35 protein-coding genes are annotated in these 43,377 nt (G+C 49.0%); 12 read left to right on the top strand and 23 right to left on the bottom strand.

Annotation, left to right across the window (positions count from 1 at the left end; all coding sequences use genetic code 11):
- Nucleotides 1-76: 76 nt before the first annotated feature.
- Complete coding sequence (locus tag GC178_08820) at nt 77-1,291, top strand: carboxypeptidase M32 (GenBank protein MBI1287666.1); 1,215 nt, start codon at nt 77-79, stop codon at nt 1,289-1,291.
- 6 nt (nt 1,292-1,297) lie between these two features.
- Here GC178_08820 and GC178_08815 read toward each other — a convergent pair whose 3' ends face one another.
- The 9 genes from GC178_08815 to GC178_08775 all read right to left on the bottom strand — a co-directional run bounded on the left by GC178_08815 (nt 1,298) and on the right by GC178_08775 (nt 13,271).
- Complete coding sequence (locus GC178_08815; GenBank protein ID MBI1287665.1) at nt 1,298-2,044, bottom strand: outer membrane beta-barrel protein; 747 nt, start codon at nt 2,042-2,044, stop codon at nt 1,298-1,300.
- A gap of 1 nt (nt 2,045) precedes the next feature.
- Nucleotides 2,046-2,714, bottom strand: coding sequence for a bifunctional demethylmenaquinone methyltransferase/2-methoxy-6-polyprenyl-1,4-benzoquinol methylase UbiE (ubiE, locus tag GC178_08810; protein MBI1287664.1), 669 nt, complete (start codon nt 2,712-2,714; stop codon nt 2,046-2,048).
- A gap of 145 nt (nt 2,715-2,859) precedes the next feature.
- Nucleotides 2,860-4,290 (bottom strand): histidine--tRNA ligase, encoded by a 1,431-nt coding sequence (locus GC178_08805; protein ID MBI1287663.1) that lies wholly within the window; start codon nt 4,288-4,290, stop codon nt 2,860-2,862.
- Nucleotides 4,291-4,384: 94 nt separating this feature from the next.
- Nucleotides 4,385-6,064 (bottom strand): energy-dependent translational throttle protein EttA, encoded by a 1,680-nt coding sequence (ettA, locus tag GC178_08800; GenBank protein MBI1287662.1) that lies wholly within the window; start codon nt 6,062-6,064, stop codon nt 4,385-4,387.
- A 506-nt stretch (nt 6,065-6,570) separates the two neighbouring features.
- Nucleotides 6,571-8,361 carry an acyl-CoA dehydrogenase gene (locus tag GC178_08795; GenBank protein MBI1287661.1) on the bottom strand — a complete coding sequence of 597 codons (1,791 nt, stop codon included), beginning with the start codon at nt 8,359-8,361 and terminating at the stop codon, nt 6,571-6,573.
- 166 nt (nt 8,362-8,527) lie between these two features.
- On the bottom strand, nt 8,528-9,703 hold the full coding sequence (locus GC178_08790) for an acetyl-CoA C-acyltransferase (GenBank protein ID MBI1287660.1): 1,176 nt from the start codon (nt 9,701-9,703) through the stop codon (nt 8,528-8,530).
- Nucleotide 9,704: 1 nt separating this feature from the next.
- Nucleotides 9,705-10,292 (bottom strand): hypothetical protein, encoded by a 588-nt coding sequence (locus GC178_08785; GenBank protein MBI1287659.1) that lies wholly within the window; start codon nt 10,290-10,292, stop codon nt 9,705-9,707.
- Nucleotides 10,293-10,324: 32 nt separating this feature from the next.
- The gene (locus GC178_08780; protein MBI1287658.1) at nt 10,325-12,721 is read right to left on the bottom strand and encodes a 3-hydroxyacyl-CoA dehydrogenase; all 2,397 of its coding nucleotides are present in this window, start codon (nt 12,719-12,721) and stop codon (nt 10,325-10,327) included.
- Between the two features lie 61 nt (nt 12,722-12,782).
- Nucleotides 12,783-13,271: a MarR family transcriptional regulator gene (locus GC178_08775; protein ID MBI1287657.1), complete on the bottom strand. Its 489-nt coding sequence runs from the start codon at nt 13,269-13,271 to the stop codon at nt 12,783-12,785.
- 257 nt (nt 13,272-13,528) lie between these two features.
- Here GC178_08775 and GC178_08770 point away from each other — a divergent pair, with 257 nt between their 5' ends.
- Complete coding sequence (locus tag GC178_08770; GenBank protein MBI1287656.1) at nt 13,529-13,708, top strand: hypothetical protein; 180 nt, start codon at nt 13,529-13,531, stop codon at nt 13,706-13,708.
- A 90-nt stretch (nt 13,709-13,798) separates the two neighbouring features.
- A complete protein-coding gene (locus GC178_08765; protein MBI1287655.1) occupies nt 13,799-14,506 on the top strand; it encodes a hypothetical protein in 708 nt (235 codons plus the stop codon).
- Here the strand turns inward: GC178_08765 and dinB are convergent.
- The 5 genes from dinB to GC178_08740 all read right to left on the bottom strand — a co-directional run bounded on the left by dinB (nt 14,503) and on the right by GC178_08740 (nt 21,339).
- A complete protein-coding gene (gene dinB, locus GC178_08760) occupies nt 14,503-15,711 on the bottom strand; it encodes a DNA polymerase IV (protein ID MBI1287654.1) in 1,209 nt (402 codons plus the stop codon). The genes GC178_08765 and dinB overlap by 4 nt on opposite strands.
- A gap of 119 nt (nt 15,712-15,830) precedes the next feature.
- A complete protein-coding gene (locus GC178_08755) occupies nt 15,831-17,000 on the bottom strand; it encodes a DUF4143 domain-containing protein (GenBank protein ID MBI1287653.1) in 1,170 nt (389 codons plus the stop codon).
- 23 nt (nt 17,001-17,023) lie between these two features.
- Nucleotides 17,024-20,239 carry a DNA polymerase III subunit alpha gene (gene dnaE, locus GC178_08750; protein MBI1287652.1) on the bottom strand — a complete coding sequence of 1,072 codons (3,216 nt, stop codon included), beginning with the start codon at nt 20,237-20,239 and terminating at the stop codon, nt 17,024-17,026.
- Between the two features lie 312 nt (nt 20,240-20,551).
- A complete protein-coding gene (locus tag GC178_08745) occupies nt 20,552-20,977 on the bottom strand; it encodes a hypothetical protein (protein MBI1287651.1) in 426 nt (141 codons plus the stop codon).
- A gap of 38 nt (nt 20,978-21,015) precedes the next feature.
- Nucleotides 21,016-21,339: a hypothetical protein gene (locus tag GC178_08740; protein ID MBI1287650.1), complete on the bottom strand. Its 324-nt coding sequence runs from the start codon at nt 21,337-21,339 to the stop codon at nt 21,016-21,018.
- A gap of 353 nt (nt 21,340-21,692) precedes the next feature.
- Here GC178_08740 and GC178_08735 point away from each other — a divergent pair, with 353 nt between their 5' ends.
- Nucleotides 21,693-21,938, top strand: a complete 246-nt coding sequence (locus GC178_08735; protein MBI1287649.1) for a hypothetical protein — start codon at nt 21,693-21,695, stop codon at nt 21,936-21,938.
- 31 nt (nt 21,939-21,969) lie between these two features.
- Here the strand turns inward: GC178_08735 and GC178_08730 are convergent, their stop codons facing one another.
- Nucleotides 21,970-23,613: an AMP-binding protein gene (locus GC178_08730; GenBank protein ID MBI1287648.1), complete on the bottom strand. Its 1,644-nt coding sequence runs from the start codon at nt 23,611-23,613 to the stop codon at nt 21,970-21,972.
- Nucleotides 23,614-23,734: 121 nt separating this feature from the next.
- Entirely contained in the window at nt 23,735-25,990 is a 2,256-nt protein-coding gene (gene purL, locus GC178_08725; GenBank protein ID MBI1287647.1) for a phosphoribosylformylglycinamidine synthase subunit PurL, read from the bottom strand.
- A 155-nt stretch (nt 25,991-26,145) separates the two neighbouring features.
- On the opposite strand from purL, the gene GC178_08720 reads away from it, so the two are divergent.
- Nucleotides 26,146-27,696 (top strand): hypothetical protein, encoded by a 1,551-nt coding sequence (locus tag GC178_08720; protein MBI1287646.1) that lies wholly within the window; start codon nt 26,146-26,148, stop codon nt 27,694-27,696.
- Here GC178_08720 and GC178_08715 read toward each other — a convergent pair.
- Complete coding sequence (locus tag GC178_08715) at nt 27,676-28,326, bottom strand: ureidoglycolate hydrolase (protein ID MBI1287645.1); 651 nt, start codon at nt 28,324-28,326, stop codon at nt 27,676-27,678. The genes GC178_08720 and GC178_08715 overlap by 21 nt on opposite strands.
- Nucleotides 28,327-28,425: 99 nt before the next feature.
- Between GC178_08715 and GC178_08710 the strand changes: the two genes are divergently transcribed.
- Complete coding sequence (locus GC178_08710) at nt 28,426-29,247, top strand: dienelactone hydrolase family protein (GenBank protein ID MBI1287644.1); 822 nt, start codon at nt 28,426-28,428, stop codon at nt 29,245-29,247.
- Here the strand turns inward: GC178_08710 and amt are convergent.
- The gene (amt, locus tag GC178_08705) at nt 29,244-30,554 is read right to left on the bottom strand and encodes an ammonium transporter (protein ID MBI1287643.1); all 1,311 of its coding nucleotides are present in this window, start codon (nt 30,552-30,554) and stop codon (nt 29,244-29,246) included. The two genes, GC178_08710 and amt, sit on opposite strands and share 4 nt — an antisense overlap.
- 126 nt (nt 30,555-30,680) lie before the next feature.
- Nucleotides 30,681-31,445: a hypothetical protein gene (locus tag GC178_08700; protein ID MBI1287642.1), complete on the bottom strand. Its 765-nt coding sequence runs from the start codon at nt 31,443-31,445 to the stop codon at nt 30,681-30,683.
- Between the two features lie 268 nt (nt 31,446-31,713).
- On the opposite strand from GC178_08700, the gene GC178_08695 reads away from it, so the two are divergent.
- Genes GC178_08695 through GC178_08680 form a run of 4 tightly spaced genes read left to right on the top strand, consistent with a single transcriptional unit; the run spans nt 31,714 to nt 35,793 of the window.
- On the top strand, nt 31,714-32,565 hold the full coding sequence (locus GC178_08695) for a 4-hydroxybenzoate octaprenyltransferase (GenBank protein ID MBI1287641.1): 852 nt from the start codon (nt 31,714-31,716) through the stop codon (nt 32,563-32,565).
- The gene (locus GC178_08690; protein ID MBI1287640.1) at nt 32,562-33,122 is read left to right on the top strand and encodes a hypothetical protein; all 561 of its coding nucleotides are present in this window, start codon (nt 32,562-32,564) and stop codon (nt 33,120-33,122) included. Before GC178_08695 ends, GC178_08690 begins: the two co-directional genes overlap by 4 nt.
- Nucleotides 33,123-33,147: 25 nt before the next feature.
- Nucleotides 33,148-34,983 carry a T9SS type A sorting domain-containing protein gene (locus GC178_08685; GenBank protein ID MBI1287639.1) on the top strand — a complete coding sequence of 612 codons (1,836 nt, stop codon included), beginning with the start codon at nt 33,148-33,150 and terminating at the stop codon, nt 34,981-34,983.
- On the top strand, nt 34,984-35,793 hold the full coding sequence (locus tag GC178_08680) for a hypothetical protein (protein ID MBI1287638.1): 810 nt from the start codon (nt 34,984-34,986) through the stop codon (nt 35,791-35,793).
- Between the two features lie 4 nt (nt 35,794-35,797).
- Here GC178_08680 and GC178_08675 read toward each other — a convergent pair whose 3' ends face one another.
- The 3 genes from GC178_08675 to GC178_08665 all read right to left on the bottom strand — a co-directional run bounded on the left by GC178_08675 (nt 35,798) and on the right by GC178_08665 (nt 42,085).
- Nucleotides 35,798-36,220 (bottom strand): hypothetical protein, encoded by a 423-nt coding sequence (locus tag GC178_08675; protein ID MBI1287637.1) that lies wholly within the window; start codon nt 36,218-36,220, stop codon nt 35,798-35,800.
- A 78-nt stretch (nt 36,221-36,298) separates the two neighbouring features.
- Entirely contained in the window at nt 36,299-39,208 is a 2,910-nt protein-coding gene (locus GC178_08670; GenBank protein ID MBI1287636.1) for a T9SS type A sorting domain-containing protein, read from the bottom strand.
- 99 nt (nt 39,209-39,307) lie between these two features.
- A complete protein-coding gene (locus GC178_08665; GenBank protein ID MBI1287635.1) occupies nt 39,308-42,085 on the bottom strand; it encodes a hypothetical protein in 2,778 nt (925 codons plus the stop codon).
- A 260-nt stretch (nt 42,086-42,345) separates the two neighbouring features.
- Here GC178_08665 and GC178_08660 point away from each other — a divergent pair, with 260 nt between their 5' ends.
- The gene (locus GC178_08660) at nt 42,346-42,834 is read left to right on the top strand and encodes a hypothetical protein (protein ID MBI1287634.1); all 489 of its coding nucleotides are present in this window, start codon (nt 42,346-42,348) and stop codon (nt 42,832-42,834) included.
- A gap of 89 nt (nt 42,835-42,923) precedes the next feature.
- Entirely contained in the window at nt 42,924-43,229 is a 306-nt protein-coding gene (locus GC178_08655) for a hypothetical protein (GenBank protein MBI1287633.1), read from the top strand.
- 67 nt (nt 43,230-43,296) lie between these two features.
- Here the strand turns inward: GC178_08655 and GC178_08650 are convergent.
- A partial coding sequence (locus GC178_08650; protein MBI1287632.1) for an IS200/IS605 family transposase occupies nt 43,297-43,377 on the bottom strand: 81 nt, incomplete at its 5' end.

Below are 43,377 nucleotides of genomic sequence, written 5' to 3'. Positions count from 1 at the left end.
ACGTATAACAGGAAGAGACCACACCTGAGCCTGAATATGAAAACACCTAACTTCATACACCAAAGAACCCTGCCCGATATCGGGCAGGTTCTTCCAAAAATCAACAGTAAAAACCTGTCAACTTATTTTAGGACGACTCAAGGAAGCCAAGAAGGCGAACGATTTCGGCATTTACGCGCCTTACCTGCAAAAGGTGATCGACCTGAAGCGCAGGGAAGCGGGAATTGTGGGTTTTGAAGGGCATCCGTATGATGCGCTGTGCGATGAGTACGAACCTGATTGCACCGTAGCAAAACTTGATCGATTATTCGATGGTGTGAAGAACGATCTGAAGCCGCTGTTGGATGCCATCAAAGCCAAGCCGCAGGTGAACGACAGTTTCTTGGACCAGTACTTCAACCACGACAAGCAATGGGATTTCGGGATTGAGGTTCTGAAGGATATGGGTTACGATTTTGACGGTGGCCGACAAGATCTTTCGAGCCATCCTTTCACCATCAATTTTGGGGCGAAGGATGTTCGGGTGACCACCCGTGTTTCGGAGGAAACGTTCAACGAAATGCTGTGGAGTTGTATTCACGAAGGTGGGCATGCGCTGTATGAGCAAGGTCTGCCAGACACCGATTACGGACTTCCTTCGGGTTCGGCTGTTGGATTGGGAATTCATGAAAGTCAGAGCCGATTGTGGGAGAACAACGTGGGTCGTTCGCTTGCTTTCTGGGAATGGAAATTCGCGCGGTTGAAGGAGATCTTCCCAACGCAGTTTGACGGTGTTTCGGCCATGGATTTCTTCAAGGCAATGAACAAGGTTGAGCCAAGCCTGATCCGAGTGAATGCCGATGAGTTGACCTACCATTTCCATATTCTGATCCGCTACGAGATCGAGAAGGCGATCATGGAAGAGAAGCTGAATGCGGCCGATCTTCCATCCGCGTGGAACGCGAAATACAAGGAATATTTGGGTGTGGATGTTCCGAGCGATAGCCAAGGTGTGTTGCAGGACATCCATTGGAGCCATGGCAGCATCGGCTACTTCCCTACCTACTCTATTGGTAGTTTCTACGCGGCTCAGTTCCATGCGGCTGCGGAAAACCAGATCGGAACGCTCGACCCGAATGATGCCCGTCCGTACCTGAAAAATCTGTTGGCGTGGCTTCGCGAGAACATCCACCAATATGGAAGACAATATGGTTCGGATGAGCTTTCGGAACGCATTACGGGCGAACCGCTGAACGCCAAGTACTTTATGGATTACGCCCAGAAAAAGTATGGGGTGATATATGGGGTTTGAGTCAATTTACTCAAAATAAAGCGAGAACAGAAAGGTTTTGGAGTTGAGCGACTGAATGGAGTTGGTGAAGACCGTTTGATCTTTCACCATTAGGTTGTTCAGACCGAAGGCCATTTTCACTTCGGTGGTGAGCTTGAAATATTCGAGGTAGAAATCGACACCGACACCCAGATCCCACGTGTAATCTTCCCGTTTCATTTTCAGAATCACCTCATCACTTTTCACATCGGCCTTGGTGGCCATATCGTACATGAACTTGCCACCGCCCATGATGTACACGCGCCAGTTGTTGATCCTGCGTGAGCGGAATTTGAAATACAACGGCACTTGCAGATAAACGGAATTGACGGTCTTGTCGTACACTACAGGCACGGTATCCTTCTCATAAATGGTGTATTCCATGGTTCGTCCGATGAAGGAGATGCCAGGAATGAAACGCAGGTTAAAATGTTCGCCCATGCGCAGGTCGGAAACGATACCGAGGTCGAAGCCAGGTGAGCCTTTCGGCTGGACCACATACACCGAATCCAACGCTTGGATGTTGTCTTTCAGCTTCACCGCAATATCTGCGTAATTCATACCCAGAATAAACCCGAAGTGAACCAGCTTGCGGTCGTACTTGGTGAGGTTGAGCATCTTCTTCTCCTTGTATTTGTGCGGAAACTGCGCCCTTGCCATTTTGGGGACGGTAACGGCCGCAAACGCGAGGATCACGGTGGTGATAAGAAGAATATGTCGGCTTATGTTGCGCAAATCAGGCTTTTAGTCCTGTGTAAATGCTGGAAATACCAAACGTCAGCGTTTTGGAAGTGTTGCGTTGGAAACCAGCCTCTTTCATCACATTCAGAAAATCCTGTCCGTCAGGGAATGCTTTCACCGATTCGGGCAGGTACGTGTAGGCCGAATCATCCTTGGAAAGCATCTTGCCGAACAGCGGCAGAATATTATTGAAATAAAACCAGTAAAACTGTTTGATGGGAAACTTTCGCGGTTGCGAGAATTCGAGCACCACCAACTTCCCTCCTGGCCGCAATACACGGTTGATCTCCTTCAATCCTTTCAAAAGGTTCTCAAAATTTCTCACCCCGAACGCAACGGTCACGGCATCGAATTTATTGTCCTCGAACGGAAGATTCTCCGAATCGCCCTCGATCATTTCGATTCTGTCAGAAAGATGTCGTTTCGCGATCTTCTCTCTGCCCAGTTCCAGCATGCCTGTGGAAATGTCCACGCCTATGATCTTCTCAGGTTTCAGGCTCATGGCCTCCAAGGCCACATCGCCCGTGCCTGTGGCCACATCCAAGATGACCTTGGGTTGAATTTCTTTCAGCTGCGCGATGGCCTTCTTGCGCCAGATGATATCGATACCCATTGAGAGGGAACGATTGAGGAAGTCGTACTTGTGGGCGATGTTGTTGAACATGTTCGCCACCTGCTCCTTCTTGGAACCTTGCTCGCTGTAGGGTTTTACCGCCTCTGCTTTATTTTCTACTGTTGAATTCACGGGAGGCAAAGGTAATCGTTGAACAGTAAGGGTATGCGCAGTAAGGGCGTATGGCCATGCGCCCCTACACGATGATGGAAATCAATTCAGAAACGGTCACCGAACGCTGCTCGCCTGTGACCATATTCTTCAGACCGATCTTGCCTGCTTCCATTTCCTGCGTACCGACCATGGCCACGAACGGAATAGTATTGTTGTTGGCGTAGGTCATCTGCTTCTTCATTTTGGCGCTATCGGGATAAAGCTCCGTATTGATGCCAGCTTCGCGAAGTTGTTTGCACAGACCAAGACAGTAAGCTGCTTCCTTCTCTCCGAAGTTGACGAAGAACACCTGGGTGCTGTCTGAAGTGAACTCTGGGAACAGATTCGCTTCCTGAAGCACATCGTAAATTCTGTCTGCACCGAATGAGATTCCGACACCAGAAACATCTGGCATACCGAAGATGCCTGTGAGGTCGTCATAACGGCCACCGCCCGAAATACTGCTCGAAAGCGTACCATCAATATTGGAACGTACTTCGAAAATGGCACCTGTGTAATAGTTCAGTCCGCGGGCGAGTGTAAGGTCAAGTTCGAGAACTGTTCTGTCTGAAATGAGTTGTTGTGAAGTTCCGAGTACTTCCGAAACCTCCGCAATTCCCTTCTGCCCTGTTTCGTTGCTTCCGAGGTAGGTTTTCAGGAATTCCAGCTTTTCTGGCGTGTTCCCTTGGAAACGCATGAGCGGCAACAGCTTTTCGATGGAAGCATCGGAAATACCGCGCTCCCTGAGTTCGTTGCACACCTTCTCCTCGCCTATCTTATCGAGTTTATCGAGTGCCACGGTAATATCTACAAATGCATCTGGCGCACCGATCACCTCGGCAATGGCGGCCAACAGTTTTCGGTTGTTGATCTTGACGGTAACGGGCACATTCAGCTTGCTGAAAACCTCATCGACCACCTGTACCATTTCCACTTCGTTGAGCAGCGAATCGCTACCGATCACATCAATGTCGCATTGGTAGAACTCACGGTAACGGCCTTTCTGCGGACGGTCAGCACGCCACACGGGCTGCACCTGATACCGCTTGAACGGAAACGTGATCTCGTTTCTATGCTGAACTACGAAACGTGCGAAGGGAACCGTGAGGTCGTAGCGTAATGCCTTATCCGAAATACTTGGTAAATCCTTAATCAGATACTCCTTGAAGTAATTATCTACGTCAAGAGTCCCTTTTTCAGCTTCTTCAAATAACCTTTTCCAACGTGCGGTTTTCTCTGGATCAGTCGTAATGTTCTTAATAAACGTTCCTGAATTCAGAACTCTGAAAATCAGTTTATCACCTTCTTCACCATATTTCCCAAGTAGAGTATCCGTATTTTCAAATGATGGCGTTTCGATGGGCTGGTAACCGTACTTCTTGAAAACGCTCTTAACCGTATCGAAAATGTAATTCCGCCTCACCATTTCGGCAGGAGAAAAATCGCGGGTTCCTTTGGGGGTATTCAGCTTCATTTTATTTCGCTTCTTAGTCGATAGTCCATAGACCATGGTCGATAGCTATTGTCGATGGACCGTGGACCGTGGACTGTGGACGATGGACCGTGGACTATCCAACCAACTTTCTATACTTCAGTCGTTTTGGCCCTGTGTCTCCTAAGCGCTTCTTCTTGTTCCCCTCATAATCGGAGTAGCCACCTTCGAAGTAGTACACCTGCGAATCGCCTTCGAACGCGAGGATGTGCGTACAGATACGGTCCAAGAACCAACGGTCGTGAGAGATGATGACCGCACAACCTGCGAAGCTTTCCAGACCTTCTTCCAACGCTCGAAGCGTGTTCACATCGATATCGTTGGTCGGCTCATCCAGCAAGAGCACGTTCGCTTCTTGCTTCAAGGTCATGGCCAAATGCAGGCGGTTTCTTTCACCACCCGAAAGCATTCCTACTTTCTTGCCCTGATCGCCACCACCGAAGTTGAAACGCGACACATAGGCGCGTGAGTTGATCCTTCTTCCGCCCAGTTCCATCTCTTCCAATCCGTCAGAAATGGTTTCCCAAACAGTCTTGTTCGGGTCGATGTCCTGATGCTGCTGATCCACGTAGGCCACCTTTACGGTATCGCCCACAATAAACTGTCCCGTATCTGGTGTCTCCAAGCCCATGATCATGCGGAAAAGTGTGGTCTTACCCGCACCGTTAGGGCCAATGATGCCCACGATCCCGTTCGGTGGCAGACTGAAATTCAAGTGTTCGTAAAGCAGCTTGTCGCCATAGGCTTTGGAGATGTCGATGGCATCGATGACGTTGGTTCCCAAACGCGGTCCGTTGGGGATGAAGATCTCCAACTTCTCCTCTTTCTGCTTCACATCCTCATTCAAAAGCTTGTCGTATGCGCTCAAACGTGCCTTGCTCTTTGCCTGCCGTGCCTTGGGGCTCATGCGCACCCACTCCAACTCGCGTTCGAGGGTCTTTCTGCGCTTGCTTTCCTGCTTCTCCTCCTGCTTGAGTCGCTTGCTCTTCTGATCCAACCAAGAGCTATAGTTTCCTTCCCACGGAATACCTTCACCTCTATCGAGTTCGAGAATCCATCCGGCCACGTTATCGAGGAAGTAACGGTCGTGCGTAATGCCGATGACCGTTCCCTTGTACTGCTGCAAGTGCTGCTCCAACCAATCGATACTCTCGGCATCCAAGTGGTTGGTAGGCTCATCCAAAAGAAGGATGTCCGGTTCTTGAAGCAACAGACGGCAAAGCGCCACTCTACGCTTCTCCCCACCTGAAAGGGTTCCTACCTTCTGATCGTCCGGAGGACAACGCAACGCGTCCATAGCCCTTTCGAGCTTGTGGTCGAGTTCCCAGCCGCCCATCGCTTCGATCTTATCCGCCAATACGCCTTGGCGCTCAATGAGTTTGTTCATCTCATCATCGCTCATCGGCTCCCCGAATTTCAGGTTCACCTCATCATATTCCTTCATGATGCCGGCCAGTTCCGACACGGCCTCCATCACCACTTCCTTCACGGTCTTGTCAGGGTCGAGCTGCGGTTCCTGCTCCAAGTATCCAACGGAATACCCCGGAGAGAAAACGACATCGCCTTGGTAGCTCTTATCCTGCCCTGCGATGATCTTGAGGAGGGTTGATTTACCCGAACCGTTGAGACCGATGATACCGATCTTGGCCCCGTAGAAGAACGAGAGGTAGATATTATTGAGAACCTTCTTGTTATTGGATTGGAACGTCTTGCTGACGCCCACCATCGAAAAAATGACCTTCTTATCGTCTGACATGGCTTGTGAAATTGGGGGGCAAAGATAGAAAGCCTTGCTTCAGTTAAGATTTGAAGACTTCATATTCAAGGATGTCTGAAATCGCTCTCAGAACAAGCCCGAATGCCTCTGAAAGGAGGTCTTACCGCATCCATTCGTACCCGAAAGCCTGTGACAAGAGGTCTTTCTGCATTCATTCGTACCCGAATGCTTCTGATGAGAGGATTTTCTACGCTCTTTCGTACACGAAAGCCTGTTATAAGGGGTCTTTCCACCCTCTTTCGTACCCGAATACATGTGATGAGAGATCCTTCTACGCTCTTTCGTACCCGAATACATGTGATGAGAGGTCCTTCTACGCTCTTTCGTACCCGAATGCTTCTGATGAGAAGCCTTTCTGCACCCATTCGTGCCCGAATCAAGGTAGGATGAGACCGCAATGTACATCCACAGAACTGTGGGCAAAAGAAAACCCCGACCGGAAATCCGATCGGGGCCAACCTTACTATACAATCAACCAATTATCCTTAGAAAGGATACTTGTTCTCGTCAATGATCACTTTGGCGATTCTTCTACGGGCGTCTTTCACATTGTAAACATCCGTCTTGGTGAATCGCTTGATTCCAAGGTTCATCATCTTCAACTCATCGCCTTCGGCATAAGAAGCAATGGCGTCCTTGCCCCACTTCCAGATGTTGTCGGCCGTGTCGTTGAAGTAAACTTTTACCATATCGATCTGTGCAGCGCAAGCAGCTTCGCCTTTCACGCTCACCATCTTCTCAGCACGAAGCAATGCGCTTTCGGCCGTGTAGATGGCGGTCAGAATGTCGGCAATGTTCATCAGCACTTCCTGCTCCTTGGCCAATGTCATGGCCAATTTCTGAACCGCAGATCCGGCCACCATCAATGCGGCCTTCTTGAAGTTCTTCAGGTATCCTTTCTCCTTACCGAAAAGGCTGTTGTCCTCTTCGCCAAGCTCAGGAATGCTCATCAACTCACCAGCCACTTTCTGTGCAGGTCCCATCAGATCCAACTCACCTTTCATGGCTTTCTGAAGCATCATGTTCACGGTGAGCATACGGTTGATCTCGTTGGTTCCCTCGAAGATGCGGTTGATACGTGCATCACGATACGCGCGCTCTACTGGCGACTCGGCACTGAAGCCCATACCACCGTAGATCTGAACCGCCTCGTCCACCACGTAGTCGATCATCTCAGAACCGAATACTTTAAGGATGGCGCACTCCACAGCGTAAGAAGCAACACCTTTCAGTTTTGCCTGCTCTGGGTCCATGCCTTCAGAGATGTATCGGTCGATGCAGTTTTCGATGTCCTGTCCAGCACGGTAGGTTGCAGATTCGTTCACCCAGCAAAGGATGGCCTGCTGCGCCAATTTGTATTGGATCGCACCATACTTGGTGATGGAACGACCGAACTGTTCGCGCTCGTTGGCGTAGTTCACCGATTGTGTGATGGCTTGCTTACCACCACCGATGGCAGCAGCACCCAATTTGATACGACCGATGTTCAAAATGTTCACCGCGATCTTGAAACCATTTCCTCTTTCGGAAAGCAGGTTCTCCACAGGAACTTTCACATTATTGAAGAACACTTGGCGGGTAGATGAACCCTTGATACCCATCTTCTTCTCCTCTGCGTTCAGGCTCACTCCTTCCCAACTGCCTTCAACCAAGAAAGCGCTCAGGTTCTTGTCGTCATCGATCTTGGCGAAAACGGTGAACAGGTCAGCGAATCCCGCATTGGTGATCCACATCTTCTGTCCGTTCAGGATGTAATGCTTTCCATCCTCAGAAAGAACCGCTTTGGTCTTTCCTGAGTTCGCATCCGATCCAGCGCTTGGCTCGGTCAAAGCGTAAGAAGCCTTCAACTCACCGCTGGCAAGACCAGGAAGATATTTCTGCTTCTGAGCTTCGTTTCCGTAATACTGAAGTGGCAGCGTTCCGATTCCCGTGTGGGCTGAAATAGCCACTGAGAACGAATGTCCAGAACCTGTTGCTTCGGCCACCAGACAGCTGGTATTGAAGCTGGCTCCCATGCCACCGTACTGCTCAGGAACGGTGATGGCCAACAGACCCAACTCACCTGCTTTGTCCATCAGACCGGCCATCAGACCTTCTTCCAAGGTGTCGATGCGGTCCAAGTTCGGAGTTACCTCCTGTGCGATGAAATCACGACATGTCTGCGCGATCATCTGCTGCTCTTCCGTCCACTCTTCTGGAGTAAAAACGTCTTGGTACTCAGACTCGCGAACGAGCCACTCACCACCTTGCAGCGCCTTTTTTTCTACTGTTTCCATTCTTATTGTGTTTTGTAATTGTTGTCTTAGTTAGCGCTGATACGAATTACGAATGCCGCAAGCGGTACGAATATGACGAATGCTGCTTCCGCAATCGCAGCTCAAGATTGAACGGTCAGCGCACGTATTCGTCATATTCGTATTCAATTCGTAATTCGCATCAGTCTTACATCATTTCGAATACACCGGCAGCACCCTGTCCGGTTCCCACACACATGGTCACCATACCGTACTTACCGCCTGTCTTCTTCAACTCGTTCATCATCTGAACAGTGAGTTTTCCACCAGTACAACCCAGTGGGTGACCCAAGGCAATGGCACCTCCGTTCACGTTCACCTTGTCCTCATTCAGACCAAGTGTGCGAACAACAGCCAATGACTGCGATGCGAATGCTTCGTTCAGTTCGATGATGTCAAGGTCGTCCTGCTTGATACCAGCGATCTTCAACGCAGCTGGAATGGCAGTGATCGGACCGACACCCATTTCGCGAGGCTCCAAACCTGTTACGGCATAAGAAACCACACGGGCGATCGGCTCAACGCCAAGCTCCTTTAATTTCTTCTCAGAAACCACCATTACAAAGGCAGCACCGTCAGATGTCTGAGATGAGTTACCAGCGGTTACAGAACCACCGGTCTTGAATACGGGGCGAAGTCTTGACAGCGCTTCGATATTGGTTCCTTTACGAGGACCTTCATCGGTATCTACCACATAAGAACGCTCGGCTCTTTTCTCGTTGGCATCCAAGTAAACTTCGTTCACGGTAATTGGAACGATGTCGTCTTTGAAACGTCCGCTGGCAATGGCAGCCAACGCTCTGTCGTGCGACCGCACAGAAAAAGCATCCTGATCCTCGCGGCTCACGTTGTACTTCTCGGCAACTTCCTCTGCGGTAAGTCCCATTCCCCAGTACCAATCAGAGTGGTACTTGGCAACTTCGTAATTCGGAGTGACCGTCCAACCACCGAATGGCATCGGGCTCATGCTCTCCACACCTCCTGCAATGATGCAATCGGCCAAGCCAGCGTGAATTTTTGATGCGGCAATGGCAATTGTCTCCAAACCTGATGAGCAGTAACGGTTCACGGTCATTCCAGGAACCTTTACGGTATCCAATCCCATCAAAGAGATCATTCTGCCGATGTTGAGACCGAGTTCGGCCTCTGGCGTGGCACAACCAGCGATCACATCGTCAATTGTGTCCTTATCCAAGTTAGGAACAGATGCTACCAGATGCTTGATCACATCTGCCGCAATGTCGTCCGGGCGGGTGAATTTGAATACACCGCGTGGCGCCTTACCGACCGCTGATCTGAATCCTGCTACAATGTATGCGTCCATGTTATTTAATGTTTATCGTTTGATTCTTCTGTTCTTCTAATTTTTTCAATTCTTCGATAGAAACTCCATCCTTGGCCACAAGAACTCCTTTGTCGTAGGTATAGGTGTATTTGAGGTCGCCTTGGGAATCGTAATACTTCCAATCGCCTGTCTTCTGGCCTCGTTCATAATTACCTTCAGAGCGTATTTCGCCCGTGTTGTGGTAATAATTGACCCAGTAGCCTGTGCGCTTGTTCTTTTCGTATTCGCCCTCCGTTTTAGCGGCACCCGTGTAATAGAACTTCCTATACGTTCCGTGCTTCTTACCATCAAAATACTCAGCCTCTTCCATAAGCTCACCCGTATGCGGGTAGTAGCGTCTGGACATGCCGTGCTTCTTGTCGTTCTGGTATTCGATCTCTGCAATGAGCAATCGCGAAGCAGAATAGAGTTTCCATAGCCCTTGCTTGCGGTCAAACTCATCGCGTACGTTCCTGTGCTTGTCTCTCCTTGGGGCAAATTTTGGCCGCTCGGATGACTGACCGAAGAGTAAGATCGGTGCTGCGCTGAGAAACAATATGATGATGAATTTGACACGGTGCTTTAGCATGGCCTTTCCTTGCATTTATACAAAGGAAAGGATCAGTTTCTAAGTGGTCTACCTGTGGTTACCAGGCTCTGCATCCTTTCCATCGACTTGCGGGTCATGGCCAGTTTCAGGAAGGCTTTACGCTCCAGGCCGAGAAGGTATCTTTCCGATACTTCTGTAGCCTGGGAGAGGTCGCCTCCTGCAAGCACGTAACCGAACTCTTCAGAAATGATCCTGTCGTGTTCAGAAATGTACTTGGCGCTTTCCATGCTCCGTGCTCCTGCAACGAAAATTCCCAGCCCTTTCTTGCCCAAGACCTTAATATCCTTGCGCTCTGCTGGTTGCGAGTAGCCTTGCTCGTACAGTTCGATAACTGCGCGCTTGGCACGACCGATCCTTCTTTCGGCAGAAACAGAAACCTCATCGATTCCTTTTCTGAGGATGCCCAATTCGAAGGCCTCTTCGGCAGATGTGGCCACTTTTGCCATACCTACTGTCAGGAAGCGTTCACGCAATGCTGGCAATTCCAAGTTGTCTTTTTGGAAATCGTCAGAAGCGCGCAAAGCCATTTCTTTCGATCCAGCACCTGCTGGGATAACTCCCGCTCCGAACTCAACCAATCCGATATATGTTTCCGCTGCCGCGATGACCTTATCTGAGTGCAGACAGATCTCGCAACCTCCGCCCAACGCCATTCCGTGTGGTGCAGAAACAACTGGAATGGATGAGTAACGGATTCGCATGACGGTATCTTGGAAAGCTTTCACCGCCATGTCCAATTCTTCAACTTCTTGCTGAGCAGCAAGCATGAAGATCATTCCCAAGTTGGCACCAGCAGAGAAATTCTCGCCATTGTTAGCGATCACAACACCTTTCCATTTCGCATCGCCTTCGGCAAGGTCGATCGCCTTATTGATTCCCTGAAGGATCTCGCTACCGATGGTGTTCATCTTCGTGTGGAACTCCAAGTTCAGAACGCCATCGCCAAGGTCGAAGATGGTTGCTCCTGTGTTGCTCCAAACCACGTTGTTCTCACGTAGGTTATCCAATATGATAAGGTCTTCCGTTCCAGGAACCACTTTGTAGTCTCCCGAAGGAATATCGTAGTACAACTGCTTGCCGTCTTTCGCTTTGTAGAAGGTGTCGCAGCCTTTTGCAAGCATGTCGTACACCCACTGAGCAGGCTTCTTGCCAGCTTCTTCCATTGCCTTTACGGTCTCGGCAACGCCAAGTGCATCCCAAGTAGCGAATGGTCCCAACTGCCAACCGAATCCAGCACCGATGGCATCATCAATCTTATATAGGTCGTCAGAAATTTCAGGAATACGGTTTGCCGCGTACTGGAACAACCCGTAGAACGCCTTGCGGTAGAATTCACCTGCCTTGTCGGTTCCACCAGCAAGGATCTTCATTCGCTTGCGAAGATTATCCTCAGCCTTTGCAGCCTTCAACGTTGGGAAGTCAACTTTGGCGGCTTCCTGATACTCCAATGTTTTCAGGTTCAATTCAAGGATGGTCTTCCCTTCCTTCTTATAGAAACCTTGTCCAGCCTTGGAACCGATCCAGCCGTTCTCCACCATTTTGGTGATGTATCCAGGAACATCGAAAAGGTGATTGGCTTCATCGTTCGGGCAGTTCTGCTTCAATCCGCCAGCCACAAGAACCAACGTATCCAAACCGACCACATCACATGTTCTGAAAGTGGCAGACTTGGCACGACCAAGAATCGGCCCTGTCATCTTATCCACTTCGGTAACCGTCAGGTCCATTTCCTCCACCAAGTGGAACAATGCCTGAATGCTGTAAACACCCACACGGTTTGCGATGAACGCTGGCGTGTCTTTACACAATACGGTGGTCTTACCAAGGAAACGATCACCGTAATCCATCAAGAAATCAGTGACAGCCGGATCCGTTTTCGGAGTTGGGATGATCTCCAGCAATTTCAGATAACGCGGTGGGTTGAAGAAGTGCGTTCCAGCAAAATGCTTCTGGAAATCCTCGCTTCTTCCTTCCAACATCATATGAATAGGAATACCTGATGTGTTTGATGTGATCAGCGTTCCTGGCTTGCGGTATTTTTCCACATTGGCAAATACCTGCTGCTTAATGTCCAAGCGCTCTACAACGACCTCGATCACCCAATCGCACTCAGCGATCTTCGGCATATCGTCATCAAAGTTTCCTGTGGTGATGCGGCTTGCGAACGACTTCTTGTAAAGTGGGTTCGGGTTCGACTTGATGGCAAACGCCAATGCATCATTCACAATGCGGTTTCTTACCGCTGGATGCTCGGTTGTCAGTCCTTTCGCCTTCTCAGCATCGTTCGGCTCGCGCGGAACAATATCAAGAAGAAGCACCTCCAAACCTACGTTGGCAAAATGACATGCAATACGCGACCCCATCACACCAGAACCGAGTACAGCTACCTTTTTAATACTTCTTTTCATTTGTATTTAGTGATTAGTGAAATGCGACCAGCAATTCGGCTGACCGCTTTTTGGTTCATTTCTAATTCTTAATTCCTAATTGATTCACGTTTACTTTATCGTAGATCGACTTCTTGTCAATGATCTCGTTGATCGTGTTGGCCACTTCGAAGAAGATGTTCAACTTCTCCTCAGGCACCGCGTCTCTCACTGCCTTATTGAAAGCCACAACACCCACCTTGGCCAGTTCGCGCTTCTTCTTGCCTTCTTCGGTCAGGAAGATGCGCATCACCCGTCCGTCCGATGGATCGGCCCTTCTCTCCAAATAACCCTTCTCTTCCATGGTCTTCAGCATGCGCGTCAGACTCCGTGGCTCCATGCCCAATGCTGGCGCGATCTTGGTGGCCGGTGTGCCATTCTCAACATCGATATTGAGCAAAACAAAACCGGTGGAAGCACTTACATCGTGCTGTGCACCGGTCGTATTATACAGTCGCGAAATAGCGTGCCATGTGGTTTTCGTAGTGAAACACACACTTTCTTCAGGCCTTAGATGTCGCTTCTTACCCATGCGGTGCCGAATGTATAAATTTATTATGCATGCATACCAAATTTGAAAAAGTATTATGCACGCATACGTTTTCTGGAAGACAAAACTGAACAGTTCTTCGCAAATCCGAATTAGTGTAACCGGGTATTACCTGATCATTAAAATAGTGCTTAAAAATCTTATCTTGTTACAAATACGAGATCTTACGTATTTGTTATGTGTAAAACATTTTTAATTTTGACATTCACAACCATTTAACTTAATCTAAACTAACAAACATGAAAAAGTTCTTCTTTTTAGCAGTCTTCGGACTTGGTGTTGTTGCAATGAGTTCTTGTAAGAAACAAGAATGTTGCAAACTACTAACTGCAAAATTCTGTGAGGATGACACTCCATCAGGACAGAATTGGGACGATTACAAAGCCTCTCTTGAGGCGGGAGGTTACAACTGCGATTAACTCGATCAGATTTCTATCATTCAAGAGCCTGCCAAATTTGGCAGGCTCTTCTTTTTTCACCCTTTACTTAGCACATTTGTAGAAACACCCATGCGTTTACTCATATTCATTGTAGGTCTTTTAGCTGCCGCACTCATCGGCCTTCTTACAATTTACTCACAATCGGCCTCCGATATTCTATTGGATTCATTGAATTCAGGATGGATGATGTCCTATCTTTTCCCCAGAATTCTGATAATTCTATCTGCCGTGACCCTAACCTCATGCGTCCTATTACTTTTCAATGCATCAAAGTTTATGAAGGTTGTGATCGGTATCCTGATCTTCGGCTCATGCATTGGAGGATATCTGGCCGTGAATCTTCCTTACATCGATGATTGGAATCAGGTTGGTACGGAGGTTACCAATGTTGATGCTCCGGCTGCCCATCCTGTTGAAGCCTTTCTTGGTAAACAATTTGGCAGTTACGAAGGTCTGGTCTGCCTTGCCTTACCCAATTGTCCTCACTGCATCAATTCCATTCCAAAATTGGAAAAGATGCAGGCCCGCACCAACAAATTGAACTTCTCTGTTCTTGTATTTGCGGATGATTCAACGGGTGTTGAACAATTCTTGAATCATGTACCATCAACCGAAATTCCCGTTTTCCTTGCTCCGGAACCAGATGCGACCTATGCATTGAGCCGTGGACGATTTCCGAGTTTTCTGTATGTCAAGAACGGAGAAATCATACATCGCTGGAGCAATGGTCAGTTCGGCTATCCAGCAATGGATTGGATTGAACACGGACTGAATTAGGCTCTCCTATGCGCAGGAATAATAGGCGGCTGCCCGTTGAACGGATTCGACCTTCCAATACCTTTTGAACCCATTGCCACGGCTCGCTTCACGGCATCCTGCCCGTACTTGTTGCGAACCTTGTCCATGGCCTGATAGAGCTTGATCATTTCCTCGCTGTCCTCAAACATATTGATCTGATAGCCGCCACCCACCAAATGGCTGAACCGTACACCAACCAACCGAATGAGCACTCTGCGGTCGTAGAGTTTATCGAATAGTTCTTCTACGGTTTTGATGAGCGTATGATCCGCACTCGTGTACGGAATCCGAAGCTGTTTGCTCGTGGTCTGAAAATCGGAATAACGGATCTTGACCGTAACACACGAGGTGAGTTTGTCGCCATTCCGAAGTTGATAGGCCAAGTTTTCGGCCATGGCCTTGATGATGCTTTTCAGCTTCACCATATCGGTGGTATCGCGCTCAAACGTGCGTTCGATGGAAATTGATTTCCGCTCGTGATACGGGATAACGGGCGTGTTATCAATGGCATGGGTTTTCTTCCAAAGCGTGATGCCAGGTTTGCCCATCACGCGTTCCATCAGTTCCATCGGCATGTCCTGCACGGTCTTTACTTTCTCCACGCCCATGCTGCGCAGCATGCGGTAAGTCTGGTCGCCCACTTGTGGGATCTTCTTGATGGAAAGCGGTGCGAGAAACGGCATTTCCGTGTCCTTCGGAATTTCCCGATGGTTGTTCGGTTTAGCTTCACCTGTTCCCACTTTGGCCACGGTTTTACTCGTAGAAAGCGCAAACGAAATAGGAAGCCCCGTCTCTTTTATGATGCGTCCGCGCAATTCCTGCGCCCATTTGTAGCAACCGAAAAAACGGTCCATTCCCGTAGCGTCAATGTAAAACTCATCAATGCTCGATTTCTCATACAAGGGCGATTCCTCCTTGATGATCTCCGTCACATCGTTGGAGAATTTGCTGTACGTGCCGCTGTCGCCCCGTATTACAATGGCTTCAGGACAAAGTTGCCGCGCCATTTTCATCGGCATAGCAGAATGAATTCCGAAAGCCCGCGCTTCATAACTGCACGAAGCCACCACGCCACGGTCCGTAACGCCACCCACCAAAACAGGTTTCCCGACCAATCGGCTATCGATCAGTCTTTCACACGAGATGAAAAACGTATCAAGGTCGATATGGATGATGGATTTCATTTTGAAATAGTCCACGGTTGATAGACGACAGTCCACGGCTTGGCTCTGTGGACGATGGACTGAATGCTATGGATCTTATTCATTACTTCAATTTCTTCATTACCGCATAGCCTCATGATCTATTTACTGACCATTTCCGCCAATTCTCTCAATCCTATCACCTCTATTTCTGAGTTCAAAGGATAGCGTTCATCGCCTGAATAGACAATGAATGCTCTGTCAGGTTGCAGATCTTCCAAGGCATTGAAAAAACCTTTGGTCGGTTTCGGTGCCAAGCCCAGTTTTACCTCAATTGCCCATAATCCTTCAGAACCACCGAGTTCCAACACAAGGTCCACTTCAGCACCATCAGCGGTCCGATAAAAACTGGCCTTTGCATGTTCGGGTGCGGCTGCCAGTATGTTCTCAATTGCAAATCCCTCCCAACTGGCTCCCACAACCGGATGTCCGGCCAAGGTGTCGGAATCTCGGATTCCCAGTAGAGCATGAAGCAATCCACTGTCCCGCACATACGTTTTAGGAGACCTGACGAGCCGTTTTCCAACATTTTTGTGAAAGGGCATCAGCCTTCTCACCAACAACAGGTCGGTCAGTAAACTGATATAACTGGTAACGGTGGGAGATGTGACTGAAAGCCCGGACGCCAATCGGGAACTGTTCAATAATGTTCCCTGATTATGGGCCAGCATGGTCCAAAGCCGTTCCAAGGTCTCTGACGGGATCCTCGGGCCGAACTGAGGAACATCGCGTTCAAGATACGTTCGGACGAAGTTGCGTCTCAGGTTGAAACTCTGTTCTTCGGAGTTTGCCAAATAGCTATCGGGAAAACCACCTCGAAGCCAAAGTCGGTTCATCGAATTCAGATCATGTCCCACCTCCAGTACATCAAATGGTCCCATATCGATATAGGAGATGCGACCGGCCAATGTCTCGCCCGATTGTCTGAGGAGGTCGATGGCGGCTGAACCGAGAATTAGAAACCGCTTGTTGCGATTGCCTGTCCTTCGCCCTTCATCGATCAATCCGCGCATGGGCTGAAATATATCTGGCATACGATGGATCTCATCCAAAATGACCAGTTTATCCGCATGCTGTCGAAGAAACAGTTCAGGATCACTGAGCTTGTTGCGGTCGGTCATCGACTCCAGATCCAAGTAAATGGAAGGTGTCTGTTCATGAATGAAATGAGCCAGCGTGGTCTTGCCCGCTTGGCGAGGTCCCAAGAGGGCTACAGCATCCTGACTGTCCAATGCCTCTATCACTTTCGATGTTATTCTTCTTACTACCATTACCGTAAATTTAAATTTTAATTTTAAATATACGGGGTTAATGAAGACTCATTGCTCCGGTCAGCCTCATACAACCTTTGACCGACCAACTTCCGATTCGCACCCTTCATTCCATTTTCCACAGCAACATTCGCAACGCGCGTATTGGGCGTTTCGATGTTGATGTTCGGAATGCGCTCCAAATACTCCGTTTCCAAACTGATGTGGCCGAATTCCTCGGTCACTTTTCCGCGCAACTTGTAAATGCCTGGCCCACGGAACGGATACTTATCAGCCACATTCGGGAACTGCACGCTATTGATCCATTGCCCTTCGAGGTCGATGAGATTACCGAAGGTCATGTACTTGCCATCGCTGGTATGCGTGCCGCGAACATGAACCCGATAACCGATGATCTCCACGGTCTCGTTCACGCGCTGGTTCATTTCGGCTACCGTAAGTGTTGGCAGACCAGTTTTGTCAATCAGGTCGAACGGTGAAATGGTAACGGGGAAACCGAGCAGTTCCATTTCATCATAGGCATTTTCCAGTTCATGATACCAGAGTTCGGGCAATCGGAATTCCTTCACTTCAGCATCGAAGAGTTTGCGAACAGGCCGAGAAACTTTGGTGTGTCCAAGTAGAAAATGCGCATCCCACAGCAATGCTTTTTTGTCCAAACCTGTAAACCGCAATGCGCCAATTCGGATGAGAATACGCAACTGTTCCAACGAAACAGGAACGCGTTTCACCACATCACGCAGGTCTTGGAATGCACCATTTTGGTGACGCTCCATCAAAAGTTGTTTCAGCGTTTCTGCTTCCAGCCCAGCAATCATTCCCAATCCGATGAAAATGTCTTTGCCGTAAATGTTTGCTCCGCTATTGCTACGGTTCACGCACGGCAAATGAATTTTCGCGCCATGCAGTTTGGCTTCGTGCAGATACAGTTCCTTCGAGTAGAAGCCGCCACCGTTGTTCACTGTGGCCACCATGTATTCAAGCGGGTAATGTGCTTTTAAGAATAGCGCCTGAAAACTCTCTACCGCGTAACTGGCGGAGTGACCTTTCGCAAACGCAAAATTCCCGAAACTCATAATCTGTTCCCAGATCTTTTCAATCGTTTCCTTCGGATGACCTTTCGCAATGCAATTGCTGAAAAACTGATCTTTCACCGACCAGAATTCGTTGCGCTCACGGAATTTCCACGACATGCCTCTGCGCAGCGTGTCGGCTTCTTCCAACGTGAGGTCGGCAAATAGGTGCGCCACTTTCAGTACATCTTCTTGATACACCATCACCCCGAAAGTGTCGTGCAGAATGGAGTACAAATCAGGCAGTTCGGCCTCGGCCGCTTTGCGCCTTTCTTCATCCTGAAACCGCAGAATGTACTCGCGCATCATGCCGCTTTTCGAAACGCCTGGACGGATGATGGAACTGGCCGCCACCAAGCGGTTGTAATCTTCGGCTTTCAACTTGGTGAGCAACATCCGCATGGCAGGCGATTCCACATAAAACGCACCGACCGTTTTGCCCGTTTTCAGTAGCTTTTTGATGGCAGGGTCTTCCTTGAATTTCGGAATATCATGCACATCAACATCCAAGCCCTGATTTTCTTTAATGATGGAAATGCTGTCTTTGATTTTGCCCAGTCCGCGCTGCCCGAGAATGTCGAATTTGTGCAGGCCAACATCCTCCGAAACGTACATATCGAACTGCGTGGTCTGAAAACCTTTGGGCGGCATGAACGTGGCGCCATAATAATGGATATCGCGCTCGGGAATGAGAATGCCGCTGGAATGCACCGTGGTGTGGTTCGGAAAACTCTGAATGCGCGCACCGTATTTCAGCACGAGTTTCGAGAGATGGTCGAGTGAATTGATGTTGGTGTAGCGGTCGTTCAGTCGGTCAATTTCATCGGCTGGCAGGCCAAGTACCTTTCCTAATTCGCGGTTTACTGAACGGTTTTTGAACGTGGAATACGAACCGAGCAAAGCCGCCTTCGGATACGTGTTGAAAATGTAGCGCGTCACATCTTCGCGGTCGGTCCACGAAAAATCAATGTCAAAATCGGGCGGGTTTTTCCGTGATGGATTGATGAACCGTTCGAAGTAGAGGTCGAGTTCGATCGGATCGACATCGGTTATACCGATTAGATAGGCCACCATGCTGTTGGCACCGCTTCCGCGCCCAACGTGGAAATAACCTTGGCTTTTAGCGTAATTGACAATGTCATGATTGATGAGGAAGTAGCTGTAGAACTTCTTCTTTTCGATGATGTCCAACTCTTTCTGAAGTCGCTCCAGAACCGTTCGGTCAGCATTCGGATAACGGTACGGAAGTCCTTCCTGACAAAGCCGTTCCAGTTCTTCTTTGTCTTCTTGAAACGAATCTTTAAAGTGATGTTGATTGTGTGAGGCCTCGTAATTCCCGAACTCAAAACTCACATGGCAATCCTGTAACAGCCGTTCGGTATTTGCGATGATGTGTGGGAATTCTGCAAACGCTTTTCGCAGGTCATCGCAATGCCAGAAAACGTCTTTTTCTGTGGACTGTTCCTCGGCTGGCAATCGGCTCAGTAGACAATTGTTGTCAATGGCGCGCAGTAGTCGATGTGTATTGAAATCACGCTTGTTACGGAACGTCATCGGTTGCAACACAACCAGTTTTTCTTTCTGCTTTGCCCATGGAGAAAGCTGTAATCGCATCAGTTCTGTGGGACGAATGCCAATGAATTCGTTTTCGCGCAAGCCAAAAAAAAGACCCCCTCCCCGCTTCGCGGTACTCCCCCTTTTCAGGGGGAGAGCTGGTGCGTTGATCTGATGTTTGTAGTATGCTTGATTCGGAGTGCCGTTCCCCTCCTTGGAAGGAGGGGTGTCCTGAAGGGACGGGGTGGTCATTTTCATCCATTGCTCAAACGGATAAATGACATACGCATGCTGGAATTCAGGTGCGCGGTCGGAAACCTCAATTTCACCCATTAACTGCTGCGAAAGATGCCTGTTGATCTCTGCAAAACCATCATTGTTTCGCGCCAGTGCCACATACTTGGTCTGCGTTCCTTTTTTGAAATCGACCCCGACAACGGGATGGATGTCAAATTCTCGCGCTTGCCGTAAAAAATCGAGACACGCGGCCGAACTGTTCACATCCGTCAGTGCCACAGACCGCGCACCTGCCCGAACGGCAATTTCCAGCAGCTCTTCGGTCTTTACCGTGCCGTAATGGAAGCTGTAATATGTGTGAGTGTTTAGAAGCACGAAATTCTAAATCCGAAACAGGTTCATGTTCAATAGTCCATTGTCGACAGTCCACGGTTCACAGTTGATGGTTTTTCTGTGGTCTATGGACTGAATGCCATCGACTTTTCCTTCCCATTTTTCAGCGGAAAGGGCATTCAAGGTAGTTGATAGTTGTGGTTCGATCGGCCTTTCGTTGATAACTTTTAGGCCAAGTTCAGGCGGCAGACCGTAATCTATTTGAGTGGGTCAAAAACTGTGAAAGTCGACCAAAAAACCTCTACCGAAACTTGGTTTTCAATTCAGTTCTTTGATAAGCGTAGTGCCTTCTTTTCACGCAAACCGGCTGAATCCCTCTGAAAACATCAATCTGTCTCCAGCTAAAGTTTCAAGTTGATCTTTAACATTTTGCGATACGAAAATGCAGTTATCATATATCCAAACATTTTCGTCCAAAATCATATCAGAACTTATTTTTTCGGGAAAGATTTCATTGCCGATGATGACTTCTGAATAATCGTTCCACTTATCGCCCGTGGATTGTCTTTCTATTGAAACCGATTCCAACCGAATTTCATTTCTTAGAATTGAGTGCAAAGTTTCAGCAATGTCATTTCGCACAAGAGTATGTTCATGTCCCGAAATGATTAACGGGAACTCATCAAATTCAATGACTTTGAAAATTCCATTTTCGGAACGAAAAAGTTTAAGTCGCGAGCAATTTTTGTTTCCCACATGATAGACTGATGCCGCTCCCATTTAAACACATGCTAACCATTGAACAAGAGAACGCTACGTTAGGCGAGAATCCGCCTCAGCATCATCAAGGCCATTTTTTCTTCAGAGACCATTTTGCCGTCAGCAAGATAAACAGCCGAAACATCCTCCAGCAATTTATCCAACGCTACTTTATCTGAAACATAAGACTCCTTGTACATGAGCAGTCTATCGACACATTGCGAGTCAGACAGGTCGTTGAACTCTTTTTGCATCCTATTGACCAGATCGACATCGAACCTGTTATACAAGAAATCCAATTCCTTGCTTACCACTTGTTGGTCTGAATTGGCCGCATACACAAGAACAAACGCCAAAAACTCATTATAACTCCAATGTGCCATATCGTTACTTTCACAGTTATTCGTGAAATATAGAAACTAATCCTCAGTCACGTTTCAACATGCTTCCACATCAACAATCCAAAATGAAATGGCTTTCGACCATTTTCTGATGCTGCAAACGCTCAATGGGTTCTCTCAACCAGACCTGCAGGCAGCAATGGATCTTCAATATTCCAACCCTGATTCTGCCATTGCTCTGGCAACGGCCATTGCCGAAAAGACCCATGATGCAACCCTCGAAGGAAATGCTTAGGAGGTGGTAGGGATTTCCGACTGGGTAAGGGATTGGATCAGTGGATTGGAAAGGTGCGGTAGGTCACAGTACTTGATCAACGCACCACGAAATTTGCACCATGAATCCGAACACAAAAAAGCAACTCACGTCTTGGGTATTTGCATCGCTTACACTTGGTCTTGCCCCGTTCTTCCCAGAACCACATATTGTAGGTAAGATACGTTGGGTGGCGGGTGGTGCCATCGGTATGACGGGCATGGATTGGTTCGACCTCGTTTTCCATGGTTTCCCGTGGGTGTTCCTCGCTTTCTTTATCGGAAAGGCTGCGTGGGAAATCTTCGGCACAAAAAAAGCCGCTCAATAAGCGGCTCTTTTCAATTCCATTTCCGAATGGGTCATTCCCAGATGATCTTGTCTGGAGAATTGTACCATTCTTCGTACCGTGCCTTGTAGATCTTCTCGATCGGATTCCGCTTGATTTTCATGGTTGGTGTGAGCAACTCATTCTCCACCGTCCAAGGTTCTTTGACGATGATCGCCTTCTTGACCTGTTCATGGTGATCCAGATCTGGATTCACATGATCCAACGTTTTCAGAATACTGTCCTCGATCTCATTCTTCGATTTTCCAGCTGCGGATTCTGAAGTGACGATCAGCGCAATTGGTTGTGGAATACCATCTCCGACCACACATACCTGCTCAATATCTGAGTTCTCAGAGATGTCCATTTCAATGGGCGATGGTGCCACATATTTCCCTTTGGTGGTCTTGAAAAGGTCCTTCACACGCCCTGTGATCTTCAAGAATCCCTGCTCATCAATGTAGCCTTCATCTCCCGTTCGCAACCAACCATCAACCAGCGTTTCCGCGGTCATTTCTGGCTCCTTGTAGTAACCATCCATCAACGCTTCATGCTTGATGAGAATTTCCTTCACATCACTCAATTTCACTTCGCAATCTGGCAGCGGCTGACCTACATAACCCACCTTGATGGCATCGTTACGCGTAACGTGGCTGTAGCAACAATTCTCCGTCATGGCATAAGCCTCCTGAATGTTGATGCCCAATTTGGCGAACCATTCGATGAGCGAAGCTGGCGTTGGGGCCGCACCGGTAAAGACATTCGGAGCTTCCTGCAACCCAAGTCCTGACTGGATCTTCTTCTTCACAATTCCATTCAGAATTGGAATTTTCAGGAACAGATCGAGTTTTTTCTGTGGCATCTTGGCCAGAATTCCCTGCTGGAACTTGGTCCAGATACGCGGCACACCAAGGAAAACCGTTGGCTTCGATTCGGCCAAGTTAGCTGCAAACGTATCCAGCGATTCTGCGAACGAAACCTGACTTCCTGTGTAGATGCTTCCCATCTCCACCAACAGTCTTTCTGCAATGTGGCACAGCGGCAGGTATGAGAAAAATCGCTGTGTATGCGGCTCCAATTTCAACTCATTCATGGCTTTCTCGGCCGCCCAACCAAAGTTGTAGAACTTGTGCATCACGCCTTTCGGCATACCTGTCGTTCCAGATGTGTAGATGATGGTGGCCATGTCCATCGGGTTGCGTTGCACATCTTCCGTTATCGGCTCCACGTCTTTTACCAGATCATACCATTCATCGTACCCTTCCTCCGTATAAAATGGGAATGCAATGCACTTCACATTCTGTGGAACACCGGGCCGCATGTTTTCCCAACCATCCAATTTCCCTACGAAAAGCAACTTCGATTCGCTGTGCTCCAAGATCTGCTTCACCGTATCCTCGTTCAGATTCGGGTACATCGGCACGCCACAGTAACCGGCCATTTGAATAGCGAGGTCGGAGATGATCCAATGCGCGCAGTTCTTGGAGATGACCGCGATCTTCGAACCTGGTTCGTAGCCCAATCCTTTCAGATAAGCTGCCATCTTGCGCACTTCCTGTCCCGTTTCTTTCCAGGTCCATTCTTTCCATTGCCCGTTGATGGGTTGGCGCATGTAAACCATATCCGGGGATTCTTTCTCCCAGCGGTACAGCATGTCTAAAGGAAGTGGGTAGCTCATTTATTCGGATGTTTTATTTGAGGTTGATGCAATAAAAAAGGTCGCTTGATAATTATCAAGCGACCAAAAATAAGATTTCACCGAAATCAAGCAAGATGAAGCTTCGGGAAGCAGCCTCTGCTTAAGCCATTTTCTGAGCCAATACGGAATTGTACGTTTTGGAGGCTTCGCTCACATGCCCAAATTCATCACCGTCAATGGTCATTTTATTGTCTGATGTCACAGTTCCGAGAAGTGTGAAGTCCACTCCCGAAGCAGTCATCATTTCAACGAATTGTTCCTGATCTTCTGGCGAAACAGAAACCACTGCGCGGCTTTGGCTTTCCCCGAACAGGAAGGCATCTTTTCTGATCTCGTCATCTGTCTCAATCTCAAATCCGAAACCGTTCGGCATCGCGCTTTCAAACAGCGTGACGAAAAGGCCACCGTCAGAAACGTCATGAACGGACTTCACAGCTTTGCTTCGGATCAACGAAAGAATCTGCTGCTGGAAATCGAACTCTTCATCCAGGTCGATGTGTGGCGCAGGCGAACCTTTCACGCCACGGAAACTGTAGAGATACTCCGATGAATTGACATCATTTCGAGAAGTGCCGACCAAGTAGATAAGATCACCTGCATTCTTGAAATTCAAGGTCATGCGATCTTCCTTATCAGTAAGAATTCCCACCATTCCAATAGTTGGTGTTGGGAACACTGGTTCCGTTTTGTCCTTGAAAACAGATTGATTGTAGAAGCTCACGTTACCGCCCGTAACAGGTGTATCGAACTTGCGGCATGCTGCGCCCATTCCTTTGATGGCACCCACAAATTGCCAGTAGACTTCTGGCACGTACGGGTTTCCGAAGTTCAGACAGTTCGTCACTCCAGTTGGTTCTGAACCCGTGCAAACCAAGTTTCTTGCAGCCTCAGCCACCGCGATCTGCGTTCCTTTTTCTGGATCGGCATTGATGTAGCGCGAGTTGCAATCCACCGTCATGGTCAGCGCACGTTTGCTGTCTTTCAGGTTGACAACGGCAGCATCTGATGGCGCATTCGTGCTCATATTCACAGTTCCCACCATGCTATCGTATTGCTCGGTTACCCAATTCTTGGACGCGATATTCAAGTGACCGATCAAGTGCCAAGCGGCTTCCTTGTAATCTTCAGGTTCAGAAAGCTGATCGATGTTGAACTTCTGGAATTCAGCGTAGTAGGCTGGCTCTTTGTATTCTCTCTCGTAAACGGGCGCACCTCCACCAAGAACCAAGTCCCAAGCTGGAATTTCAGCCTTCAATTCTCCGTGCATGTAGTAGCGAAGTGTTCCGCCTTTTTCGCCAAGGTTCGGAGCGGTTACCACACCGATCTCCACGCAGTTCAGATCCCACTTATCGAACACGGCCAGCACATCTTCCTCGCGGCCTTTCTCAACCACGATCAGCATTCGCTCCTGCGATTCACTCAAAAGAATTTCCCAATCGAGCATATTCTCCTGACGCGTTGGAACTTTATCCAACCAAATGTCCATTCCGTGGCCGCCTTTCTCGCTCATTTCTGAAGTAGAACAAGTGATTCCCGCCGCGCCCATATCCTGCATACCGATAACGGCTCCAGTTTCAATTACTTCCAAAGAAGCTTCCAACAATAATTTCTCTTGGAATGGGTCGCCAACCTGGACTGCTGGAAGATCGCCAGCACTTTCTTCCGTGATGTCCTTACTCGCGAAAGCGGCACCATGAATTCCGTCTTTTCCGGTAGAGGAACCGACAATGAAAACTGGGTTTCCAACTCCATGAGATGTTGCTGAAACCATCTTACCAACTTCCAGCGTTCCAACAGACATGGCGTTCACCAACGGATTCTGATTGTAGCATTCATCGAAGAAAACTTCTCCACCAACGGTCGGGATTCCGAATGAATTGCCGTAATCGCCAATTCCTTTCACCACACCTTTTACCAACCATTTGGTCTTATCAAGGTCTGGATTTCCGAAACGCAATGAGTTTAACTGTGCGATCGGACGCGCACCCATGGTAAATATATCGCGGTTGATGCCGCCAACACCTGTTGCCGCGCCTTGGTAAGGCTCCAAAGCCGATGGGTGGTTATGACTTTCGATCTTGAAAACACACGCTAAGCCATCACCAATGTCCACCATACCCGCGTTTTCCTCGCCCGCTTCCACAAGCATTTTCGAACCTTCGCGCGGAAGCGTCTTCAACCACGTAATGGAGTTCTTGTAGCTACAATGCTCACTCCACATCACCGAAAAAATGCTCAACTCCGTGAAGTTGGGCGTTCGGCCAAGAATGCCTTTGATCTTCTCGAATTCCTCTGGGAGCAATCCAAGTTTCTGGGCTGTTTCTACGGTTGTGAGTTGGTCGGTTGAGGTACTCATGTCGGCTGGAAATACGTTCGAATTGTGCTGCAAAAGTAACCAACGCATGTGTTGTGGGAAGTCGAGGTCGCCATCCCTTATAGATGAGTTTTCAACATGGCAAGGGTGTATGGTTCTACGCCCTTACATCATGGAAACCGATTACATTTGGTTGCATGTATCATTTGGAGGGCACGCTTCTGACACTCGCATACACGGCATTCTTCCTCTTCCTTATCGGAAAGATGAAGTTCTTCCGTATGGGTTCAGTTCCTGTCAGATGGTTTCAGGGTGCATTCGTACTCAAAGTGCTGAGCGGCTTTCTGCTCTACCTCATCTACACGTATTACTACACCGACCGCAGCACGGCCGACATCTGGAAATACTATGACGATGCGATGGTGATGTTCTCGGCCTTGCCGGAAAGACCGATGGATTACCTGCAAATGCTGATCGGTTGGGGCGCGGATAATCGCGAACGGTTCACCGCTTACTACGACCTGATGAGCCATTGGGACAAGCCGTACCACTACGGGGTTGCCAACGATACACATCTGATTATCCGTTTCAATGCTTTCGTCCGATTGTTCTCCATGGGGCATTACAACGTTCATAACGTGGTGGCGAATTTCCTTGGGTTGATCGGCCTGACGGGTATTTTCCACTTCCTGAGGCGGATGAATCCAAGCAAAGAGCGTTGGTTTTTCTTGGGCGTCTTCCTCATGCCTGGAATGATGTTCTGGGCTTCTGGCGTGCTTAAAGAACCGCTGCTACTTCTCGGTCTTGGGCTTCTACTCCTTTCGGTACTCCGATTTTCAGAATCTGGAAACTTCATCAAAGGAATCATGCTTGCTGGCATTTCATTGTGGTTGTTGCTTTCGGTAAAAAGTTATGCGCTGCTCGCAATAATGCCTGGTATCATTGGATGGAGGATAAGCTCGAAATGGCCAAAATTCCATCCTGCGTTGGTATTTGGCGGAATGTATCTGCTGCTGTTTTTGGGAGCGGTTGCGCTGGAACAGGTAAACCCCGAAAAAGGCGTTGCACCGCGATTGGCCAAGAAGCAGATTGAGTTCTACCAGTTGGCAGAAGGTGGAACGTACGTTCGGGTCGCAAGTGGTGATACGCTGTATATCCAAGCCGAGGATTATGATGCCATTCATTTTGAGGCTGACCGCGATGATGCTTCGCTTCTAAAAGATGTTTCTGCGGTTGCGTGGCAAGATGCCAAACAGCCGAATGCTACAGAAAAAATGCTTCCAACTGGGACGGAATTCTATGTGGTGCTCGATTATGGAAGAACGGGAAGTACCATTGACATTCCCAAATTGGACGACAGCATTTGGAGTATTGTCAAAGCTTCACCCGCTGCGCTGATGAACGCGCTTTTCCGCCCGTTCCCTTGGCAGATCGATTCTCCGTTCATGCTGCTTTCAGGATTGGAAAACCTGATCGTTCTGCTCCTGATTCTGCTGGCAATTATCCTGTTTGACAGAAATGGGCTTTCCAGCCCGACCTTCTATCTGGCCGTTGGATTCGCGGTTGTGATTCTCCTCCTGACAGGACTGGTTACTCCTGTTGTCGGGGCAATTGTGCGGTATAAAGTTCCTGCACTGCCGTTTCTGGTTTGCGCGCTTATTGCTCTGATTAAAACCGAAAGCCTTGGAGGTTTTCTGAAACGACTTCTTCCGAACAGCATTGTGCGATTATTTGAGAATCGGAACTGACAGGAATACTCCGAATTCCTTCGGAAAGTGAACACTGATGCGGCCGTGGACCGCGCCCTGCTCATCATAGAATTTGGCGCGTTGCGATAGTGGAACGATGGCTTCGTGCCAAACATTCGGATGGATGTAAAGCCCTTTGCCTCCTTCCACTAAGAATGCTTTGAAATGCTCTGGTTTCACATCATCTCCTGGCAACGCCAATGCCGTCATGAACGAATCGCAGCCTTCCAATGGAAAGAACAATTGTCCGCCATCGGGATGGTAGTTTGCATGCCAAAGCAGCACACGTTCAGGCTTGTCGGTTGAGATTTCTGAAGCATCTTTCGGGTTCTTGCTCCACCCGAAAACATACTGCGAATTCACCGCATCGTTCTTTCCTTTGAACACATCACCTTCCCAATAAAAGGTGAAATCGCCCGAAACCGTTCCCGCTTCATCACCCGTTCCTTCGTCCACCTCGCGCCAACCTTGCGCTGGCCACCGGACGATCTCCAGCGGATAATTCTTGTACTCTTCAGGCTCAACGATCTTGCCGTAGCCTTCCAAACTTTCAGGCGTAGCCTTGATGATCTCTACTTCGTGCCATGGCAATTCGCCTGGCACATCTGGATTGAGGTAATCGAGTTTCATGACCCAAATCTATTCGAATCAGGAATCATTTACCTTCGTACGTGTGAAGAAATCGTGAACATCTCTGAACGAAAGGTGTTTGCACCAAAATCATCCATCATGAAAAACCTACTACCAATAACGCTGATTTTTCTGGCCGCATGCGGCACACAGCAAAAACCAACTGAAGTGGAAGAAACTCCGGAAGAGCCGAATATCGTTTCGGAAGAGATCACCTACCAGGCGGACAGCATTACCATGAAAGGAGTGCTTTTTTACGATGCGAATCAGACCGAAGCAAGGCCAGGAGTTCTCGTTGTACACGAATGGTGGGGATTGAACGAGCATCCGCTCAATTCTGCCAAGAAGTTGGCCGAACAAGGCTACGTGGCGTTTGCGCTCGACATGTACGGAGATGGTAAACACGTGGAAACACCTGACGAAGCAGCCGCTTTGGCGGGCTCCATTTACAAGAATTTTGATGGCGCCATTGAGCGATTCAATGCTGCGGAGAATGTGCTTAAAAGCAATGAGCATTGCAATCCGGAGGAGATCGCGGCCATCGGTTTCTGCTTCGGTGGTGGCGTTATTCTGAACATGGCGCGCCAAGGTGCTGACCTCGATGTGGTGGGCAGTTTCCATGGAAGTTTGGATCCTGTGAAGAAAGCCACAGAAGGAATTTTCAGCGGGAAGATATTGGTGATGAATGGCGAGGCCGACAAACTGGTTTCGCAGGAAAGTATCGATGCGTTCAAAACGGAAATGGACAGCGCGAAGGTCGACTACACCTTTATTGATTATCCAGGCGCGATGCATGCATTCACCAACCCGAAGGCAACAGAAGTTGGTGAGAAGTACAATCTTCCCATCGCTTACAACAAGCAGGCTGACGAGGAATCGTGGGCCGCTCTCGAAAACCTTCTACAGGAAACTTTCAATTAATCCAGCTGCGCGAGAATGTATTTCTCGTCATGCTGCGTGAGGTCGAGACCGATCTCTTCCGCTTCCTCACTCACGCGAAGCGGAATAATGGCGTTTGTGATGTAATACAACAGGTACGAACCGAAGAACGTGAACGCACCTACGATCACCAATGCAAGCATGTGATTGAGAAACAGGTCCGTTTCGCCCGTGATGAGGCCACCATCCAGTGCAAAAACCGCTGTCAGGATCATTCCCACAATTCCACCCAAACCGTGGCACGGGAATACATCCAGCGTGTCATCCAAGGTGGATTTTGACTTGATGTGAACCGCAATATTGGAGATGATGCTGGCAATGATTCCGATGGCGATACTCGCCCCAAAACTCACAAAACCTGCGGCTGGCGTAATGGCCACCAGACCGACAACCGCACCGATGCTTCCGCCCAACGCAGAAGGCTTTCGGCCTTGCGATGAATCGAAAACCAACCACGCCAACATGGCCGCTGCTGAAGCCAAATTTGTGTTGACGAAAGCACTTACCGCCAAACCATCTGCCGCCAAGGCTGAACCCGCGTTGAAACCGAACCATCCGAACCAAAGGAGACCTGTTCCGAGCAATACATAAGGAATGTTCACGGGCGTGTTCTCCACTTTTTCCATGTGCACTTTTCTGCGCCCGAAGAACATGGCACCGGCCAACGCGGCCATTCCTGCCGAGATGTGAACCACGGTTCCGCCAGCGAAATCGAGTACGCCCCATTTATAAAGGAATCCTTCGGGATGCCAGGTCCAATGCGCCAATGGCGTGTAAATGAAAAGGCAGAACAGCACAATGAAAAGGATGTAGCCCCAGAACTTGATGCGCTCGGCAAATGCACCTGTAATGAGCGCTGGCGTGATGATGGCAAACTTCAACTGGAATGCGGCAAAAAGCACGAATGGAATTCCCGTGGCTATCTCAGGATGTGCCGCAGTTCCAACATTATCGAACATGAAAAAGGTGCGCGGATCACCAATAATGCCTCCGATGCTGTCTCCGAAACTCAAGCTGAAACCGACCACGAACCACACAATGGTGATGACACCCAACGCCACAAAACTCTGCAGCATGGTAGAGATGATGTTCTTGGCGGAGACCATTCCGCCATAGAAATAGGAAAGCCCTGGGGTCATCAACAACACAAGGCCCGAAGCGGAAATGAGCCAAGCAATATCGCCCGAATTGAAATCACCTCCTTCAGGATGCGTGGTTGGATAAAAGGCTGCAAAAAGCCCTACCAGAATCATCAAGAGAAGCGAAACTCTTGCATATGTTTTACTCATTTTCCTTCCCATACCTCAGAAATTTTCAATCTGACCGCAAAGAAAATGAGTTTTTAAGCCACTTACCCCTTTAAAAACAGGGGTCTTATCAATTATTTTTCACAATTATCACATCCATTACAAAACTCACTGGGATAAAGGGAAATAGATCGGATTCCGCTGATTGAATTTCCGGATGTAAAACATGGACGCCTGCTTTTGGTCGTGGCGCGATTTGTCTTCGAACTCATTCTGAAGCGGTCGGTCGTACGCCAACAACTGGTCAAGAAGTTCTGGGGCGATGGTGCTGAGATCGCCTGTTCCCAGCTCGATCAACTGTCCTGACGAAAAATCCAACAGGAAATGAATGTTCACCGCCTCATCGTAATAGCCGCCATTACTTGGGAAGCCTGGATTTCCATACATGCCACCCATGCTACCAAAACCTCCCATTCCTCCGTAACCCATGCCCATGCTTGGTGACGGTGGCATAAATCGCGTCACGATGACCGTTGCAGTGAAATAGCTGTACGCACCGATGGAAAGGATCGGAAACCACTGGTGGTCACGCCAATCCTTTGAACCTTGAACCGTGTTGATGCCGATGTAGATCTTATTGTTCTTACAGAATCCCCAAACGGAACGGGTGTCCACAATTCGTTCCTCCAACAAATTGTCGAAATAGACCACCGAATCGGTATCGAGCACCATATCCAGATAGTCATCATTCCGAATGTCCAACTCGCTATAAATGTGCGTTATATCGATCGGATTGTTGTTCTTGAAATCCTCGAAGGTGAGATAGACTCCTTCCTTAAACTGAAAATCGGGATTGTAAGCCACCTTTTGCTGCCCGTTGGAGAAAAGGGGAATCAGAAAAACGAAAAAGGAAATATGGAAGAACCGAACCATTCAATACACCTTTACGGTATCCTGAACCGTAACCGTATCGACCTCAGTTTGGTTCACTTCAGTTTTCTCATCAGGATGGTTTGGGAGATACCAGAACCACATGGTCAGGAACGCCAACACGAACGCAATGATGCCTGATAAGAAGAAAAGCCGTTTGAACATGATGCAAATGTAGGATTTACCCCTCTGCCTTCGGCATCTCCCCAAAGGGGAGAAACTCGCCTACTGACGAAAACTCCTCGATCAATAACCTATTTTTGCCTCTTGCATGAAGAACTATCTATCACTCGTCAAGTTCTCTCACACCATTTTTGCCATGCCGTTCGCCATGATCGGCTTCTTTGTGGCAGTACAACTTACGCAGGCAAGTTTTGAGTGGCATCTTTTGCTGAAAGTGGTGCTCTGCATGGTTTTCGCGCGGAACGCGGCCATGGCTTTCAACCGCTACATTGACCGCAATATTGATGAGAAGAACCCACGCACGGCTATCCGCGAGATTCCGGCCGGCATCATCAATGCCAACGCAGCCCTTTGGTTTGTGATCGCCAATTCGGTGGCGTTTGTCATCACCACGTATTTCATCAATCCGTTGTGCTGGGCGCTTTCGCCTGTTGCGCTGGCGGTCGTATTGGGCTACAGCCTCACCAAACGGTTTACCGCGTTGTGTCATCTCATTTTGGGGCTGGGATTGAGCCTCGCCCCGATCGGAGCCTACTTGGCCGTGGTGGGAAAATTCGACCTTCTTCCCCTACTCTTTTCGTTTGCCGTGCTTTTTTGGGTGGGCGGTTTCGACATTATTTACGCCTTGCAGGATGAAGAGTTTGACCGCGAGAACGACCTTTTCTCCATTCCCGTTTGGCTTGGAAAATCAAAAGCACTGATGCTTTCGAATGCACTTCACGCCATAACTGCTGCGTTGCTGTTCTGGGCCGGAAGTTTGGGCGATTTCCATTGGTTGTACTGGATCGGCTACGCGATATTCATCTCGTTGCTCACTTACCAACACGCCTTGGTAAAACCGAACGACCTGAGCCGCGTGAACCTCGCATTTTTCACCACCAACGGAATTGCATCCGTCACATTCGCATCATTTGTAATCGCTGATCTTTTCATCCTGTGAAGACCGTTATCTGCATGCCTGGCGATGCGCTGCCAGAAGAATATTTCGATGTCCGCTATGAAATCCTGAGAAAACCGCTCGGTTCGCCAAAAGGTTCGGAACGACTTGGAGGGGACAACGAGGCCATCCATTGTTGGGTTGAGACCGAAGGGAAGATCGTTGCGGTAGGCCGTGCGCATTTGATCCCGGAAAATGCGGATGGAAGCGCCTACGACCAGAAGGCCAAAAGCGCGTGTCCGGCATTTGGGCCGCTTTGCGAAGACTACGAACCGATGGAGGATGACAGCGGCACCGAGATTCCTGTTGACGGACTTCGCCCAGCTGTTCAGGTTCGCGCCATGGGAACGTTGGATGATTTCCAAGGCGAAGGTTTCGCCAGTCAGGTTCTTGCCTCGCTGGAACAGGATAGCGTTAAACTTTGGAATGCCAGAACGGGCTGGTTGCAGGCTCGCATTGTGGCCATCCCGTTTTATGAAGCCAATGGCTGGTGCTGCTTCGGCCCTGAATACGAAGTACCGAACGTTGGCCCGCACGTAAGCATGTGGAAGAAATTGTAGAAATTCATTGGTCAAACCTTTTGATATGAGAATCCTTACCGCCCTGTTTTCAATCCTTACCGTTTTCTGTTTCGGGCAGAACGCCACCAAGCACAGTTTTACCTTTGAGAAAGGCGCTACCGTGAACATGTCGGCAGAAATGGAAGATTGGAACATCCATCTGCAGCATCTGGAAGCGCCAACACCCGGCATCAGCGGATTGCGGGCAGAACTTCATCAGAAGAAATTGCAGATCATGGAAATGTACCCTGCACAGGCTTCCGGTTCTGCTCGGGCAGCATCTGGCCCAACTCCCAATCTTGGAAACAACTTCGAGGGAAATACTTTTCAAGGCATACCGAATGACAACGACATGGCCATTTCGAAGGATAGCATTGTTGTGTCGGTGACCAACTCACGTATTCACATGTACAATGGCGTGACAGAAGAGCAGGTATTCTACCGCTCGTTGGGCGGATTCGTTCAGCCGTTGCACATCACGGGCAGCAAATTCGACCCGAAAGTGATCTATGATCCACAGAACGACCGTTTCATTATCATCTTCCTCAGTGGCTTTACAAATGCCAACAGTCACATCATGGTGGCTTTCAGCAAAACAAGCGACCCAACAGGCGATTGGAATCTGTATGCACTTCCGGGCAATCCGTTGAACAACGATACATGGTCGGATTATCCGGTTGTCGGCATTTCGGGCAAGGACCTCTACATTGGTGTCAACACATTTACAGACGGTTCTTCGAACAACTCCGGTTTCACCGAATCGTGCCTGTGGCAGATCGGGCTGCGCCAAGGCTACCTCGGTTATCAGCTCATCACCAATTACTACAGCGATATTCTTCCTTGGACACGAAGGTTGTTCAATATCACTCCGATGCCTGCGGCCGATGTGCCGTCTGCAGAGAACATGTATCTCATCTCTAACCGAAACACGGCCATTCATAACGATTCCATTTTCCTGTTGGAAGTGACCGGACGCGTGACCGACCCGAATACAGAACTGGTATTGAAAACACTTGTCACCGACCAGCCTTATGTTCTCCCTGTTCCTGCGCGGCAGGGTGGCGGCCAATGGTTCGACACGAACGACAGTCGGATCTTGGGAGGTTATGTGCTGAACGGGAGGATCCATTTCGTGCAAAGCTGCACCGACCCAAGCACCGGAACTTCAGGCATCTATCATGGTGTGATCGACAATATCGATGGTGTACCGAGCATGGTCTCCCGTATTTACAGCGAACCGGGGCTTTACTACGGTTATCCTAACATTTCGTGGTGCGGTCTGAGTTCGGACGATGAGCAATCCATCATCACATTCAATCACTCCAGCCAAACGGAACCTGCCGGATTCAGTGCCATCCATGTAAATGCATCGCTGGAGCCCTCAGCCCGATTGCAGATAAAAACGGGTGACAGTTATGTGGATGTAATGACAGACAGCCTGGAACGCTGGGGCGATTATTCGGGAAGTCAGCGATTGTATGACGAACCGGGAAAGGTTTGGGCTGTTGGCTCCTTCGGATCTAACCTACATGGACACGGAACTTGGATCGCAGAACTGACCACCCCAGACCTACTGACCGGAATTGCCAATGGCGAGGTCATTCATATTGATGCTTCAACCTTTCCGAATCCGTTTGCGGAGCAGATCAACGTGGTGTTCGACATTCCTTCAACCACTTTCCTTAGGCTGGAACTGGTGGATATGAGCGGCAGATTGGTAAAACTGCTGATGGAAGACCGCATCAAGGCCGGAAAGAACCGCATTTCTTTCAATGGTGCATTTCTCGAAAACGGCACCTACCTGATCAATGCTTACACCAAGGACGGACTCATGTTCAACAAAAAGGTGATCAAGCAATAATTGAAACGCGCACTTCTCCTCTTCTCAATTGTTTTGGTCGTGGTCTGTGCCGCGATCTGGCTCTGGTTGAACCGTCCCGTTCATTACCAACATGAACCAATCATTCTCGGACATGGCGGAATGGGAATCCGCTCATTGCTACCGCTCGATTGCAAGGCCGGGATCGATGAGGCGCTTTCGTACCCGATAGATGGAACAGAAATGGATGTGCAGATGACACGGGATTCTGTACTGGTGGCATTTCATGATGAAGATCTGGAAAGCAATACCGAGTGCAGCGGTCCCATCCACGAACGTACGTTTGAGGAACTGCATGATTGCCATAACCAAGGTTGGTTTACCAGCGAACCCATTTCCTCTTTGGAAGAAATTCTGAAGGACAGGCCACAAGGAACCACCTTCTCCTTAGACCTGAAGGCAGAAAGTGACAATGCCAAATTCCTGAATTCATATACGGACAAATTGATGCGGCTGACCAACAGATTTCCTCAGTACACGTTTCTCATGGAGTCGAATAACGAGAGCTTATTGAACTCATTGAAAGAGAAAGGTGCGAAAGCGGATCTCTACTTCTACGCTCAGAACCTCGAAACTGGAATAAAAACCGTTCTGAAAAATGGTTTCAAAGGCGTTTCAATTGACTTGAAGGCAGTTGACCAACCTGTACACGGAGTGATCAAAGGTCAAGGGGTGCGCATCATGCTTTGGGGCTGCGGTTCTGCCATTTCAAACCGAAAAGCAGTAGAACTTCAGCCGGATATCATCCAAACGGACGACATCCCTTCCATGTGCCGAATACTGAGGAGATAGGGAATTACTTTTCTAAGGTCAGGGTATAATCCCAGTTCTGGGTAGCATTTACAATAACCCGGTAAGATGCCTGTTGCTTATTGTCGGTATCCAGAATCCGTTCCCAGATCATGTCCGTATCATCCGTTCGTTTGATGATGATCTCTTCATCATTCGCCTCCCACTTGAAATCACCCACCTGATCGTAAACGGTTCCTGCAATGGTGAATGAATAGTTCTGCCTACCCTTTCCGTTACTTTCAAATTTTACGGTTCCAGTAGGTGTATCATCCGTAGCTGTAAAGATCGAAGCTCCATTGGAATTGTAGGTCCCTTCCACTTTGGTCACATTCCACGTACCGAACAGCGTCTTATCAAGATTCTTGTTGCAAGATGTAACCGTTACCACCGCAGCGGCCAATGACACCATCACTAATACTCGTCTCATCATAAACATTTGCACAAAGATATATATGCAAAACGCCCCTGACCCGAAAAGGATCAAGGGCGCCTTCAATTCAATTCATTACTTGTTGATCATCATTCGCTGTGTGAGCACATTTACGCCATTGGTAAGCGAATATGTGTAAACGCCCGATGGCAAGCTGCTTCCATCAAAGATGATCCTGTTCTCACCTTGCATAGCGGCAATGGACATGCGGGCCACTTCCCTACCTGCCGCATCGCGTACAATGAACTGATAGTTGGCGGTTTCGCCACTCTCAAAACGTATGGTCGCATTTCCTGATGTCGGGTTCGGAATGCTCTGTCCAAGAGAGAAACCGAATCTGTCAAGGTCTTCGATACCCAGGTATGGCCCGGTCAGGTCAAAGGTCTCTGATGCGGTGAAGTTATTGGCATCCACCACATTGATCGTGTACGAACCGGGAGTGAGATTAAATCGGTCCTCAGTGGTCGGGCCATCCGTCCAAGAAATAGTGTAGGGTGGCGTTCCTCCTGTAATGGTAACATCGATGTATCCGTAGATATAGTTGTTCTGCTGATCGACCGCAGGGTTGCTGACAGAACCTGTGACATGCAAGTTGTTCGTCAGGTCCGGATAGCAGTCCTTGAATGTGACAAGTATCGGATCACCGAATGCGGAACAATCGGAGTTGACCGCTGGGAAGTTGTTCGGCAATGGTGGAATGTGGAAGTTTACCACTACCGTTTGTCCCGGATTTGCTGTCAGATCGACACCAGGGATCAGGTATGATTCATCCTGTGTGATCAGGTTACAGCTGTCTGCCGAGTTGATCACCACGAAATCAGGAACGGACATGTCCAATGCTGTTGTGCCTGTATTGGTAATGCTGATGGTCCATTCTCCGTTCGGGTCTCCTGCATAAAGCGAGGTCAATGGAATACATGGAAGTCCACCGGCAAAATCAAGCAATTGCTGGTTGATAGGCAGCCCGAACGCAATGGCATCGTTGGCATTGAGCTGCGAACCGTCAGGGAATGTGAAGATCATTGGGAACAGTTCCCAGTTATCATCTACCGCAGAAAGGGAAGGGCAGATCTCAGCATACGGAGCACAGCCCTGAAGCGTATCATAGGTCAGCGGTGTCACATCCGGATCCTCAATGGCAAAGGGCGTAACGTAGTAACTTCCATTGATAATACTGTCTGCATTATTCGCACAGTTTCTGGTGAAATCAATCGTGGATCCAAAATTGGAAAGGATGTAACCGCCATCTTCAGCAGCGGTGGCACTTGCCTGATCCACCACCGGCCCCATGGCCTCTGGCGTAACTGCCCAAGCAACCGTAGAATACGGGTTGAGCGTGAATCCAGAAGCATCGAAGGTCACCACATCGCCACAGCAAAGCGTGTCGTTGGCCAATGGCTGCACCGTTGCCGGAAGACACAGCCAGTATTCTGTAGAAAGCTGTGAACTACAGGTTCCCTGATTGACGTAGATGGCTGTGAACGGCCCCACATTCCCAGAGGCTGGAAGCGTATCTCCGCTCTCGCCTTGGATCAGCGTTCCATCCAGATACCATTCCACACCATAGCCGTTCGGGTTGTTGGTCACCTCCAAGTTGGCAGTGGCACTGTTGTAAGTAATAACCGGAGGAAGCGGATACTGAAGAATCTGCACCAATTCAGAATCCGATTCAGCCTGACAGAAATAGGTCGTATCAACAATGATCAACGAATAATAGTAGGTCTCGTTGACCCACACCGCAACCGAATCTGAAATGAACGAACCGGACTTGAGCCATTGGTACTGGTAAGGACCAATAGGACCGCTGATAAGCACAGAATCACCTGTACATACATTCTGTCCTGGATCGAAACTCAGCTGAGGTTGAGCAGGGACCGGATAAACGGAAACGGTATCATCCGTCACGTAAACCGTATCCACCACGGTTCCGATGGTATAGGTTCCGAACACCTCCGAGTTGGAGAAGTTGAATGTTCCAGGGCCAGTGACGCTAAACGCCAATGCTCCAAGATTGTCATTCTGTGAAACGTTGTCTTGATCCCAGAAAGTCATGGAAAACACAAGCGAACTAAGTTCGATGCCAAGGTTATTCCAAGTCTGTGTAAGGCTATTATTACCTGCGGAAGAGGTGTAGGTGTCGCCATTGTTCGCATAATCGAAGAAAAGGTCTGGCGCACCCTGACAAACGCCAAATAGGCTGGCCTCCTCAATATCACCACACCAGCCCGAACCGGAAGCAGTAACCTCCACATCCGTTAGCACATAATTGTAAACGGTAGTGGTAAGTTCCGGATAATAATCGCCTGGAGTTGTGTATGACTGAACAGCCGGAGTAGCCCCCGTGGCCGTGTTGCCGTTTCCGAAATCCCAATCGTACGTGGTCGGCTGCAGCGGTTCAAAGTTCAAAAGACCTTCATAGGTCACATCCAGCGAACCACAGGCCGAAGGCGGGTTGTAGCTGAAACAGCAGTTGCCTCCGGGAGATGGATCGATGGTCAGCGGCATCGTAAAGCCGGTTGGCTGATTGATGGTACCTATAGGAGTAGTGACATTGGCCACCACCTGAATGGTAATCGTATAATTACCTGGAACTGTGGGCGTTCCGCACATCTTCACACAACCGCGCTGAGTGGCAGGGTCGTTGGTAACCGTGTAAGAGCAGCCTGGCTGATCGCATGTGTAACTGATTCCTTGAGGCATCCCTGTAACGCTGGTGACCGTGATCCCATTCAGAGTAACACTCTGACCAGAACCAGCATCCACAAAATCGCGAGGCATGAAAAACGTTGCGTTCTCATCATAGTAAACGCCTTGTGTACCGTTAGGCAGAGATGCCGGACAAAGGGTCGGCTGAACCGGATTCAGTCCCACACCGCAGGTCTGGTCAATGGTGCAACCGGGACACTGAGCCGAAACATTGGTCAAATTGGCGAAGAACGTCACCGACAGTATCGCGATAATTGTAGCTATTCTTTTCATTTTCATGGTTTTGAAGCGTTGCAAAAGTACTTTTTTCGAGGTACCGAATTCTATACTGATATACAGCAATATTGAAAACGTAACGATAAGGACACAGTTGTCTGCTCATCGCTGGCATAGCTGCTTGAAATCGCAGAAGCCACAGGCCTTCGCGTCCTCGGTCTGTTCGAATGGGATTTCTAGATCGAAGAGCTCCGAAAGAATATCTGATAGAAGCTCTTCCGTGTACGCGTCCAATTCCTTTGCGCTGAGTTTTTCCCCATCCTCCAGAATGGATATCTCCTTCTCTATCTCATGCAAACGCAAGAAGAAGATGGCCGGAATGGCGGTGTCCGTTCCCGTCATCTGCGTGTAAAGCAGATGGTAGATGAGCAACTGAAAGGCATAATCGGCCTTGGACGTGGCGAAATCCTCCACCCTGTCTATCTCCACTTTCTTATCGGCCGAGCCTGTTTTATAATCGATCAGCCTCACCGTTCCGCTAGAAGTTCGGTCGATGCGGTCGGCCATGCCTTTGAAATGTACTTCCAAGGATTCTCCATTCAGTTGGTGCGGGATGGAACCCGTTAGTTTCTCCTCCAACTGCAGCACCGTATTGGGTTGGCCGTTCCTTACCGCTTGCAGGTCGTTTTTCAGCACGCGGTTCACATAGGTCTTGGCCACTTCAAAGGCCAGCAGATTGGTTCCTTGCATCACCGATTCCTTCGGGATGTGTTCGGCAAACTGCTTTGCCAGCTCATCATCGGCCTTGGCCTGCATCTGTTTCAGCACCTCCTCGGTGAGCGGTTTTCCCAAGGTCGGTTTGTAGAGTTCCTCCAACGTATCGTGGATGGCCGTTCCGAACATGGCGTGGTCCACATCCTCCACCAGTTCGTCCTGCTCCTTGAAACCCGCCACGTAGCGCATGTAGAATTTGAGCGGACACGTTCGGTAGGTGTTCAGAGCCGAAGGCGAAAAACCATCGGCCGCATGTTCTTTCAGTTTGGCCAATTCCACTTCGGTTTTTGGGATGATGATGGCCTCGCCTACCGAACGTTTGGGCAGCTTCTGCTCCAACCGAAGTTCATGAAAATGGATAATGTCCTTATCGCATTCCAACCGCAGTTGCTGCACGAAGCGGCTTACCTCTCCTCCACCGAACGATTCGGTATCCTGATCATAAATGAGATGCACCTTCTTGGCGCGCTGCATCAGCCGATAGAAATGGTAGGCCGTTACCGCATCGCGCTCGTTCTGGCAGGCCAGTCCGTACGCCCGCCTCACATCGAATGTAAAATAGCTCGGACTGTGCGCATTCGATGGCAGACTTCCCTCGTTCACACTCAGCATGATGACCTCCTCAAAATCGAGATTCCGTGTTTCGAGCATGCCCATTACCTGCAGCCCACCGATGGGTTCGCCCACAAAATCCAACTGCTGACCGTTGACCAACTGATGCCAGAACACCTGTAGGGTTTTGATGGATTCGATGATGCCGAACTGCTGTTGCAGGTCGGACAGTCTGCGCAGCAACCGCTCCACCAGTACCACAAAACCCAGTTCCAGCCTGAAGTCTTCTTCCTTCCATGTTTGGCGGATGGTGCGGCACACCTGCTGCAGCAGGGCAATGAAGGCATCCACCGATAGGTGCGTGTCGGAAAAGACAATCTTCCCGAAGGAGGAGAACTGCAACTCATCTGCTTGCAAGTAGGCCTTTTTCAGTTCCAACAATTGCTTTTTAATGGCCTGCGCGGGTCGATCCGACAGCGATACGAAGACGCTGTGCGTCACCACCGCCATTACATCGGCATGGTAGAACCTTCCGCGCGTGGCAGCACCAACGTACAGCCCGAACAGCTTATCGATAAAACTGACCGCCTGCGAATACTTGAGCCCGTAGCCCATGGTGATGTTGACGCCCGAAATATCTGCGGGCATCGCATTCAGCAACGGAAACAGCAGCTTCTCATCGTTCAGCACCACGGCCATGTTCGAGAGGCTCTGCGGGCCATCCTTCCTCACCTTTTCGGCCAGGATGGTGGCCGCGGCCTCGGCCTGCGTCACGTTGCGCTGGGCAGCAATAAGGTTCACATCCTTTTCCTGCTCCGCAAAGAAGTGCTGCTTCCAAGGCGCATCGGGCGTCACTTTCAGGTGGGCCTTGCCCGAGGCATACTTCCTGAAATAGAACCCCGCCTCATGCAGCGCATCGTCCACGTAGTGCGCGTCCATGTCCCAGAAGGTCTTGGCCGTGCCGTTCTCCTCAAAGGCGCGGATAATGTGCTCTTCCGAAACGGTGAGCGCATTGAACCCCGCAAACCAAACGGTGCTCCACGGGCAGCGCTGGATGCTCTGCTGCGCATTCTCCGCCACATGGCGGAAGGCCAACCCCTGATAGGCCACCTTCTCCGCTTCCAGCTCCTTGCGCAGTTCGCGGTAGAGCGGGTACAGCCCTTTTACAAATTGCAGGTGCCGTTCCTGAAAATCAGACATCGGTCTGCCGCTGGGATTCCAGCGTGCAATGCGCTCGATGGAATACAGCTGGCTGTAAATGTCCTCGGCATCCACCAGGTTGATGTCCACCTCGTTGACATCGGCCAAGAAGATGGGTGCCCAATTGGCAAAGAGTTCGAACGGCTGCGGGTCGGCCACCGAGCGCTGGTACACCCCGAAGAGCTTGAACAGCAGCGTGACCTGCTCCACCTTTACCATGCCCGACAGGCGGAATACGAAATCCTCGATGGAGAGGATGCTGGGTGCCCAGATGGTCTTTTTGCCCGCCTTGGAGAGGGCATCGCGCAGAAACACACCCGCCCGCCTACTGGGCAGCACCACGCAATGGCCCGAAAGGTCGTTGCCATCGGTGGCAAGCAGTTGCCGGGCTATCTGGTCGAGGAAGGTTTTCACGCTGCGGAAGATAGTATTCTTTGAGGGTTTGAGAGAGGTAGGAATGGAGCCGCGCTATGCCTAAAACTTCAAAAAACGATGGCAATGGTACTTGAAGAGACAGCCCGTATCACAGTCACAGCATTCTCGGTTCGAATGAGGATCAATAAGATCGGTAGCTTGATCAATGATCTAAAGAAAGGAGTTTGTTCAATGGAATGCCGAAACCGCCTTGTTGGACGTTGCAAATGGCTATATTGGCAAAAATTTAAAATGGTCAAATGAAATTGACATTCTCTATTCTGCCGATCATTGCGTTACTGATTGTTTCCTCATGTTCTGAGGTGAAAGTGGACATAGGTGACCAGTTACCAGACACCAACTACCCGAACGGAAATAAGAAAGCTGAATATGAGGTAAAAGAAGGTAAACTCCAAGGAAAATATATCGAATACCATGAAAATGGAAATGTCAAGTTTGAAGGACAATACGAGGATAACGTTCAAACTGGCTTGTGGAAAAAGTTCTATGAAAACGGAATCTTATTCGAGGAGAACATGATGAGTAATGGTGCTTACAATGGATTGCAAAAAGTCTATCACACTAACGGCCAGCTTGCAGTAATTGGAAATGCTGTTAACAATCTTGAAGATGGGGAATGGTGGTTTTTTGATTTAGATGGAGACACATTGAAAATGGAAAATTACCAAAACGGAAAAGTTGTCAACGAGGTTGAGTATCAACCATCTGAGGACCTTTATAAAAAGTAAAACCGTTTACCAATACCCGATACGTGTGACAGTACACTCCTCTGGGTATTGTCGTTTGAGGGAGATGTTGCACAACATTTCAAATCAACATGAAACGCATACTTGTAAAATCTTTGGTGAGCTTAGTGATGTCAACTGTCTTGCTAATAGGCTTCACATTAATCAAAAGCTATTTTCAGCCCTTACTATCAATTGTTGCAGTTGGTCTTTTACACATACCCGTTTTCCTAATTTCACTCATCGGGTTAATACGAAAAGACAACAACCTTTATCAGATATTGCCACATATTATTTCAATCGTGCTGTACGGAACCTTTGCATGGCTTACATGGATGCCGGATAAACCGGAAAATGATTTTCGCGCGTCTCCCTATAACGGATGGCAAGATAATTGAAACCCTTACAACTAAACCACTATGGACTGGAAGTCCATAGGTTTGATTGACGACTGAAAGTCGTCTTTCACTCAATGATGAAATTGCTTCCGCCATTGTCATCACTCCTTCTGTGATGCTCCAGATATTCATTCACCATTTCATCTGT

The sequence above is a fragment of the Flavobacteriales bacterium genome, assembly GCA_016124845.1.
In the GTDB taxonomy this organism is placed as follows: Bacteria; Bacteroidota; Bacteroidia; order UBA10329; family UBA10329; genus UBA10329.
This window is presented reverse-complemented; position numbering and strand designations above follow the sequence as displayed.

Excerpts from the sequence above, each read along its gene's own strand:
- GC178_08780 (MBI1287658.1), bottom strand. The coding sequence starts at position 12,721 with ATGAAAAGAAGTATTAAAAAGGTAGCTGTACTCGGTTCTGGTGTGATG.
- GC178_08740 (MBI1287650.1), bottom strand. The coding sequence starts at position 21,339 with ATGGCACATTGGAGTTATAATGAGTTTTTGGCGTTTGTTCTTGTGTAT.
- dinB (MBI1287654.1), bottom strand. The coding sequence starts at position 15,711 with ATGAAATCCATCATCCATATCGACCTTGATACGTTTTTCATCTCGTGT.
- GC178_08720 (MBI1287646.1), top strand. The coding sequence starts at position 26,146 with ATGTATCATTTGGAGGGCACGCTTCTGACACTCGCATACACGGCATTC.
- GC178_08805 (MBI1287663.1), bottom strand. The coding sequence starts at position 4,290 with ATGAAGCTGAATACCCCCAAAGGAACCCGCGATTTTTCTCCTGCCGAA.
- GC178_08730 (MBI1287648.1), bottom strand. The coding sequence starts at position 23,613 with ATGAGCTACCCACTTCCTTTAGACATGCTGTACCGCTGGGAGAAAGAA.
- GC178_08685 (MBI1287639.1), top strand. The coding sequence starts at position 33,148 with ATGAGAATCCTTACCGCCCTGTTTTCAATCCTTACCGTTTTCTGTTTC.
- GC178_08655 (MBI1287633.1), top strand. The coding sequence starts at position 42,924 with ATGAAACGCATACTTGTAAAATCTTTGGTGAGCTTAGTGATGTCAACT.
- GC178_08790 (MBI1287660.1), bottom strand. The coding sequence starts at position 9,703 with ATGGACGCATACATTGTAGCAGGATTCAGATCAGCGGTCGGTAAGGCG.
- GC178_08795 (MBI1287661.1), bottom strand. The coding sequence starts at position 8,361 with ATGGAAACAGTAGAAAAAAAGGCGCTGCAAGGTGGTGAGTGGCTCGTT.
- GC178_08785 (MBI1287659.1), bottom strand. The coding sequence starts at position 10,292 with ATGCTAAAGCACCGTGTCAAATTCATCATCATATTGTTTCTCAGCGCA.
- GC178_08675 (MBI1287637.1), bottom strand. The coding sequence starts at position 36,220 with ATGAGACGAGTATTAGTGATGGTGTCATTGGCCGCTGCGGTGGTAACG.
- GC178_08700 (MBI1287642.1), bottom strand. The coding sequence starts at position 31,445 with ATGGTTCGGTTCTTCCATATTTCCTTTTTCGTTTTTCTGATTCCCCTT.
- GC178_08765 (MBI1287655.1), top strand. The coding sequence starts at position 13,799 with ATGCGTTTACTCATATTCATTGTAGGTCTTTTAGCTGCCGCACTCATC.
- GC178_08735 (MBI1287649.1), top strand. The coding sequence starts at position 21,693 with ATGAATCCGAACACAAAAAAGCAACTCACGTCTTGGGTATTTGCATCG.
- purL (MBI1287647.1), bottom strand. The coding sequence starts at position 25,990 with ATGAGTACCTCAACCGACCAACTCACAACCGTAGAAACAGCCCAGAAA.
- ettA (MBI1287662.1), bottom strand. The coding sequence starts at position 6,064 with ATGTCAGACGATAAGAAGGTCATTTTTTCGATGGTGGGCGTCAGCAAG.
- GC178_08775 (MBI1287657.1), bottom strand. The coding sequence starts at position 13,271 with ATGGGTAAGAAGCGACATCTAAGGCCTGAAGAAAGTGTGTGTTTCACT.
- ubiE (MBI1287664.1), bottom strand. The coding sequence starts at position 2,714 with ATGTTCAACAACATCGCCCACAAGTACGACTTCCTCAATCGTTCCCTC.
- GC178_08745 (MBI1287651.1), bottom strand. The coding sequence starts at position 20,977 with ATGGGAGCGGCATCAGTCTATCATGTGGGAAACAAAAATTGCTCGCGA.
- GC178_08715 (MBI1287645.1), bottom strand. The coding sequence starts at position 28,326 with ATGAAACTCGATTACCTCAATCCAGATGTGCCAGGCGAATTGCCATGG.
- GC178_08660 (MBI1287634.1), top strand. The coding sequence starts at position 42,346 with ATGAAATTGACATTCTCTATTCTGCCGATCATTGCGTTACTGATTGTT.
- amt (MBI1287643.1), bottom strand. The coding sequence starts at position 30,554 with ATGAGTAAAACATATGCAAGAGTTTCGCTTCTCTTGATGATTCTGGTA.
- GC178_08695 (MBI1287641.1), top strand. The coding sequence starts at position 31,714 with ATGAAGAACTATCTATCACTCGTCAAGTTCTCTCACACCATTTTTGCC.
- GC178_08755 (MBI1287653.1), bottom strand. The coding sequence starts at position 17,000 with ATGGTAGTAAGAAGAATAACATCGAAAGTGATAGAGGCATTGGACAGT.
- GC178_08770 (MBI1287656.1), top strand. The coding sequence starts at position 13,529 with ATGAAAAAGTTCTTCTTTTTAGCAGTCTTCGGACTTGGTGTTGTTGCA.
- GC178_08710 (MBI1287644.1), top strand. The coding sequence starts at position 28,426 with ATGAAAAACCTACTACCAATAACGCTGATTTTTCTGGCCGCATGCGGC.
- GC178_08670 (MBI1287636.1), bottom strand. The coding sequence starts at position 39,208 with ATGAAAATGAAAAGAATAGCTACAATTATCGCGATACTGTCGGTGACG.